47 protein-coding genes and 1 pseudogene are annotated in these 47,233 nt (G+C 72.6%); 26 read left to right on the forward strand and 22 right to left on the reverse strand.

The features are described from left to right. The 4 genes from GRC12_RS08955 to GRC12_RS08970 form a co-directional block, all read right to left on the reverse strand. Nucleotides 1-261, reverse strand: a 261-nt coding sequence (locus tag GRC12_RS08955) for a hypothetical protein (RefSeq protein ID WP_208778650.1), incomplete at its 3' end; no start/stop codon positions are given. A 100-nt stretch (nt 262-361) separates the two neighbouring features. Continuing rightward, on the reverse strand, nt 362-943 hold the full coding sequence (locus tag GRC12_RS08960) for a sugar kinase (protein WP_208778651.1): 582 nt from the start codon (nt 941-943) through the stop codon (nt 362-364). After that, complete coding sequence (locus GRC12_RS08965; protein WP_208778689.1) at nt 940-2,088, reverse strand: ROK family glucokinase; 1,149 nt, start codon at nt 2,086-2,088, stop codon at nt 940-942. The genes GRC12_RS08960 and GRC12_RS08965 overlap by 4 nt, the downstream gene beginning before the upstream one ends. A gap of 130 nt (nt 2,089-2,218) precedes the next feature. Further along, on the reverse strand, nt 2,219-2,956 hold the full coding sequence (locus tag GRC12_RS08970; RefSeq protein WP_208778690.1) for a GntR family transcriptional regulator: 738 nt from the start codon (nt 2,954-2,956) through the stop codon (nt 2,219-2,221). Nucleotides 2,957-3,086: 130 nt separating this feature from the next. Between GRC12_RS08970 and GRC12_RS08975 the strand changes: the two genes are divergently transcribed. Further along, complete coding sequence (locus tag GRC12_RS08975) at nt 3,087-4,109, forward strand: Gfo/Idh/MocA family protein (protein ID WP_208778652.1); 1,023 nt, start codon at nt 3,087-3,089, stop codon at nt 4,107-4,109. Between the two features lie 469 nt (nt 4,110-4,578). On the opposite strand, the gene GRC12_RS08980 is transcribed toward GRC12_RS08975, so the two are convergent. The 3 genes from GRC12_RS08980 to GRC12_RS08990 form a co-directional block, all read right to left on the reverse strand. After that, nucleotides 4,579-5,763, reverse strand: a complete 1,185-nt coding sequence (locus GRC12_RS08980; protein ID WP_208778653.1) for a cytochrome P450 family protein — start codon at nt 5,761-5,763, stop codon at nt 4,579-4,581. Nucleotides 5,764-5,834: 71 nt separating this feature from the next. After that, the gene (locus GRC12_RS08985; RefSeq protein WP_133041774.1) at nt 5,835-6,515 is read right to left on the reverse strand and encodes a response regulator transcription factor; all 681 of its coding nucleotides are present in this window, start codon (nt 6,513-6,515) and stop codon (nt 5,835-5,837) included. Nucleotides 6,516-6,558: 43 nt separating this feature from the next. Beyond that, entirely contained in the window at nt 6,559-7,812 is a 1,254-nt protein-coding gene (locus GRC12_RS08990; protein ID WP_208778654.1) for a sensor histidine kinase, read from the reverse strand. Nucleotides 7,813-7,980: 168 nt separating this feature from the next. On the opposite strand from GRC12_RS08990, the gene GRC12_RS08995 reads away from it, so the two are divergent. Then, nucleotides 7,981-8,181 carry a hypothetical protein gene (locus GRC12_RS08995; RefSeq protein ID WP_208778655.1) on the forward strand — a complete coding sequence of 67 codons (201 nt, stop codon included), beginning with the start codon at nt 7,981-7,983 and terminating at the stop codon, nt 8,179-8,181. Between the two features lies 1 nt (nt 8,182). On the opposite strand, the gene GRC12_RS09000 is transcribed toward GRC12_RS08995, so the two are convergent. The 3 genes from GRC12_RS09000 to GRC12_RS09010 all read right to left on the reverse strand — a co-directional run bounded on the left by GRC12_RS09000 (nt 8,183) and on the right by GRC12_RS09010 (nt 10,234). Further along, complete coding sequence (locus GRC12_RS09000; protein WP_208778656.1) at nt 8,183-8,569, reverse strand: ribonuclease domain-containing protein; 387 nt, start codon at nt 8,567-8,569, stop codon at nt 8,183-8,185. A 133-nt stretch (nt 8,570-8,702) separates the two neighbouring features. Further along, complete coding sequence (locus tag GRC12_RS09005; RefSeq protein ID WP_208778657.1) at nt 8,703-9,329, reverse strand: dihydrofolate reductase family protein; 627 nt, start codon at nt 9,327-9,329, stop codon at nt 8,703-8,705. Between the two features lie 95 nt (nt 9,330-9,424). Next, a complete protein-coding gene (locus GRC12_RS09010) occupies nt 9,425-10,234 on the reverse strand; it encodes an AIM24 family protein (protein WP_208778658.1) in 810 nt (269 codons plus the stop codon). 120 nt (nt 10,235-10,354) lie between these two features. Between GRC12_RS09010 and GRC12_RS09015 the strand changes: the two are divergent. After that, nucleotides 10,355-10,459, forward strand: a pseudogene (locus tag GRC12_RS09015) (oxidoreductase); the annotation flags it as partial. Between the two features lie 126 nt (nt 10,460-10,585). Here the strand turns inward: GRC12_RS09015 and alc are convergent. Both alc and allB read right to left on the reverse strand, forming a co-directional pair. Continuing rightward, nucleotides 10,586-11,701: an allantoicase gene (gene alc, locus GRC12_RS09020; protein ID WP_208778659.1), complete on the reverse strand. Its 1,116-nt coding sequence runs from the start codon at nt 11,699-11,701 to the stop codon at nt 10,586-10,588. Nucleotides 11,702-11,748: 47 nt separating this feature from the next. Continuing rightward, nucleotides 11,749-13,089, reverse strand: a complete 1,341-nt coding sequence (allB, locus tag GRC12_RS09025) for an allantoinase AllB (protein ID WP_208778660.1) — start codon at nt 13,087-13,089, stop codon at nt 11,749-11,751. A gap of 250 nt (nt 13,090-13,339) precedes the next feature. Between allB and GRC12_RS09030 the strand changes: the two genes are divergently transcribed. Beyond that, nucleotides 13,340-14,134, forward strand: coding sequence for an IclR family transcriptional regulator (locus GRC12_RS09030; RefSeq protein ID WP_133041765.1), 795 nt, complete (start codon nt 13,340-13,342; stop codon nt 14,132-14,134). Between the two features lie 46 nt (nt 14,135-14,180). Here the strand turns inward: GRC12_RS09030 and GRC12_RS09035 are convergent, their stop codons facing one another. Then, nucleotides 14,181-14,465, reverse strand: coding sequence for a DUF5955 family protein (locus tag GRC12_RS09035; protein ID WP_308286507.1), 285 nt, complete (start codon nt 14,463-14,465; stop codon nt 14,181-14,183). Nucleotides 14,466-14,681: 216 nt separating this feature from the next. Here GRC12_RS09035 and GRC12_RS09040 point away from each other — a divergent pair, with 216 nt between their 5' ends. Then, nucleotides 14,682-15,281, forward strand: coding sequence for a nucleotidyltransferase family protein (locus GRC12_RS09040; protein ID WP_208778661.1), 600 nt, complete (start codon nt 14,682-14,684; stop codon nt 15,279-15,281). Nucleotides 15,282-15,465: 184 nt separating this feature from the next. Continuing rightward, a complete protein-coding gene (gene aceB, locus GRC12_RS09045; RefSeq protein WP_208778662.1) occupies nt 15,466-17,091 on the forward strand; it encodes a malate synthase A in 1,626 nt (541 codons plus the stop codon). Between the two features lie 4 nt (nt 17,092-17,095). Here the strand turns inward: aceB and GRC12_RS09050 are convergent, their stop codons facing one another. After that, entirely contained in the window at nt 17,096-18,001 is a 906-nt protein-coding gene (locus GRC12_RS09050; protein ID WP_133041761.1) for a HipA family kinase, read from the reverse strand. A gap of 43 nt (nt 18,002-18,044) precedes the next feature. After that, on the reverse strand, nt 18,045-19,553 hold the full coding sequence (locus GRC12_RS09055; RefSeq protein ID WP_208778663.1) for an FAD-binding oxidoreductase: 1,509 nt from the start codon (nt 19,551-19,553) through the stop codon (nt 18,045-18,047). Between the two features lie 152 nt (nt 19,554-19,705). On the opposite strand from GRC12_RS09055, the gene GRC12_RS09060 reads away from it, so the two are divergent. After that, the gene (locus GRC12_RS09060; protein WP_208778664.1) at nt 19,706-20,893 is read left to right on the forward strand and encodes an FAD-dependent monooxygenase; all 1,188 of its coding nucleotides are present in this window, start codon (nt 19,706-19,708) and stop codon (nt 20,891-20,893) included. Here GRC12_RS09060 and GRC12_RS09065 read toward each other — a convergent pair. Next, nucleotides 20,890-21,525 carry a TetR/AcrR family transcriptional regulator gene (locus tag GRC12_RS09065; RefSeq protein ID WP_208778665.1) on the reverse strand — a complete coding sequence of 212 codons (636 nt, stop codon included), beginning with the start codon at nt 21,523-21,525 and terminating at the stop codon, nt 20,890-20,892. The genes GRC12_RS09060 and GRC12_RS09065 overlap by 4 nt on opposite strands. 86 nt (nt 21,526-21,611) lie before the next feature. On the opposite strand from GRC12_RS09065, the gene GRC12_RS09070 reads away from it, so the two are divergent. Together GRC12_RS09070 and GRC12_RS09075 are read left to right on the forward strand one after the other, a co-directional pair. Beyond that, on the forward strand, nt 21,612-22,499 hold the full coding sequence (locus tag GRC12_RS09070) for an SDR family oxidoreductase (protein WP_208778666.1): 888 nt from the start codon (nt 21,612-21,614) through the stop codon (nt 22,497-22,499). Continuing rightward, nucleotides 22,499-24,706, forward strand: coding sequence for an MMPL family transporter (locus tag GRC12_RS09075; protein ID WP_208778667.1), 2,208 nt, complete (start codon nt 22,499-22,501; stop codon nt 24,704-24,706). The genes GRC12_RS09070 and GRC12_RS09075 overlap by 1 nt, the downstream gene beginning before the upstream one ends. On the opposite strand, the gene GRC12_RS09080 is transcribed toward GRC12_RS09075, so the two are convergent. The 3 genes from GRC12_RS09080 to GRC12_RS09090 form a co-directional block, all read right to left on the reverse strand. Further along, the gene (locus tag GRC12_RS09080; RefSeq protein ID WP_308286508.1) at nt 24,690-25,505 is read right to left on the reverse strand and encodes an AfsR/SARP family transcriptional regulator; all 816 of its coding nucleotides are present in this window, start codon (nt 25,503-25,505) and stop codon (nt 24,690-24,692) included. The two genes, GRC12_RS09075 and GRC12_RS09080, sit on opposite strands and share 17 nt — an antisense overlap. 267 nt (nt 25,506-25,772) lie before the next feature. Next, nucleotides 25,773-26,627 carry an ester cyclase gene (locus GRC12_RS09085; RefSeq protein ID WP_208778669.1) on the reverse strand — a complete coding sequence of 285 codons (855 nt, stop codon included), beginning with the start codon at nt 26,625-26,627 and terminating at the stop codon, nt 25,773-25,775. Nucleotides 26,628-26,731: 104 nt separating this feature from the next. After that, the gene (locus tag GRC12_RS09090; RefSeq protein ID WP_208778670.1) at nt 26,732-27,661 is read right to left on the reverse strand and encodes an NADP-dependent oxidoreductase; all 930 of its coding nucleotides are present in this window, start codon (nt 27,659-27,661) and stop codon (nt 26,732-26,734) included. Nucleotides 27,662-27,868: 207 nt separating this feature from the next. Here GRC12_RS09090 and fabD point away from each other — a divergent pair, with 207 nt between their 5' ends. Genes fabD through GRC12_RS09140 form a run of 10 tightly spaced genes read left to right on the forward strand, consistent with a single transcriptional unit; the run spans nt 27,869 to nt 37,321 of the window. Next, nucleotides 27,869-28,879 carry an ACP S-malonyltransferase gene (gene fabD / locus GRC12_RS09095; RefSeq protein ID WP_244372464.1) on the forward strand — a complete coding sequence of 337 codons (1,011 nt, stop codon included), beginning with the start codon at nt 27,869-27,871 and terminating at the stop codon, nt 28,877-28,879. After that, complete coding sequence (locus GRC12_RS09100) at nt 28,876-29,286, forward strand: acyl carrier protein (RefSeq protein ID WP_208778671.1); 411 nt, start codon at nt 28,876-28,878, stop codon at nt 29,284-29,286. Before fabD ends, GRC12_RS09100 begins: the two co-directional genes overlap by 4 nt. Beyond that, nucleotides 29,276-29,710, forward strand: a complete 435-nt coding sequence (gene acpS, locus GRC12_RS09105) for a holo-ACP synthase (RefSeq protein ID WP_208778672.1) — start codon at nt 29,276-29,278, stop codon at nt 29,708-29,710. The genes GRC12_RS09100 and acpS overlap by 11 nt, the downstream gene beginning before the upstream one ends. Further along, nucleotides 29,697-30,464 (forward strand): SDR family NAD(P)-dependent oxidoreductase, encoded by a 768-nt coding sequence (locus tag GRC12_RS09110; RefSeq protein WP_208778673.1) that lies wholly within the window; start codon nt 29,697-29,699, stop codon nt 30,462-30,464. Before acpS ends, GRC12_RS09110 begins: the two co-directional genes overlap by 14 nt. A 23-nt stretch (nt 30,465-30,487) precedes the next feature. Next, on the forward strand, nt 30,488-30,937 hold the full coding sequence (locus tag GRC12_RS09115; protein ID WP_208778674.1) for a 3-hydroxylacyl-ACP dehydratase: 450 nt from the start codon (nt 30,488-30,490) through the stop codon (nt 30,935-30,937). Then, nucleotides 30,938-32,206: a beta-ketoacyl-[acyl-carrier-protein] synthase family protein gene (locus tag GRC12_RS09120; RefSeq protein WP_208778675.1), complete on the forward strand. Its 1,269-nt coding sequence runs from the start codon at nt 30,938-30,940 to the stop codon at nt 32,204-32,206. Next, nucleotides 32,203-32,616 carry a 3-hydroxyacyl-ACP dehydratase FabZ family protein gene (locus tag GRC12_RS09125; RefSeq protein ID WP_208778676.1) on the forward strand — a complete coding sequence of 138 codons (414 nt, stop codon included), beginning with the start codon at nt 32,203-32,205 and terminating at the stop codon, nt 32,614-32,616. Before GRC12_RS09120 ends, GRC12_RS09125 begins: the two co-directional genes overlap by 4 nt. After that, entirely contained in the window at nt 32,613-33,905 is a 1,293-nt protein-coding gene (locus tag GRC12_RS46680) for a beta-ketoacyl-[acyl-carrier-protein] synthase family protein (RefSeq protein WP_208778677.1), read from the forward strand. The genes GRC12_RS09125 and GRC12_RS46680 overlap by 4 nt, the downstream gene beginning before the upstream one ends. Further along, nucleotides 33,902-36,226 carry a beta-ketoacyl-[acyl-carrier-protein] synthase family protein gene (locus tag GRC12_RS09135; protein WP_208778678.1) on the forward strand — a complete coding sequence of 775 codons (2,325 nt, stop codon included), beginning with the start codon at nt 33,902-33,904 and terminating at the stop codon, nt 36,224-36,226. The genes GRC12_RS46680 and GRC12_RS09135 overlap by 4 nt, the downstream gene beginning before the upstream one ends. A 3-nt stretch (nt 36,227-36,229) precedes the next feature. Next, the gene (locus tag GRC12_RS09140) at nt 36,230-37,321 is read left to right on the forward strand and encodes a 3-oxoacyl-ACP synthase III family protein (protein WP_244372466.1); all 1,092 of its coding nucleotides are present in this window, start codon (nt 36,230-36,232) and stop codon (nt 37,319-37,321) included. Between the two features lie 70 nt (nt 37,322-37,391). On the opposite strand, the gene GRC12_RS09145 is transcribed toward GRC12_RS09140, so the two are convergent. After that, a complete protein-coding gene (locus GRC12_RS09145; RefSeq protein WP_208778679.1) occupies nt 37,392-38,882 on the reverse strand; it encodes an IucA/IucC family protein in 1,491 nt (496 codons plus the stop codon). Nucleotides 38,883-38,974: 92 nt separating this feature from the next. Between GRC12_RS09145 and GRC12_RS09150 the strand changes: the two genes are divergently transcribed. The 3 genes from GRC12_RS09150 to GRC12_RS09160 all read left to right on the forward strand — a co-directional run bounded on the left by GRC12_RS09150 (nt 38,975) and on the right by GRC12_RS09160 (nt 42,667). Further along, on the forward strand, nt 38,975-40,474 hold the full coding sequence (locus GRC12_RS09150) for an IucA/IucC family protein (RefSeq protein ID WP_208778680.1): 1,500 nt from the start codon (nt 38,975-38,977) through the stop codon (nt 40,472-40,474). 109 nt (nt 40,475-40,583) lie between these two features. Further along, entirely contained in the window at nt 40,584-41,855 is a 1,272-nt protein-coding gene (locus tag GRC12_RS09155; RefSeq protein WP_208778681.1) for a VWA domain-containing protein, read from the forward strand. Then, on the forward strand, nt 41,855-42,667 hold the full coding sequence (locus tag GRC12_RS09160; RefSeq protein WP_208778682.1) for a hypothetical protein: 813 nt from the start codon (nt 41,855-41,857) through the stop codon (nt 42,665-42,667). Before GRC12_RS09155 ends, GRC12_RS09160 begins: the two co-directional genes overlap by 1 nt. 45 nt (nt 42,668-42,712) lie before the next feature. On the opposite strand, the gene GRC12_RS09165 is transcribed toward GRC12_RS09160, so the two are convergent. Further along, complete coding sequence (locus tag GRC12_RS09165; protein WP_208778683.1) at nt 42,713-43,339, reverse strand: winged helix-turn-helix transcriptional regulator; 627 nt, start codon at nt 43,337-43,339, stop codon at nt 42,713-42,715. Between the two features lie 87 nt (nt 43,340-43,426). Here GRC12_RS09165 and GRC12_RS09170 point away from each other — a divergent pair, with 87 nt between their 5' ends. From GRC12_RS09170 to GRC12_RS09185, 4 genes are all read left to right on the forward strand, one after another. Further along, entirely contained in the window at nt 43,427-44,635 is a 1,209-nt protein-coding gene (locus tag GRC12_RS09170; protein WP_208778684.1) for a pyridoxal phosphate-dependent aminotransferase, read from the forward strand. Between the two features lie 141 nt (nt 44,636-44,776). Continuing rightward, nucleotides 44,777-45,376: a histidine phosphatase family protein gene (locus GRC12_RS09175; RefSeq protein ID WP_208778685.1), complete on the forward strand. Its 600-nt coding sequence runs from the start codon at nt 44,777-44,779 to the stop codon at nt 45,374-45,376. Between the two features lie 121 nt (nt 45,377-45,497). Further along, nucleotides 45,498-46,121 carry a hypothetical protein gene (locus GRC12_RS09180; RefSeq protein ID WP_208778686.1) on the forward strand — a complete coding sequence of 208 codons (624 nt, stop codon included), beginning with the start codon at nt 45,498-45,500 and terminating at the stop codon, nt 46,119-46,121. A 65-nt stretch (nt 46,122-46,186) separates the two neighbouring features. Continuing rightward, nucleotides 46,187-46,609 carry an acyl-CoA thioesterase gene (locus GRC12_RS09185; RefSeq protein WP_208778687.1) on the forward strand — a complete coding sequence of 141 codons (423 nt, stop codon included), beginning with the start codon at nt 46,187-46,189 and terminating at the stop codon, nt 46,607-46,609. A gap of 6 nt (nt 46,610-46,615) precedes the next feature. On the opposite strand, the gene GRC12_RS09190 is transcribed toward GRC12_RS09185, so the two are convergent. After that, nucleotides 46,616-47,194, reverse strand: coding sequence for a GNAT family N-acetyltransferase (locus tag GRC12_RS09190; protein WP_208778688.1), 579 nt, complete (start codon nt 47,192-47,194; stop codon nt 46,616-46,618). Between the last annotated feature and the right edge of the window lie 39 nt (nt 47,195-47,233).

Here is a 47,233-nt window from a genome sequence, read left to right on the forward strand (position 1 = left end):
GAGGGGCAGGGCCTCGCCGACCGGCAGGGTCAGGGCGGGGATGGTCCGACGTCGTACGCCCGCGCCGTGCCGTCGTACGACCGTGAGCTCGGTGTCCTCGGCGGGCAGGGGGCCGCCGTCGGGGTCCCAGAAGGCGACGCGGCCGTCCCGGGGCAGGGGCGCGGGCAGGAAGACCGCCGCGAGCCGGACGGGGACCGGCGCCCCCGCGTCCCCCCGCTCCCGCTCTCGCTCCCGCTCGGCCACCGCAGCCGTCGCACGCATACGACCTGTCACCTCCCGCCCGTGTGTCGGATCAGACGTCTTCGACTCTACGGGCGGGCTCTGACAATCGGCCCCGGCGACCCCGGCGGGGCGGCCCTCGCTACGGAACGGTGCGGGAGACGACGTAGAAGAACGGGTTGCGCGGGTCGGCCAGGTTCACCACGACGTCCTGCGTCGGCTTCGGGCTCTTCTGCTTGTGGGTGAGGCCGTACCAGGGGCCGGGGCGGGTGAAGATCCAGCCGGTGATCTTCTGGTCGCGGGCGCTGATCGTGATGTCGTCCTTCTTCAGATCGGCGCGGGTGACGCCCATGTCGTGGAGGAAGACGTCGAGGTTGCGCACGGGCGTCTGGAACTGGACGTAGAGCCGGCTGGTCTTCCAGTTGTTGGTCTCGTAGGAGGCGACCATGCCCGAGGGGTGCGGCATCGGCACCTGGTAGAGGCGGCGCTGCACCTTAGACGGCCAGTCCCTGGTGAGGCCGGTCGCCGCGTACTTGGCCTCCTTGTCCTTGCCGCTGTCGCGGCTCTGGGCCGCGGAGATCACCAGATAGCCGGCCGGGACACCGATGAGCAGCCCGATGATGAGCAGGGTGAGCGCCCGTCGGCGGATCTTGTGACCGCGCGCCTCGGCCGGCTGGGACGGGTCGCCCGCGGTCGCGCCCTGCTGCGGCAGGGATGCCGTCATGCGGTGTCCCGGGTGGAGCGGCGGGCCTGGGTGTAGCGCGCGTAGCGCTCGTACCGCTCGACCCGGCGCCGGTTGGCGCGGCGGAAGCGGCGGGCGACCAGCCGGGCGAGGTCGGCGGCGCCCACCATGCCGGCCTCGGGGCCGAGCTGGGCGCGCACGATCCGGGCCTCGGGGCGGTAGCCGCGGCCGGTGAGCTGCCGCTTGAAGGCGTCGCGCGCGGGGGCGATGAGCAGGTCGTCGGCCGCGCTGACGCCACCGCCGATCACGAAGCAGGACGGGTCCAGGGCCGCGGCGAGGTTGGCGATGCCGACGCCGAGCCACTGGCCGATGTCCTGCAGCAGCTCGACGCACATCGCGTCGCCCTCACGGGCCAGCTCGGTGATCATCGGGCCGGTGATGTCGCCGATCTGCCCCTTGACGTGCTCGATTATCCCGTACGCCACCGGGGAGTCCGCGGCGGCCAGCTCCTTGGCCTCCCGCACCAGGGCGTTGCCGGAGCTGTATTGCTCCCAGCAGCCGCGGTTGCCGCACGGGCAGCGGTGGCCACCGGGCACGACCTGCATATGGCCGAACTCGCCGGCCACGCCGTACTTGCCGCGCTTGACCTGGCCGTCCTCCAGTATGGCGCCGCCGATGCCGGTACCCAGGGTGATCATGACCAGGTGGTCCTCGCCCCGGCCGGCGCCGAAGCGCCACTCGGCCCAGGCGGCGGAGTTGGCGTCGTTGTCCACCAGGACGGGCACCGCGAGCCGGCCCGCGAGGCGGTCGCGCAGGGGCTCGTTGCGCCAGGACAGGTGCGGGGCGAACAGGACGCGGTTGCGGTCGGCGTCCACCCAGCCGGCCGCGCCGATGCCGACGGCGTGCACGTCGTGGCGGTCGGAGAGGTCCAGGACCAGTTCGACGATGGTGTCCTCGACGACCTTGGGGCTCTTGGACTTGTCCGGCGTCTCCGTGCGGAGCTTCTCCAGGATGTTGCCGTCGGCGTCCACGACGCCGGCCATCACCTTGGTGCCGCCGATGTCGATGCCGACGGTGGGGACCCGGGGGGCGGTCAGGTGCGACCGGCGTTCCCGGGTGCCGACGGTGCGCAGTGCGGGGGCACGGCGGGAACCTATGGGGGCGGTGAAGTTGCCGTAGGTGCTCATCAAGGCCCGATTGTGCCGCACGCCCACGGCGGGCGCCGAACGGGGAGCCGCACATCGGTACGGCCCGCGCGCCACGGAGTGATCCGGTTGCCCTTACATTGCGACATACCCGGACCCTCCCCCGAGCCCCTCAGGACCGTACGAGCAGCTGGAACTCGAAGGAGTAGCGGGACGGGCGGTACGTGTGCGTGCCGTACTCGACCGCTCTGCCCGTGTCGTCGAACGTGACGCGCTGCATGGTGAGCAGCGGTGCGCCCTCCTGCTCGCCGAGGCGGTCGGCCTCGGCGGACGTCGCTCCGCGGGCCCCGATGGTCTGGCGGGCGCTGTGCAGGGTGATGCCCACGGCGCGCATCATGCGGTACAGGCCGGTGGACTCCAGCTGGGCCGTGTCCAGGTCGAGCAGGCCCGGCGGGATGAAGTTGCACAGGTGTGCCATCGGCTCGCCGTGCGCGAGACGGAGGCGTTCGACGCGGTGCACGTCGCTGTCCTCGGCGACGCCGAGTGCGGCGGCGACCTCGGCGGTGGCCGGGACGACCGTGTTGACCAGGACCTTCGTCGCGGGGCGCTGACCGGCCGCTTCCAGGTCGTCGTACAGGCTGGAGAGCTCCAGGGGGCGTTTGACCTGGCTGTGCACGACCTGGGTGCCGACGCCGCGGCGGCGCACCAGGAGGCCCTTGTCGACGAGCGACTGGATGGCCTGGCGGACGGTGGGCCGGGACAGGCCGAGCCGTGCGGCCAGCTCGATCTCGTTGCCGAGCAGGCTGCCGGGGGTGAGCGAGCCGTGCTCGATCGCCGCCTCCAGCTGCTGCGACAGCTGGAAGTACAGCGGCACGGGAGAGCTGCGGTCCACACTGAGCTCGAGCGACACGGTCGGGTCCGTTTCTGGTTTCGGCACGGGCCGAGCGTAGCTCCAGGCGTTGTTGACGGGAAGTTGTGTAGTTCGATTGTCCGGACATATGCATTGACAGCACCCGGCTCGGAGCCCCACTTTTGTTCTCATGCGCATCGGGGTCATCGGGACGGGCCGCATCGGCACGATTCATGCGAACACGCTCAGCCGCCACCGTGAGGTGGGTTCGCTGATCCTCACGGACGTGGATCCGGCGCGGGCCCAGGAGCTCGCGCACCGGCTCGGGGAGACGGCGGCGCCAGGAGTGGACGAGATCTTCCGGTGGGGCGTCGACGCCGTGGTGATCACCACGGCCACGGCGGCCCACGCCGAACTGATCGGTCGGGCAGCACGCTCGGGGCTCCCGGTGTTCTGCGAGAAGCCCATCGCCCTGGATCTGCCCGGCACCTTAAGCGCGATCGCCGAGGTCGAATCCGCCGGAACCATTCTGCAGATGGGGTTCCAGCGCCGCTTCGACAAGGGCTACAAAGGCGCACGGGACGCGGTGCGCTCGGGCCGGCTCGGGCGGCTGCACACCGTGCGGGCGCTGACGTCCGACCAGGCCCCGCCGCCGCCCTCCTGGCTGCCGCTGTCCGGCGGGCTGTACCGGGACACGCTGATCCACGACTTCGACGTCCTGCGCTGGGTGACCGGGCACGAGGTGGTCGACGTGTACGCGGCCGGGTCCGACGCCGGGCCCGCGATGTTCCGGGAGGCGGGCGACGTCGACACCGGCGCGGCGCTGCTGACCCTGGACGACGGCACGCTCGCCACGGCCACGGCGACGCGGATGAACGGCGCCGGGTACGACGTACGGATGGAGCTGGCCGGGGAACTGGACCAGATCGTGGTCGGGCTGGACGACCGTACGCCGATCGCGTCCACCGAGCCGACCGGACCGCCGGCCGCGGACAAGCCGTGGTCGGGGTTCCTGGAGCGCTTCGGTCCCGCCTACGAGGCCGAGCTGTCCGCCTTCGTCGAGGTGGTCCTGGGCCACCGGGCCAACCCCTGCGACGGCCGCGAGGCCCTGCAGGCGCTCCGCATCGCCGAGGCCTGCGAGGTCTCCCGACGGGAGCGCAGACCGGTGGCGCTGGCGGAGATCCCGGGCCGGGTGGAGACGGCCTTCAGGTGAGCACCTCTGGTGACCGCTGCCCCGGTGAGCGCCCTCGGGTGAGCGCGTCCCGGTGAGCGCCCTCGGGTGAGCGCGTCCCGGTGAGCGGCATCTGCTGGGTGCCCTCGGGTGAGCGCGTTCCGGTGAGCGGCTTCCGCTGGGCGCCGATGGGTGAGCGCGTTCTGGTGAGCGCTTCCGGTGAGCAGCCGCGGTGAGCACCCTCCAGCAAGCACCCGCGGGTGAACGCGTTACGGTGAGCGGCTTCCGCTGGCGCCCTCGGGCGAGCGCCTCCGTAAGCGGCTTTCGGTGAGCGCCCTCCTGCGAGCGCCTGCGGTGAGCCCCCTTCGGTCAGCACCCTCCGGTAAGCGCTTCCAGTGGTCCCCTGGGTGAACGCCTTCCGGTGAGCGCCTCTGGGGAGCCCCCTCGGGTCAGCGCTCAGGCGCGAACGCCCTCCGGTGAGCGCCTTGACGTGAGTGGGGGCGGCGGGGCGTCACCAGTGGATCGGCAGGCTGCGGACCCCCCGCATCAGCATTCCCGGCAGCCAGGCGCCGGGTGGGCCGTCCGGGGCCAGGGCCGGGGCGCGCTCCAGGAGGGTGCGTATGGCCGTGCGGGCCTCCAGGCGGGCCAGGGGGGCGCCCAGGCAGTAGTGGACGCCGTGGCCGAAGGCGAGGTGGCCGCGGGTGTCGCGGCGCGGGTCGAAGCGGTCGGGGTCGGGATAGCGGCCGGCGTCCCGGTCGGCGGCGGTGAGGCCGACCATGACCGCGTCGCCCCGAACGATCTTCGTGCCGGCGATCTCCAGGGTCTCGGCGGCGAACCGGAAGGTCGCGTTCTCCACCGGTCCCTCCCAGCGCAGCGTCTCCTCCACGACACCGTCCACCAGGTCCATGTCGGCGCGCAGGGCGGCGAGTTGGTCCGGGTGGGTGAGCAGGGCGTGGACGGCGTTGGTGATGAGGTTGACCGTCGTCTCGTGCCCGGCGATGAGCAACACGAAGGCCATGCCGCGCAGTTCGCCCGCCGAGAGCCGGTCGCCGTCCTCGGCGGTGGTGCGGATCAGGTCGCTGAGCAGGTCGCCGCTCGGGCCGGCGCAGCGCTTGTCCTCGATCAGCTCGGTGAGGTACTCCGCGAGCCGGACGAACGCGGCGTGCTCACTGGCGGAGTCGGTCGGCGCGACCGCCTCGGTGGAGATCTTCCGGAACTCCGAGCGGTCCATCTCGGGCACGCCCAGCAGCTCGCAGATCACGGTGATGGGCAGCGGGTAGGACAGCGACTCGACCAGGTCGGCGCGCCCGCGCGGGAGCATCGCGTCGAGCAGGTCGTCGGTGATCTCCTGGATCCTGGGCCGCAGTAGCTCCACCCGGCGCATGGTGAAGGCGCGGGAGACCAGGGAGCGCAGCCGCGTGTGCTGGGGCGGATCGGTGCCCAGCAGGTACTTGCCGATCAGCTCCTCGTCCAGGAACAGCATGCCGATCTTGCTGCCGTCCTTGGACAGCCGCGGGTCGGCGAGCGCGGCACGTGCCTCCTCGTACCCGACGACGAGCCAGGTCTCGTGGTGGGCGTCCACGCCCGGCAGCCGGACGCGGTGCACGGGGCCGCGCTCGCGCAGGCGCGCGTAGACGGGGTGCGGGTCGGTGCGGAAGGCGTCACCGAACTCCCCCAGGTCGATCAACTCCGCCATGCTCTTCCCTGCCCTCCCCCGTCCCCCGTCCGGTTTTCTCCCGGTACCCGGACAACGCACGGCGACCGCCGTCAGTGCCCGTCGCCGCCGGTCTCCTCAAGGAGTCCCGCGTCGTAGGCCAACAGGGCGATCTGGACCCGGTTGTTGAGGTCGAGCTTGGCCAGGATGCGGGAGACGTGGGTCTTCACGGTGGCGACGCTCATGAACAGCTCCGCGGCGATCTCGGCGTTGGCGAGACCGCGGCCGACCGCGACGGCGACCTCGCGTTCGCGGTCGTTGAGGAGCGCGATGCGCGCGCGGGCGCGCGTGCGGCGCGTGTCGGCGGCGTTGCCCACGGCGTGCTCGACCAGCTGGCGGGTGACGGTCGGCGACAGCACCGGGTCGCCGGTCGCGACCCGGCGCACCGCGTCGACGATCTCGGCGGGCGGGGTGTCCTTGAGGACGAACCCGGCGGCACCCGCGCGCAGGGCGCGCAGCACCTGTTCGTCGGCGTGGAAGGTGGTGAGGACCACGATCTGCGGGGCGTCCTTGCGGGCGCGCAGCCGTTCGGTGGCCGTGAGCCCGTCGACCGACGGCATCCGGATGTCCATGAGGACGACGTCCGGGCGGGTGCGGTCGACGAGCGCCTCGACCTCGCTTCCGTCGGCGGCCTCGCCGACGATCTCGATGTCGTCGGCACCGCCCATCATCAGGGACAGTCCGGCCCGCACCAGGGGGTCGTCGTCGACGAGCAGCAGTCTGATCGCAGTCATGGGGCTTACGTAACCAGATCCGCCATCGGCTCATCGGGTGAAGTCATGCCCAGGGCAGCCATGCCCGCACCTGGAACCCGCCGTCCTTGCGCACCCCGTGCTCCAGCCGGCCGCCGGCCAGCGTGGCCCGCTCCGTCAGTCCGATCAGGCCCTGCCCGGACCCGGGGACGGACGGGACGTCCCCCTCGGGGGCGGGGTTGCCCACGGTCACGACGAGTCCGTCTCCGGGGGCGCCCTCGACCTCGACGGTGACCTCCGTGCCGGGGGCGTGCTTGCGGGCGTTGGTGAGGCCCTCCTGGGCGATGCGGTAGGCGGTGCGGCCGACGGAGGCGGGCACGGCGGCCGGGTCGGCGACCCGGCCGGCCAGGGTGACCTTCATGCCGGCCTCCCGGGACTCGGCGACCAGCGCGTCGAGCGCGGCGAGCGTCGGCTGGGGACGTCCCGCCTCGTCGGGCTCGCCGGCGCGCAGCACGCCGATGATCTCCCGCAGGTCCTGCAGTGCCTCGTGGGCGCTCTCCCGGATGACGCCGGCCGCCCGCGCGACCTCCTCGCGGGGTGCGTCGGGGCGGAACTCCAGGGCGCCCGCGTGGACGCTCAGCAGCGTCAGCCGGTGCGCGAGGACGTCGTGCATCTCCCGGGCGATGGCCTCCCGGGCCAGCCGCTGCGCCTGCTCGGCCCGCAGCCGGGCCTCCGTCTCGGCACGCCGGGCCCGGTCCCGCAGGCTCACCATGAGCTGCCGTTTGGACCGTACGAACATGCCCCAGCCGATCACCGTGAGGGTGAGCAGCTCGGTGAAGGCGACCGCTCCGGCGTACGGCAGGTCGGGGTCGGGGCGCATCCAGAAGAACAGCGGGACCAGTGCCAGCTGGATGCCGCCTATCCAGCCGACGTACCGGAAGGGCCGGTGCACGGCGAGCGTGAAGAGGGCGATCATGGCCGCGCCGCCCGCCGTGTTCGACAGCAGGCCGACGGGGATCATGGCGACGGCCAGCCCGAGCGGCCAGCGGCGCCGCACCCAGACCGCGCCGCAGGCGAGGGCGCCGAGCAACTGGTCCAGGACGGCCAGGGAGTGCGGGGTGTGCTGGTCGTGGGAGAGGGTGTCCGCGGCCGCCAGACCGATGACGACGGCGAGCAGGAAGCAGGTGAAGTCGACGACCCAGTCGCGGGCGGTGCGCCGGGGCCGCCCGGAGCGCCCCCTCCGCCCGGCGTCGGGGTCGAGTTCATGGAGGACGGCGGACGGAAACAGCCATCCGCGCCCCACGATCCGCGCCGGTTCGTCATCGCTCACGGTCGACAAATCTACGCAGCCGGAGCGCCGTGCACCCCTCCGTGCGGGCGATCGCCGACCAAAGTCGCACCGCCGCAGACTTTCGGCGCGTGCGGGCCCGCGAGGGGGTCCTTCGGTCGGACATGGCTCGCCCCGCGGCCGATGTGTGTGGGGGGACCGCGGGGCGAGGGTCGTGCCATGAAACGGCTACTGGAGGTTCTCGGTTTTCTCGCACTGGTGCAGGGCGTGCTGGGCCTGGTCGACGAGTTCACCCACTGGCATGCGGGCCTCGTGCGGCGGCTCGGATTCCTCGACGGCTACGGGGTCTACGCGAGCGTCGCCCTGCTGGTCCTGGCGTTCGCGCTGTTCGCCGCGGCGGAGAGCCGGAAGTCCGGCTGACTCAGCAGTCGAAGTCGATCAGGTCGAACGTGGCGTAGTGGTCGGAGGTGTAGTAGTCCTCCTGGTACTCCTCACCGGTCACGATGCGGCGGGCCCCACGCGTGGAGGAGCCCGGCGTCTTGACCGTGTACTCGTGGTAGTACCCGGACGGCTGGCTGGGCAGGACGTGTTCCTGGTTGCGGAAGACGACGCCGTCCTGCGAGTACGGGAAGGGGCCGCCCGAGGCGATCAGGTCGAGCGTGTCGTACGCCTGGGAGGGCAGGTCGCCGTAGCAGATGCTGCCGACGGCGGCGGACGCCGGCGTGGCGGTGACGGCGCCGCCGACGAGGAGGGCGGACACGAGAGCGGCTGCGGCACCGATGCGAGTGGCGCGTGGGGGGATTCTCATGCCCCTCATGATGACGCGCGTAGACCGTGGCATGTCAATGACAACTCCGTGGATTTTGCCGTGGCGTCGGATGAGTTTTCCGCGCGTTAACGTGGGGCCGCGCGTCGCCACACGGTCCCCACACCGCGTACGGTCAGGCGTTCTCCGGAAGCTCGTAGGAGCCGTACTCGGGCCGGCCCGCCGCGTCGTACGTCTGGATGGAGACGCCGGCGGGGGTGACACGTCCGCCGGTGTGGCGGAACTTCGTCGGCACGGAGCCCTCCGGGAAGAGGCGCAGGCCGGAACCGAGGACCACCGGGAACGTCGCCAGGTGCACGGTGTCGAGCAGGTCGAGCGAGAGCAGGGAGCGCACGAGGGCGCCGCTGCCGTGCACCTGGATCTCGCCGTCGGTGCGCTCCTTGAGCGCGGAGACCTCCTTGGCGAGGTCACCGCCGAGCACGGTGGTGCCGGACCACGAGGGGTCGGTGAGGGTGGCCGAGGGGACGTACTTCGGCAGGGCGTTCAGCTGGGCTGCGACGCGGTTGGCCGGGTCGGTCACCTTCGGCCAGTACCCGGCGAAGATGTCGTACGTACGGCGGCCGAGGAGGAACGCCGAGGGGCGTTCGAACACCTCGCTGATGAACTGTCCGAAGCCTTCGTCGCCGTAGACGAAACTCCAGCCGCCGTGCTCGAAGCCGCCCCGGGTGTCCTCCTGCGGGCCGCCCGGGCCCTGGTAGACGCCGTCGAGGGTGACGAAGATGGTGGAGACGAGCTTGCCCATGTCGGGTGCCTGCTTCCTTCAGTGGGGTCTGTTGTCATCACCTCAGACCCCGCGGCGCCCCGCAACTCATCGCTCACGCGCGCGTGTACGGCGGCTCAGCCGGCGTTCGTCGAGAAGAGGCCGCCCGTCGGACCCTGCTTGTCGCCGCCCTGGGCCTTCCTCAGGGCGTTGGCCAGGCTCTCGATGGTCAGGGACTGGAGGATGACGCGGCCGTTGCCTTCCAGGGTGGCCAGGGAGAGGCCCTCGCCGCCGAAGACGGCGTTCATGATGCCCTGGCGGTTGAGGCCGCCGACGCGCTGGACGCCGTACTGGATGCCCTCCTCGAAGGCGACGACGCAGCCGGTGTCGACCTCGATACGGCCGCCGAAGTCGGCCGGGTTGAGATCGATGAAGTTGCCGGCGCCGGCGATGATCACCGTGCCGCGGCCGGTGAACTTCTCCAGGATGAAGCCCTCGCCGCCGCTCATGCCGGTGCGGCCGCCCTGGAAGGCGATGCCGAAGTCGACGGTGGACTCCGCGGCCACGAAGGCGTCCTTCTCGGCGAACCACGCGCGTGTGCCGTCGAGTTCCAGGGCGCGCATCTCGCCGGGGAGCACGCCCGCGAAGCCGACCGTGCCCTCGCCGCCCTGGGCGCTGAAGTACTGGAAGGCCATCGACTCGCCCGCGAGCATGCGCTGGCCGACCTGCATGGCGGTGCCCATGGCCTGGCGCAGCATGCCGCCCATGCCGCCGCCTCCGCCCTGCGGCTGGCCGCCGTTCGACGGACCCGACAGGCGGGTCTCCATGGTCACGTTCACCGTCTTGAACAGGAACTTTCCGGCCTCGCAGTAGACGGTCTGGCCGGGCTGCAGGTTGACGACCGCCATCTGCATGGCGTTGCCGACGATCTCTTGCTGAAGTGTCACGTGGAAGGAACGCCAGAAGGGCCGTGAAGAGTTCCGGCTCGTCCGGCCCTTCCGGGCGGGGCGAGGTCGGTGTCCGACGGCCGCCAGCGCCGGCGCGTGACGGCCACTGGGATGGGCCCCATGACAACACTGACAACGACTTACGGGGCGCTGCACGGCAAGGTGGCGCTGGTCACCGGGGGCAGCCGTGGCATCGGCGCGGCGACGGTGGTGCGGCTCGCGCGGTGAGGTACAGCGCTGACCCTGACGCGTCGCACGCGCGTGCGGGCCGCGGTCGCGCGGGGCGCCCCCGGCGCGCGGGGCACGAGGCGCCCCGGCGCGCGGGTCGACCGGCGCGCCCCCGCGCTCGTGCTATCCGCCCAGTTCCTGGTGCCGCGCCGACAGGTCCGACGCGCCCTGGGGTGTCAGGGAGCCGAACAGTCGCAGTCGGGAGATGCCTCCGTCGGGATAGATGTCCACGCGTGCGTGCGTGCCGGTCGCCGGGGTCGGGAGGACGAAGCGGTGGTTGGTGTCGGGCTGGAGGCGGGTGCGCGGGAGGATCTCCGTCCAGTCGCCGCTCTCGCCGTCCTTGACGGACACCGACGCCCAGCCCGCGCTGTTGCCCTTCAGATACGCCGTGTCGATCTCCAGGGCGCGGATGGCCGCCTGAGCCGCCAGGCGGTAGCGGATCCAGTCGTTGCCCCGGTCACGGCGCCGGCGGGTCTCCCAGCCGTCGTCCATCTTGCGGGAGCGGCCCGGCTGGATGGTGTTGGTGGCCGGCGAGTAGAAGAGGTTCGAGGCGTCCTCGACCCGGCCGCCGTTCTCCAGGGCGACGACGTCGAAGGTGCCGAGGGTCGCCAGCCACGTCGGATCGGGCACGACCTCCCCGTACACCCGCAGGCGCGCGATGCCTCCGTCGGGGTGCTGGTTGACCCTGAGGTGCGTGAAGCGCTGCTCGGCCAGGACGGCGAAGCCGTTCGCCGCGTGGCCGCCGACCGGGGTGCGCGGGACGAGGGTCGTCCACTTCACGTCGTCGCCGAGGAGTTCCTCCGGGGAGGGGGAACCGGGCACGGAGGTGCCCTCGACCGACACCGCCTGCGGGTGGTTTCCGCGGAAGTGCGCCGTGTCGACGACGATGCCCCGGATCACGCCGGGCGCGCCGAGGCGGACCAGGGCCCAGTCGTGGTCCTCGGCCGTCGGCCACGGGTGCCCGGCGCTCGCGCCGCGGCGGCGCCGGGTCTCCCAGCCGTCCATGATCTTGCCCTTGTGCCCGAAGTGCTCGGGGTCGAACTCGGCCGGCCCGGGCACCAGGAGGTTCTCCCGCTGGGCGAAGAACTCGTCGTTGGCGGCGATGACTCCGGCGCCGAGCTGCCGGTCGGCGAGGTTGGCGTACTGGGTGAAGGGGAAGTCGGCGGTGCGGTAGTCCGCGTACGGGTCGCCGCCGCCGTAGGGGTTCGCGTCGCCGGTGAAGCTGGGGATCGCCGTCACGGGGTGTGTGCCTTTCGGGAGTCGGCCGCTGCGGGTGCGGAGGGAGGTCAGGGGGTGCGGGTGAGCAGTCGGCCCTTCGGCGCGGTGAACTCACCGTTCGCCACGATGCGTTCGCCGCGCAGCCAGGTCGACCTCACGACGCCGGACAGGGTCCTGCCCGCGTACGCCGTCACACGGTTGCGGTGCTGGAGGGCCGCCGGGTCGACGGTGAACGTCTCGTCGGGGGCGAGGACGGCGAAGTCGGCGTCGTGACCGGGGGCGATGGCGCCCTTGCGCGCGTCCAGGCCGACCAGTTCCGAGGTCCGCGTGGACATCCAGCGGACCACGTCCTCCAACGAATGGCCACGCGCACGGGCCGCGGTCCAGACCGCGGACAGGCTCAGCTGCAGTCCCGAGATGCCGCCCCAGGCGGTCGCGAAGTCGTCCGTCTTGAGGTCGGCCGTGGACGGGGAGTGGTCGGTGACCACGCAGTCGATCGTGCCGTCGGCCAGCGCCTGCCACAGCAGGTCCTGGTTGGCGGACTCGCGGATGGGCGGGCAGCACTTGAACTCACTGGCGCCGTCCGGCACTTCCTCCGCGGTGAGGGTCAGATAGTGCGGGCAGGTCTCGACGGTGACGCGGACGCCCTCCGCCTTCGCCTCGGCGATCAGCGGCAGCGCGTCGCTCGACGACAGGTGCAGTACGTGCACGCGCGCGTCGAGGCGTTTCGCCTGGGCGATGAGCTGCGCGATCGCCGTGTCCTCGGCGTCGCGCGGGCGGGAGGCGAGGAAGTCGGCGTAGCGGGGGCCGCCCTGCTGGGGCGCGGCCTGCAGGTGGTGCGGGTCCTCGGCGTGCACGATCAGCAGGCCACCGAAGGAGGAGATCTCGGCCAGGGACCGGGCGAGCCCGTCCTGGTCGAGGTGGGGGAACTCGTCCACGCCGGACGGGGACAGGAACGCCTTGAAGCCGAAGACACCGGCCTCGTGCAACGGGCGGAGGTCCTTGACGTTGTCCGGCAGGGCGCCGCCCCAGAAGCCGACGTCGATGTGCGCCTTGTCGGCGGCGACCGCCTGCTTGGTGCGGAGGTGGTCGACCGTCGTGGTCGGCGGGAGGGAGTTGAGCGGCATGTCGACGAGGGTGGTGATGCCGCCGGCCGCCGCCGCGCGCGTGGCGGTCCAGAAGCCCTCCCACTCGGTGCGGCCCGGGTCGTTGACGTGCACGTGCGTGTCGACCAGGCCGGGCAGCAGGACGTCGTCACCGAGGTCCTCCAGGCGGGCACCCTCCGGTACGGGAGCGTCGTACGCCCGTACGGCCGTGATCCTGCCCCCGGCGACCGCGACCGAGGCGGCCCGTGTTCCCTCCGGGGTGATGACGCGCGTCGAGCGCAGCACCAGTTCAGCGTCGGACACCCGGACCCCTCTCTGCCGCCGTTAACTTCCGCGTAACGGAATTCAACTTTCTGTTGAAGGAGTCTTCACTCCCACCCCCGCGCCGTCAAGGGCACACTGACGGACGGGGCCGCCCTGGCGGCCACTCTGGACGTTTCCACGAAGCGGAATTAGACTTCCAGCAAGCAGAACGTAGCTACGCACCAGCGGGGAGTCAACCGACCGGCGGGTAGGCTGCTGCCCCTCCCGCCAGTCCCGAAAGGAACGCGCCGTGCCGACGTCCAGCGCCAGCACCACCGACTCCGCCAGGTCCAACGGCGGGGGTGTCCAGTCCCTCGAGCGCGCCTTCGATCTGCTCGAGCGGATGGCCGACGCGGGCGGCGAGGTCGGCCTGAGCGAGCTCTCCGCGAGCAGCGGGCTGCCGCTGCCCACCATCCACCGTCTGATGCGTACGCTCGTGGCCTGCGGTTACGTCCGTCAGCAGCCGAATCGCCGGTACGCGCTGGGCCCCCGTCTGATCCGCCTCGGCGAGTCCGCGTCCCGTCTGCTCGGCACCTGGGCACGGCCCTATCTGGCCCGGCTGGTCGAGGAGACCGGCGAGACGGCGAACATGGCCCTGCTGGACGGCGACGAGATCGTGTACGTCGCCCAGGTGCCGTCCAAGCACTCGATGCGCATGTTCACGGAGGTCGGCCGCCGCGTGCTGCCGCACTCGACGGGGGTGGGCAAGGCCCTGCTGGCCAACACCCCGGACGACGAGGTGCGCGCCCTGCTGGCCCGTACCGGCATGCCGGCCGCGACGGACAGGACGATCACCACGCCGGAGGGATTCCTGGCGGCACTGGAGGACGTCCGCCGGCAGGGGTACGCGATCGACGACAACGAGCAGGAGGTCGGGGTGCGCTGCCTCGCGGTCTCCGTGCCCGACTCCCCCACCGCCGCCGCCATTTCGATCTCGGGGCCCGCGGGGCGGGTCACGGAGTCGGCGACCGAGCGGATCGTGCCGGTGCTCCAGCAGGTGGCCGGCGAACTGTCCCAGGCACTGGCCAGCCAGAACCCGGCGTGACGCCCCGCCGGAGCCGACCGGTCGGCCACACCGGCCGGTGAGTGGGTCAGGACCTGGGTTCCCCGAACAGCTCCACCGCGTTGCGGACCTCCGTCAGACCCCGGGACAGGGCGCTCACCGAGCCGATCGCGCCCGCTATCAGCAGCAACGAGCTGCGCAGGCGGGGGACTTCGGGGGTGCCGTAGGTGACCATGGCGGCGAGGGCGGCGAGTTCGTCCTCGGCGATGGCGCGGTCGGGGAACTCCGCCGGATGCGCGGCCAGTTCACGGCGCAACCGGGAGACCGCGGTCCGCAGTCCCGCCACTCTCGGGTCCTCGTCACTGCCGGTCACTGGCCTCTGCCCCAAGCTCCGCAACACAGCTCTCCCCCTCGCACGCCCTTGTGCGCCGTCGTGTGGTGATCCCGCCGCGCATCCCCTGTGGCGTTGGTCGGGCGCCGGGGGACGCGGGTCAGTAAACGCCACCCGATGCCCGGCGCGCCACCGTGCGGACCGAAATTCAGCCCCCGGAAACCAGGCACTCGCCCCGATGTCAGGTATGCAGGAGGCATGAGGGACGGACAGGGGAACGTGGCCGGACTGCTGCTCGCCGCGGGGGGCGGCCGGCGGCTCGGCGGGCGGCCCAAGGCGCTTCTGGAGCACCGCGGGCGGCCACTGGTGGAGCATGCGGTGGGTGTGCTGCGAGCAGCCGGGTGCGAGCGGGTCCATGTGGTGCTCGGGGCCGCGGCGCAAGAGGTGCGCGAGCGGGCGCGGCTGGAGGGGTGCGTGCTCGTCGAGAACCCCGGCTGGGCCGACGGCATGGGGTCGTCGCTGCGGGCCGGGCTGGACTCGCTCGCCGGTACGGGGGCGCGGGGCGCGCTCGTCTCGCTCGTCGACCAGCCCGGCATCGGGCCCGAGGCCGTGCGGCGGGTGCTCGCGGGCTTCGCGGGCGAGGACTCGCTCGTCTCCGCCGCCTACGGCGGCGTACGCGGCCACCCGGTCCTCTTCGGCGCCGGGCACTGGGCGGGGATCGCGGCGACTGCGACCGGCGACCGGGGGGCACGCGCCTATCTGAAGGAGCACCGGGAGGCGATCAGGCTCGTCGAGTGCGGGGACGTGGCGCGGCCGTACGACATCGACACCGAGGCCGACCTCGCACACCTTCAGTGAACGCGATGGCACTCGGCGCCACCTTGCCTCGACCCGGAGAATCTCGACATCAACAAACCATTGAACTTCCACGATGAGGAAACTAGTATCCACTGTTCAGAAGCGCCCTCCTCATGCGAGGGCGCCGCTCGCCGTACCCGGTTCGACTGGCACCCGGTGCCACCGCTGAAGGAAGTGACAGCTCATGTCCGCACCAGCGCCGTCCCCGCTGGCCATCGTCGACGCCGAGCCCCTGCCCCGGCAGGAGGAGGTCCTCACCGAGGCGGCCCTCGCCTTCGTCGCCGAGCTGCACCGGCGGTTCACGCCGCGCCGTGACGAACTCCTCGCCCGCCGCGCCGAGCGCCGCGCCGAGATCGCCCGCACCTCCACCCTCGACTTCCTCCCCGAGACCGCCGCGATCCGCGCCGACGACTCCTGGAAGGTGGCCCCCTGCCCGCCCGCGCTGCAGGACCGCCGGGTCGAGATCACCGGCCCCACCGACCGCAAGATGACCATCAACGCCCTCAACTCCGGCGCCAGGGTATGGCTCGCGGACTTCGAGGACGCCTCCGCGCCGACCTGGGAGAACGTGGTCACCGGTCAGATCAACCTGATCGACGCGTACACCCGGAACATCGACTTCACCGACCCGGCGAGCGGCAAGTCGTACGCCCTGCGCCCGAACGAGGAGCTGGCGACGGTCGTCATGCGCCCGCGCGGCTGGCACCTCGGCGAGCGGCACCTGGTCGACGCCGACGGCTCCCCGGTTCCCGGCGCCCTCGTCGACTTCGGCCTCTACTTCTTCCACAACGCCCAGCGCCTGCTCGACCTCGGCAAGGGCCCGTACTTCTACCTCCCGAAGACCGAGTCGCACCTCGAGGCGCGGCTGTGGAACGACGTGTTCGTCTTCGCGCAGGACCACGTCGGCGTCCCGCAGGGCACCATCCGCGCGACCGTGCTGATCGAGACGATCACCGCGGCCTACGAGATGGAGGAGATCCTCTACGAACTGCGCGACCACGCCTCGGGGTTGAACGCCGGCCGCTGGGACTACCTGTTCTCCATCGTCAAGAACTTCCGTGACGGCGGCGCCAAGTTCGTCCTCCCGGACCGCAACGCGGTCACGATGACGGCCCCGTTCATGCGGGCGTACACCGAACTCCTGGTCCGCACCTGCCACAAGCGCGGCGCGCACGCGATCGGCGGCATGGCGGCGTTCATCCCCTCCCGCCGGGACGCCGAGGTCAACAAGGTCGCCTTCGAGAAGGTCCGCGCCGACAAGGACCGTGAGGCCGGCGACGGGTTCGACGGCTCCTGGGTCGCCCACCCCGACCTGGTCCCGATCGCCATGGAGTCCTTCGACAAGGTCCTCGGCGACCGGCCGAACCAGAAGGACCGGCTGCGCGAGGACGTCCACGTGGAGGCGGCCGACCTGATCGCGATCGACTCGCTGGACGCGAAGCCGACCTACGCCGGTCTCGTCAACGCCGTCCAGGTGGGCATCCGTTACATCGAGGCGTGGCTGCGGGGCCTGGGCGCGGTCGCCATCTTCAACCTCATGGAGGACGCGGCCACCGCCGAGATCTCCCGCTCGCAGATCTGGCAGTGGATCAACGCGGGCGTCGAGTTCGAGAACGGCGAGAAGGCCACCCCGGAGCTGGCCCGCAAGGTCGCCGCCGAGGAACTCGACGCCATCCGTGCGGAGATCGGCGAGGAGGCCTTCACGGCCGGCCACTGGCAGCAGGCCCACGACCTGCTGCTCCAGGTCTCCCTCGACGCCGACTACGCCGACTTCCTGACCCTGCCGGCGTACGAGCAGCTGCGCGGCTGAGACCTCAGCCGAGGTGCACCGACCAGTCCTGTTCGGCGGCGGGCTTGCCGTGCAGGTCGGGGACCTGCCTCAGCCACGCGGGGCGTCCACGCTGGTTCCTCGCCGTGCGCAGGGCCTCCTCGGCGGCGAGTTCCTCCCGGCTCGGGAAGTCGGTGGGCAGCCACTGCCCCGAGGCGCGCACGCGCGCGTGGAGGTACGTCACGTACGCCTCGCGCGCCTCGTCGGGCGTGGCGTGGTCGGTGAGCCAGTCGTCGGGGACCTCTCCGACGACGCGGCGCAGCAGGTCCTCGGTCACCTTGGGCGCGAGTTCGGCGTCGGCGGCGCGGACGTCGGGGCCGTAGTGGCCGAGGGCGTGATGGCGGAAGTCGTACGCCTTCGCGGGGTCGGTGGCGTCCCAGCGGTGGTGGAAGACGAGGGCGGCGCCGTGGTCGATCAGCCACAGGTGCGCGGGTACGGTGCCGAGCGTCGGCCAGACCATCAGGTTGGAGCTGTGGACGGTCCGGTCGACGTTGACGGTGAGGGCGTCGAGCCAGACGATCCGGCCCGCCTCCAGGGGGTCCACGGGGAAGTGCTTCGCGACCTCGGGCGTGAAGTCCCGGGCGCCCGGCAGATAGTCCATGCCGAGGTTGACGCCGGCGCTGGCCCGGTGCAGGTCCCGCACCTCCTGGTGCGGTTCGTCGGAGGCGATCGCGGGGTCGAAGCGCACCAGCACGAGTTCGGGAAAGCGCAGGCCGAGCGCCCGCGCCAGCTCACCCACGATCACCTCGGCGACCAGCGCCTTGCGGCCCTGCGCGGAGCCGGTGAACTTCACGACGTAGGTGCCCAGGTCGTCGGCCTCGAAGACTCCGGGCACGGAGCCGCCGGACCGCAGGGGCGTGAGATAACGGGTCGCGGTGACCTCAGACAGCATCCTGGCAGGTTACCCGGCGGTGCCCGGCGCGGGACGGGCCACGTCAGGCCGTGACGCCCTGGGGGAACCGGAACAGGCCGTGGGGGTCGTACTTCTTCTTGACCCGGACCAGCCGGTTCGCGTTCTCGGCGTAGTAGGCGGCCATGTGGTCGGTGAGGCCGGGGTCGATGTAGTTCTGGTACGACTCGCCGTTCGAGTAAGGGTCCATGGCCCTGAAGCCGCGGTCGGCCCAGTCGCGGGCGGAGGTCAGGCTGTCCTCGTCAGTGGGGCCGACGGCGATGGACGCGTTGTAGGTGAGCAGGTAGAGGCTGTCGCGGTGCACATAGGCGGTGTCCGTACGTCTGCGCGCGTTGGCGGCACCGCCGAGCGCGGTCGCCCGCAGCTGACGCAGCTGGCCGCTCCTGCGGTCGGTGTCGTACACGGCGAGCAGCTGGGACCAGGCGGTGCGCGCGAGGGGTGAGGTGAACAGCCGGCTGCGGGCGTCGGCCCAGGCGGTGCGGGGCAGCTGCGCGTCGGCACCGGTGCCGGTGCGGTGGCACTGGGCGACGGTGTAGGACGAGCAGCCGTAGGCGATCATCAGGGCGGACTCGTACGACATCAGTGAGGCGAACTGGGACGCGGGCGGGGCGCCGACGGCGTCCGCGAGACGGGCCGCCTCCCGGTTGAGCTGGTCCAGTCCGCCGAGGCCCAGCAGGATCACCTGGACCTGGGGGGCGGCGGCGGGGTCGGTCATGTTGACCTCGGCGAGACCGCCCACCGTCGAGGGAGCGCCGGCCAGCCACCGGGCCCAGCCGTTCATGACGTCCACGGCCTGGTCGTAGGTCCAGTTGACGAAGGCCACCGCGATCTCGGTGACCGGGTTGGTGGTGACGGTGTACGAGGTCACCACGCCGAAGTTGCCGCCGCCACCGCCGCGCAGCGCCCAGTACAGGTCGGGGTGGTCGGCGGCGGAGGCGGTGACGCGGCGGCCGTCGGCGAGCACGACCTGGGCCGAGGTGACCGTGTCGCAGGCCATGCCGACCGTGCGGGTCTGCGGTCCCAGGCCGCCGCCCTGCAGGAAGCCGCCGGCGCGGACCGTCGGGCAGTACCCGCCGGCGATCGCGAGGCCGGCCGCGCCGAGGGTGTGGGTGATGTCGACCATCTGGGCGCCCGGGCCCAGGGTGACCGTGCCGGAGCCGGCCACGATCGAGTCCAGCCGGGACACGTCGACGACGAGGCCCGTGGAGGTGGAGTAGCCGCCCGCGCTGTGGCCGCCGCTGCGCACGGCCGTCGCCAGGGAGTTGTCGGCGGCGAAGCGCAGGCAGAGCGCCACGTCGGCGGGGCTCTCGCAGTAGGCGACCGCGCTCGGGTGCACCGAGTCGAACTGGATCTGGTCCAGCTGCCTGGCCTGGTCGTAGGCGGCGTCGCCGGGCAGGACCAGGTCGCCTCGTAGATGGGCGCGGAGGCTGTCCCAGCGGACCGCGGCGCGGGCCGGCCCGGCGGTGAGCATCGGGACGGCTGCCACGCCGAGGGACGCGGCCCCGGCGCGGAGAAGGGTGCGACGGCTGAGCACGGTTTCCCCCATGTGGTGTCGTGACGGCTGCGGTGGCCGGCCGATCGTGGAGCCGCCGCATGGGCGGAAAACTTGAATCCCCCTTGCAAGATCCGGTCAAGGTTCGCGCCCAGTGCGCCGGTCGAGAGTGGTGCCCCCGAAAGGAGGCAGACATGGCACGACAGCTCAGGGTGATCGTCGCGGGCGGCGGGATCGGCGGGCTCGCGACCGCGCTGGCGCTCCGCAAGGCCGGCATCGAGGTGGTCGTCCTGGAACGGGCGCTGCGGCTGCGGGCGGCGGGGTGCGGGGTGCACCTGTGGACCAACGCCGTGCTCGCGCTGCAGGACCTGGGCCTGGCCGACGCGCTGCACAAGGTCGGCAGGTCCCAGGTGCGCTGCGAGTTCCGCAACTGGAACGGGGGCGAGCTGGCCGTCTGGCCGGTCGAGGAGTTCGTGGACCGCCACGGGCAGCCGGTGGTGGCCATCGGCCGCGACGACCTGGTCGACATCCTCGCGGACGCCCTGGAGGCGGCGGCCCCGGACGCGGTACGCACGGACGCCGACGTCACCGGCTACCGGCAGGACCCGGACGGGGTGAGCGTACTGTTGGCCGACGGATCCGAGGTCCGCGGCGATGTGCTGATCGGCGCGGACGGGGTCAGATCACGGGTGCGTGCCCAGCTCCTCGGCGACACCCCGCCCGACTTCGCCGGCTACACGGCCTGGCGGGCGGCCGTACAGGTGGAACCCGGCTTCGTGCCGGAGGACTTCTTCCGCTGCATGTTCGGCAACGGCACCCGGTTCGTCTTCTACGCCATCGCGCCGGGCCGGCTGCACTGGATGAGCGTGGCGAACACCCGGCCGGGCGGCCGGGACGGCACCGATGTCAAGAACATGCTGCTGGCCCGGCACCGGGGCTGGATGGACCCGGTGGAAGAGATCATCGAACGGACGCCCCCAGAGGTGATCCTCCGCAACGACGTGGTGGACCGCCGTCCGGACAAGGTCTGGGGCGAGGGCAGGGTCACCCTGCTCGGTGACGCGGCGCACCCGATGAACTTCAACGTCGGACAGGGAGCCTGCCAGGCACTCGAGGACGCCCTGGTGCTGGCGCGCGCGCTCGCGACGACCGCCGACCCCACGGCCGCGCTGCGCGCCTACGAGGAGGAACGGCGGCCGCGGGTCCACTCCTTCCAGAAGGCCGCCCGCATGGTGGGCCGGGTCGGCAGCTGGGGCAACCCGCTCGCGGTCCGCGCCCGCACACTGCTCTACCGGGCGGTGTGGTCGGGTCCGGTCTGGAAGCAGGTGGACCGGGACATGGCGGCGGGCGCCCGCTGGGACGCCCCGCGGATCCCCGTCTAGGAACTCAGCTGAGCGGCGAAGAGCGGTTCGAGTCCGTTCAGCATCAGGGCCCTGGCCCGCTCGGTTCCGCCCTTGACCCGGCCGGCCATCGCCAGGGAGACACAGCCGTGCAGGAAGGCCCAGACGGTGTCGACCGCGCCGCCGGGATCGCCCAGCTCGGCGCCGCGCGCCTCCGCGATGCTCTGCAGGGCGATGCGGAAGGTCCGAAAGGCGGTCTTCGCCTCGGGCGGGGTCTCGGCGGTGCCGAAGGGCACGCCGTCCATGCCGTTCATCGCCTGGTAGAGCTCGGGTGAGGCGAACGCGAAGGCCCAGTACGCCTCGGCCATCGCGGCGAGCCGCTGCGGCGCCGGGGCCTCGGCGGCGGCCTCCAGCCGGGCGGTGAGTTCGCTGAAGCCGACCAGCATCAGCTCGACGAAGAGCGACTCCTTGCTGGAGAAGTACTGGTACAGGATCGGCGGGGTGTACTCCAGCTTGTGGGCGATGCGGCGGATGGTGACCGCGTTCCACCCCTCCTCGGCCGCGATGTCCCGCGCCGCCTCCAGCAGTCGCGCGCGCATCTGCTGACGCTCCCGTTCGCGGCGCGCTCTGCTGGCGCTCGGCTTCGGCTGCGCGAGCCCGGGTTTCGTCGTCACGTTCGTCCTTCCGTTGACAGCGGAATCCTATCGCCGATCTAATGTCTAACAATGATAGATTTCCTGACATCATTAAGGAGACAGGCGTGATCGTCGTCTTCGGCGGCACCGGCAAGGTCGGCCGCCAGATCGTGGACCAGCTCCGCAGCGACCGGCACCCGGTGCGCGTCGTCACCCGGACCCCCACCTCGGCGAAGTTCCCCCGGGACGTCGAGGTCGTCGCCGGTGATCTGCACGACCGGCACTCACTGGTGCGGGCCGTCACCGGCGCCCGGGCGGTCGTCTGCACCGTCCAGGGCGGCAACGGCAAGGGGGCGAGCGGCCCCCGCGGCATCGAGGGCAAGGGCGTCCCGACCCTGATCGACGTCGCCCGGGACGCCGCGGTCGACAACTTCGTCTACCTCTCGACCGCGAGCGCCCGCGCCGACAGCCCGGTGGAGTTCTTCCGCCTCAAGTTCGAGGCCGAGCGCACGCTGCGCGGCAGCGGGCTGCCGTTCTCGATCCTTCGGCCGACCCATCTGATGGACACCTGGGTGGAGATGCTCGCCGAGCCGATCGCCAAGAAGGGGAAGGCCATGGTGCTGGGCTCGGGCACCAACCCGGTCTCCTGGGTGGCCGGTACGGACGTCGCCCGGGTGGCCGCCGCACTGGCGCTGCGCGCGGGTGAGAACTTCTCCGCCGATCTCGGCGGCCCCGAGGCGCTGACCCTCGCCCAGGTCAACGAGCTCGTCGCCGCGTCGATGGGCACGCAGGTCAAGGGCGAGAACAAGATGCCGGTCGGCATGCTGCGGCCGATGAGCGCGCTGATGAAGCCGTTCAACCCGGTCCTGGCGCGGCAGATGCAGATGGGCGTGGTCCTCGACACCCAGCCGCAGGTCGTCGACTCGGGCGCGGTCTGGGCGAGGTACGGGCAGCCGCTGCCGCTCTCGGCGTGGCTGCAGCGTCACCGGCCCGGTGTCACGGAGGGCGTCTGATGTACGCCGCCATCGGCGCGTTCCTCGTCCGCCGGGCCCGGCTCGTGCTGGCCGTCTCCGGCGTCGCCCTGGTCGCGGCCGTCCTGCTGTCGGGCGGCGCGTTCACCAAGCTGCAGGGCGGCGGCTTCACCCCGGCGGGGGCCGAGTCGGTCGCCGCCCGGAAGCTGGTCGACCAGAAGTTCGGCGGTGACCCCAACCTGGTCCTGGTCGTCGAGGCCAGGTCCGGCACGGTCGACGCGCCGGAGGCCGGCGCGGCGGGCGCGAACCTCGCCGCCGCGCTGAAGGCCCGTCACGAACTGCGCAACGTGACCACGTACTGGTCCTCCAAGGCGCCCTCGCTCAAGTCGCCCGACGGACGGTACGCGCTGGTCCTCGCGCATGTCACGGGCACGGAGAACGAGCAGGACAAGACCGTCGGCGCCGTCGTCGACCACGACCTGAAGAAGGCCGGCGGCGCGGTGCTGGTACGGCCCGCGGGCCCGCTCGGCGTCAGCCACGAGATCAGTGTGAAGGTCAAGAAGGGGATCGCCCTCGCCGAGGGCATCGCGGTGCCGCTGACGCTGCTGCTGCTCCTCGTGGTGTTCGGAAGCCTGGTCTCGGCGCTGCTGCCACTGGTGATCGCGCTGCTGGCGGTGCTGGGCACGTTCGCGGAGCTGTCCGTCCTGGGTTCGGTCACCGACGTCAGCGTCTTCGCCACCAACCTCACCACGGCGATGGCGCTCGGCCTGGCGATCGACTACGCGCTGCTGAGCGTCAGCCGGTTCCGCGAGGAGCTGGCACGCGGGCGTGACGTGGCGGCCGCGGTGATCCGCACGGTGGAGACCGCCGGGCGGACGATCGTGTTCAGCGCGGCGGCCGTGGCGGCGGCGATGTGCGCGCTGCTGGTCTTCCAGTCGGTTTTCCTGCGCTCGCTCGCCTACGCGGGCATCGGACTGACGGTCGTCTCGGCGGTGGCCGCGGTGATCGTGCTGCCGGCGCTGCTGGCGGTGCTCGGTCACCGGGTCAACGCCGGCCGCATCCCCAAGGTCCGTTCGACGCGGATCGCGGCCTCCCGGCCGTGGGGCCGGCTGGCGGGAGCCGTCATGCGACGGCCGTTCGTCCTCGCCGCGCCGATCATCGCGGCCCTGGTGCTCCTGGCCCTGCCCGCGCTGCACATCTCCTTCGCCACACCCGACGACAGGATGCTGCCGACCTCGGCCGACAGCCGCCGGGCGAGCGAGGTGCTGCGCACATCGTTCGGCGGTGACACCACCGCCCGGATCAGCGCGGTCAGCCGGCGGCCGGTGGCCCGGGATCAGATCACGTCGTACGCCCGGCGGCTGTCCGAACTGCCGCACGTCGGACGGGTCGACAGCAGCGCGGGGCGGTTCGTCGCGGGCGCGCGGTCGGGCACCGGCGAGGCGGGCGGGCTGAGCGCGGCCGGCACCGAACAGGTGCTGATCACGCCGGCGTCCGGCGTCGGCCCCGAGTCCCGGGCAGCCCAGGACCTGGTCAAGGACGTCCGCGGGGTGGACTCGCCCGGGCACTTCCTGGTGGGCGGCACCACCGCGGAGCTGATCGACACCAAGGACGCCATGCGCTCCCGGCTGCCCCTGGCGGTCGGGCTGATCGTGCTGACCACGTTCGTGCTGCTCTTCCTCTTCACCGGCAGCCTCGTGCAGCCGCTGCGGGCACTGCTGCTGAACGCGCTCGGGCTCGCGAGCGTGCTCGGGCTGATGGTGCTCGTGTTCCAGGACGGACATCTGAGCGGGCTGCTGGACATCACCGCACGGCCGCTCGACACCTCGATGCCGGTGCTGCTGCTCTGCATCGCCTTCGGTCTGTCGATGGACTACGAGGTGTTCGTCATGAGCCGGATCGCCGAGTTGCGCAAGGGGGGCGCGAGCACCCGGGAGGCGGTGGTCGAGGGGCTCGGCAGGACGGGACGGATCGTCAGCACCGCGGCCGGGCTGATCGCCATCAGCTTCTTCGCCTGGGTGGTCAGCCCGCTGACCTTCGGCAAGTTCTTCGGCATCGGGACGGGCCTGGCCATCGTCCTGGACGCCACCGTCATGCGCGGTGTCCTGCTGCCCGCGTCGTTCCGGCTGCTGGGCGACGCCTCCTGGTACGCGCCCCGGTTCCTGCGCCGTGTGCACGACCGGTTCGGGTTGAGCGAGGCGGAGGAGGAGACCTCCTCCGCCCGCTCCTCCGTCACGGTGACAGGCTGAAGTCCTCGCCGAGGCCGGCCGGAACGCCCTGATGCGTTCCGGCCGGCCGCGCGACGGCGACCTCCTCGCGGAGGATCGCCTCGTGCGTACGGCGCAAGGAGGGCCCGGGCTCGGCGCCGATGGCCTCGACGATCCGCCGGCGGGCCACCGCGTACAGTTCGAGCGCCTCCATCGGCCGTCCCGCGGAGGACAACGCCAGCAGCAACTGCTCGATGATGGGTTCGGCGTACGGCTGCTCGGTCACGACCCTGCCGAACTCCTCGATCACGGTCAGCGGCCGGCCCAGCCGGAGTTCCGTGCCGGCCCATTCGCTCAGCGCCTCCAGCCGCCGGCGCTCGATCCATTCGCGGACCCGCCCGAACCAGGGGCCGCGCAGGTCGGCCAGCGGGGTGCCCCGCCACAGGGAGAGCGCCTGTCGTTGCAGACGGGCTCGCTCCTCTTCGTCGGTCACCCGCCGTGAGCGCGCCATGAGCCGCTCGAAGCGGTGCAGGTCCACCAGGTCCGGTTCGACGTCGAGCAGATAGCCGCCGCTCTGCCGGCGCAGCTCGATCTTCTCCCCCGAGCGGCGCTCCGCCGCCTCGAGGATCCGGCGCAGTCGGGTCACGTAGGTGTACAGGACGTTCCGCACCTCGCTGGGCGGGGAGTCGTCCCACACCCGAGCGACCAGAGCGTCCAGCATGACCGGACGGCGCACATCGATAATAAGCGGAACGAGAACACTCCTTTGCTTCAGCGGGCCGATTCCGATCACTTCTCCCGAGACTTCCAGTTCGACCGGCCCGAGAATCCGAAATTCCACTTGATCCCCCCGTGGATCAGTCGATCGATTACAGACTCGAGTCCATTATTGGCCGAAACAGAACCGGAAGGATTCGGTCACCTGTGGAAGTGACAGACTTCACAGAAAAGGTTTCAATTCTGTTATCCCCGGCTTACTGCTGACGGTAATTCCAATTCACTGGCCAACTTAAAGAAATACCCAGGCGCAAGTAAAGAATAGGGCCGGAAAAAAGAGTGTGCCCGGCCGTGGGCCGGGCACACTCTGCGGTTCTGCAAGAAGACCGGATCACACCCCGGTGTCGGCCGGCACCAACTCCACCGGCAGCGTCCAGGCGTGGCCTGCTCCCGCCGTGCCGCCCTCGGCCAGCAGAGCCCAGGGATCGGTGCCGTAGATCTCGCGGGCGGCGCCGCGCAGCCATACGTCGAAGGGCTCCTCGGAGCCCGACAGCCGCCGGCCGGCGGTGGCCGGATTCCGCGCCTCCACGTAGTGGACCACGCACTCCGCGTTGTCCTGCTGGAGCCAGAACGACTCGCGCACGATGCCCGCGCGCCGCCGGGACGCCTCGTATTCGGCCAGGCGGGGACCGGCGAGTTCGGCCTGGAGCTCGCGCCAGCGCTCGGCCCGGCCGGGCGGGACGGTCAGGATGTTCACCGCGGGTGCCGCCGCCGGCCCGGCGTTCGCGCCCGGACGCCCGGCACGCCCGCCGCGGTACAGCCGCCGCATACCGAGCTGGGCGAGCATGTCGGACTCGACGCCGATGCCCCAGCGCTCGGCGATCAGCCCGTCCACCAGCCGCCACACCACGACGCCCCGCGACTCCATCCGCCGCCCGGTCGGCGCCATGCCGAGGAAGTCGCCGAGGTGGGTGCCGCGCCAGGTGTTGTGGATCACGACGTGGTCGGCATGGGCGCTCATGTCCTCGATGGTCACGTGCAGATCGGGAAATCCCGCGCGCAGGCCCGCGATGGTGTACTTGACGCCCGGCCGGCCCTCGGGAGCGCCGGGCAGCGGCTGGTGGTCGATCATGTCCTCGCGGTAGATCTCGTCGACGACCGAGAAGACGCCTTTGTTGACGAATTCGTCGAACACCCTCCGGATGATCTTCTTGTTCCGCTCCGCAGCAGAATCGTCGGTCGGCATGGTGATCCCTTCTATCGATGAACGGCGACAAGTCTTGGCGGGGCCTGTGGGCCGTCTTCTTGAACGATCCTTGACGGCGCCGGAAGGGGAGGCCACCGGCCAGGTCACCCGCCGAGGGACAGCACGAGCTTGCCCCGGGTGTGCCCCTCGCGGAGCAGTTGCTGCGCCTGCGCGGCCTGTTCCAGCGGGAACGTCCGGGCCACCTCCACCGCAAGTTCCCGCTTCGCGGCGAGGCGAGCGAGCTCCGTGAGGTCCGCGGCGTCCGGGCGGGCGAAGAGGTAGGAACCGCCCAGCTCCGTCACCCTGGGTTCCACCAGTGAGACCAACCGCCCTCCGGGGCGCAGCAGTTCACGCGAGGCCCGCAGCGCCCGGCGGCCCACCGCGTCCAGCACGGCGTCCACCCCCTCCGGGGCGAGCTGCCGTACCCGCTCGGCCAGGGCGCCGGCGTGAGCCACCGGCCGGACCCCGAGGGCGCGCAGGAAGTCGTGGTTGTGCTCACCGGCGGTGCCGATCACCTCCGCGCCCCGCAGGCGGGCGAGCTGCACCGCGAACAGACCCACCCCGCCTGCGGCGGCGTGCACCAGGACCGTCTCCCCCCGCCGCACCCGGAGCCGGTGCACCACGCTCTGGTAGGCGGCCAGTCCGGCCAGCGGCAGGGCGGCGGCCTCCTCCCAGGTCAGCGCGGACGGCTTGCGGACCAGGGTGCGGGCGGGCGCGACGACGAGTTCCGCGAAGGTGCCGCAGCGCACGACGTCCTGCCACACGTATCCCAGCACCTCGTCCCCGGGGGCGAACTCCGTGACGGAGACACCGACCCGCTCCACCGTGCCGGCGACGTCGAAGCCGCCCACGACAGGGAAGACGGCGTCCGCCATCGGGGCGAGCAGCCCTTCCCTGGCCTTCCAGTCGAGCGGGTTCACCGCCGCCGCCCGGGTAGCCACCAGCACACCGTGCGGTCCCAGCGTCGGTTCCGGCAGTTCGTCGAACTCCAGGACCTCCGGACCGCCGAACCGGCGGAAATAGACGGCCTTCACCCTGTGCCTCCCTTTGCGAGCGTGCGCGTGCGTTCCGTACCGGATCGCAGAGTGGCCGAGGGAGGTTGGCCGTCACCTTGAATGCTTCTTGACGGCACGCGGGGTCAGGCGCGTCAAGACTCATTCAAGCAGTCCGCCCAGAAGTCCGGCGCAGCGTGTGAACGCGCGGAAACCGCTGCGCACCGGTAATTCGAGAAGGACGGACGCATGAAGCTCCCGAGTACGGCCCCGCCCGCCGCGGCGCGCACCACGCGGGCTTTCCGGCCGGTGCTCGCCATGTTCCCCGGCCAGGGTTCGCAACGCCCGGGCATGGCCCGGGACCTGGTACGGCACCATGGCTCCGTCGCCGTGCCGCTCCTGGAGCGGGCCGAACGCGCGCTCGGTCTGCCGCTGACCGAGATCTGCACCTCGGGCACCGCCGAGGAACTCGCGGCCACCGACGTCACCCAGCCCGCGCTGGTCGCCACGTCCCTCGTGGTGTACGAGGTGCTGCGCCACGAGGGCGGGTTCGCGCCCGGCGCGGTGACGGGGCACAGCCTCGGCGAGTACCCCGCCCTTGTCGCCGCCGGAGTGCTCGACCCGCTCGACGCGCTGCGCCTCGTGCAGGTCCGGGGCCGGCTCATGGCCGGCGTCTGCGAACGCACCCCCGGCGGCATGGCGGCGGTCATCGGCCTGGACGCGGCAAAGGTCGAGGCCGCGTGCCGGGACGCCTCCGCGCACGGCCTGGTGGAGGTCGCCAACTACAACGAGCGGGGCCAGACCGTCGTCTCCGGCGAGGCCCCGGCCGTCGCCGCGGCCTGCGAGCTGGCCCGCGCGCGCGGTGCCGAGCGCACGGTCGCGCTGCCGGTCGGCGCGCCCTTCCACTGCTCGCTCATGGCCGGCCTGGAGGACGAGTTCGCGGCCGAGCTGAGCCGGTTCCGCTTCAGCGATCCGCACACCCCGGTGCTGAGTTCCGTGACCGGCGAGTGGATCGGGTCCGGCGAGCACGCCCGCGAACTGCTGCGGCGCCAACTGGCCTCCCCCGTGCGGTGGGTGGACGTCCTGCACACCGCACGGGCCGACGGGTTCACCGACTTCGTGGAGGTCGGACCGGGGCGCGTGCTCAGCGCGCTCACCCGGCGCACCCTCCCCGAGGCCACGGTCCGCAGCACCAACGACGCACGACGCGTCGCCGCACTGATCGACGAGACATCACACCGAGAGAAGGACATCCGATGACGCTTGCCACCACCGACCTGCTGCCCGTCGTCCAGGACGCGGTCGCCGAAGCCCTCGGCATCGACGCCGAGGAGGTCCAGCCGGACGCCACCCTGCTGGGTGATCTCGGGGCCGAGTCGATCGACCTGCTCGACATCCTGTTCCGCATCGAGCGGGTCTCCAAGATCAAGATCACCGTGAACGACATCGGGGACCTGCTCCAGGGCGGCATCCCGGACGAGGAGTTCGGTGACGAGAACGAGGTCGTCAACGACACCGGCCTGACCCACCTGGAGAAGGTGCTGCCGCAGTTCGACCGCAGCCAGTTGACCGAACCGCTCACGGCCGACGGTGTGCTCGGCCTGTTCACCGTCCAGAACCTCCTCGACCTGCTCGCCGACCGGGCGGCCGCCGCAGATGCCGCCTGAGATCCTCGTCGGCACCGACCTCGTGGCCGTCGAGCGCGTGCACCGGCTGCTCAGCGAGCAGCCGGAGGTCGCCGGCCGGGTCTTCACCGACCGCGAGCTGTCCTACTGCGCCGCGCGCCGCAGCCGCCGCTCCGAGCACCTCGCGGGCCGGTTCGCCGCCAAGGAGGCGGTGTTCAAGGCCCTGGGCGGGGCGCCCGCCATGGCCGACTGGACGGACGTCGAGGTGGTCAACCAGGCCAGCGGCAGACCCTCGCTGCGCCTGCACGGCCGGGCGGCCTCGGTCGCCCGGCGGCGGCACATGCGGCACGCCGAGGTCACGCTGTCGCACGCCGCCGGCCTCGCCATCGCGCACGTGCTGCTCGTCTGCGACCCGGGTCCCGGCCCGGACACGACCGAGAACGGTGGAACACATGTCCCTGGATGATCGTGCGGCGCTGGTCACCGGCGCCTCCCGAGGCATCGGCCGTGCGGTCGCCCTGGCCCTCGCGGCCCGGGGCGCCTCGGTGGCCGTCAACTACCGCTCCCGCAAGGAGGAGGCGGCGTCCGTCGTACGGGAGATCGAGGAGGCCGGCGGGCGCGCGGTCGCGCTGCACGCCGACGTCGGCGACCCGGCGGCCGCCCGCGGGCTCGTCGAGGACGCCACCGGCGCGCTCGGCGGCCTGCACATCCTGGTCAACAACGCGGGCATCACCCGCAACGGCCTGATCTGGGACGTGCCGGGCGACGCCTGGCTGGACGTCATGCGCGTGAACCTCGGCGGCGCGTATCACTGCACGGCAGCCGTGGCCCGGCACTTCATGGGCCAGCGGGACGGGACAATCGTCAACGTCTCCTCCGTCATGGGGCTCGGCGGCTGGATCGGCCAGTCCAACTACGCCGCGTCGAAAGGGGCGTTGAACGCGTTCACCCGCAGCACGGCGATCGAACTCGCCCGCTTCGGCGTACGGGTGAACGCCGTGGCCGCCGGCATCGTGCCCACCGAACTCGTCGACGACGTCCTCGCCAAGGACGGCGGCAGGGGCATCCGCCGGCAGGTGCCCCTGCGCGCCTTCGCCACGCCGGAGGACGTCGCCTCGGTCGTCGCCTTCCTGGCCGGTCCCGAGTCGTCGTACGTGACCGGCGAGGTGGTCCGTGTCGACGGCGGCCTCGCCGCGCAGCTGGGCATGGGCCGGCCGTAGCCGGGAGGAGGAGAGGAGAGACCATGCGATTCCATCTCATCGACCGCATCGAGTCCTGGGAGCCGGACCGGCACATCACGGCCCGCAAGGTGACCTCGGTGACGGAGACGACCTGGCGGCCGGGCCCCGACGGCCCCGAACTGCCCTTCGGCCTCGCCCTGGAGGCGCTGTGCCAGACCGGGAGCTGGCTGTTCCTGCTCAGCACCGGCCACCGGCGGCGCGCCGCGCTGCTCGGCGTCGACCAGGTCACCGAGTACGGCAGGGTGCGCCCCGGCGACACGCTGCGGATGTCCGCCGACGTGGTGGGCCGGCACGAGGAGGCGGCCGTCCTGGACGGCACGGTGTCGGTCGACGGCCGGCCGGTCCTGCGGGCCGAGGGCATCATGTGCGCGCTGATCGACGCCGAACGGCTCGACGACCCCGCGGACACCGCGCGGATGGCCGAGGCCCTGCTGGGCGGGAGGCCGGTGTAGATGAAACGCGTGGTCATCACCGGCGCGGGAGCCGTCACTCCGCTCGGCAACGACGCCCCGTCGACCTGGCGTTCCCTGTGCGCCGGCCGGTCGGGCGTGGGTCCGTTCACACTGTTCGACGCCTCGTCCTTCCCGGTGCGCATCGCCGCGCAGGTGCGCGACTTCGACGTCCGCGCCGCCATCCCGGCCGGCCTCGGTCCCGGCCGGCTGGGCCGCGCCGGCCGGTTCGGGGTGGCGGCGGCGCTGGAGGCGCTGCGGGACGCGGGGACGGAGCCCGGCACCTACACCGCCGAGGCGTGCGGGGTGGCGCTGGGCGCGAGCGTGGGCCGGCCGGATCTGCAGTTCCTGGCGGACATCGGGGTGCTGCGCCGGCGTACGGGCCGTCCGGACGCCTTCCTGCGGCAGCCGCCGCGGCAGGTCCTGGCGGACAACCAGAACCTGGCGCTGAGCGTCGTCGCCCAGGCACTCGACGCCCGAGGTCCGGCGATCGGCACCAGTACGGCCTGCTCCGGCTCGGGGCACGCCATCGGGGAGGCGTACCGCTGCATCCAGGAGGGGGACGCCGAGCTGATGGTGGCGGGCGGACACGACTCGCTGACCACCTGGTGCGACCTGCTCGGCTTCAGCCTGCTGGGCGCCATGACCAGCGAGTGGAACGACGATCCCGAGCGCGCCTCCCGTCCCTTCGACGCCGACCGCTCCGGCTTCGTCGTCGGCGAGGGCGGGGTGGCGTTCGTCCTGGAGGAACGGGAGCGGGCCCTGGAGCGCGGCGCCCGGGTGCTGGCCGAGCTGGTGGGCTACGGCTCCACGCTCAACGCCTGGCGCATCACCGACTCACCGCCCGACGGATCGGGCGCCGTCCAGGCCATGGAGGCGGCGATCGCCGAGTCCGGGCTCGGTCCCACCGCGATCGACTACGTCGTGGCGCACGGCACCGGCACCCCGGGCAACGACCTCTCGGAGACCGTGGCGATCAAGAAGGTGTTCGGCGACCACGCGCACCGTCTGGTGATCAGCTCGCCGAAGTCCATGGCGGGCCACCTCACGGCGGCCGGCGCGGGGCTCAACCTGCTGGCGGCGATCGGTGCCATACGGGAGTCGGTGGTGCCGCCCACCGTCAACCTCGACACCCCCGACCGGCGCCTGGACCTGGACTACGTCCCGCGGCGGGCCCGGAACAGGCGGGTGACGGCCGCGCTCGTCAACGCCTTCGCCTTCGGCGGCACCAACACCGGCCTGATCGTCGCAGAGCACCGGGAGGACACATGACCGACCTCACGACCGCCCCGCCGGCCGCGGTGTCCGACCGCGGATTCGACCGGGTGCTTCAGTTCGAAGCCGGCAGTCACGCCGTGGCCGTGCGCAACGTCCCCGGCACGCACGCGTGGTTCGCCACGCACTTCCCCCGCCGGCCCGTCCTTCCGGGCGTACTGCTCCTGGAGGACCTCGCGGAACTCGCCGCGCTGGTCTGCGCGGACGGTGCGCGGGAGTGGCGGCTGAGCGGTGTGCGCACGATGCGGTTCCGGCACTTCGTCGGCCCGGGCGACCAGGTGGAACTCCGGGTCCGGGTGACCGGCGCGGGCGCCGACTCCCGGGACCTGCGGGCCGAGGCCCGCGTCGACGGACGTACCGTCGCCACCGCGCGCCGGCTGACCCTCACCCGTCGGGAGGCGCCGTGAAGCGCCGGGTCGTCATCACCGGGATCGGGCTGCTGACCGCGCTGGGCGAGGGCGCCGCCGCCACCTGGGACGGGCTGCTCGCGGGACGCAGCGGCATCGGCCCGCTGCGCGGCTACGACCCCGCGCCGCTGCGCACCCGTATGGGCGCACAGATCGCGGACTTCCGGCCGGAGCGGTTCATCCACCGCCGGTCGCTGCGCATGCTGTGCCGGGGCGACCAGCTCGGCGTCGCCGGGGCGTCCCTGGCCCTCGACGACGCCGGGCTCGGCGGCGAAGAGGAACTCGGCTACCGGACCGGACTCTTCCTCGGCAGCGGCAAGGACATGCCCCGCATGGACGCGCTGGCCGACGGCCTCGCCTCCGTCACCGGACCCGACGGCACCGTCGACCTGGACACGCTGGGCCGGACCGCGTCCTCGGTGCTGGCACCCCTGTTCTACGTCGAGGGGCTCCAGCCGGCCGCGGTGTTCCACGTCTCCAGCCGACACGGCATCCGCGGGGCCAACGACTTCTTCGCCGGGACCGCGGACGCCGGCTCGTTCGCCATCGGCCGCGCCATGCGGGCGATCCGCAGGGGCGAGGCGGACGTGGCCGTCGCCGGCGGCTACGACGAGCCCACCTCGTGGTGGACGATGTCGAAGATGGACGGGCTCGGTGTGCTCACCGGCCGCAACGAGCTGGGTGAGCGCGCCTTCCGGCCCTTCGACCGGGACCACGACGGTTCGGTCTTCGGCGAGGGCGCGGCGCTGCTCGTCCTGGAGGAACAGGAGCACGCGCTCGCCCGCGGCGCCCGCGTCTACGCGGAGATCGACGGGTTCGGCGCGGGCACCGACTGCGTACGGCCGCCGAGTTCGCACCCTGGGGGCCGCGGGCTCGCCCGGGCCGTCGGCCACGCCCTCGCGGACGCGGAGCGTGAGCCGGTGACGGACTTCGTCGCCGCGCACGGCTGCGCCACCGTCCAGGGCGACACCAGCGAGATCGCCGCACTGAAGGACGCCCTGGGCGACACCGCCAAGGCGGCCGCGATCACCAGTGTGAAGCCGCAGACCGGCCATCTGGTCGGTGCCGCCGGAGCGTTGAACACCGCGGTGGCGGCGCTCGCGCTCCATCACGGAACCATCCCCGCCACCCTCAACCTCGAGGAACCGGCGCCGGGTTGCGACCTCGACTGCGTCCGCGGGACTCCGCGCGACGCCTCTCCCCGTACGGCGCTCGCGCTCGCCCGCGGGCTGGAGGGCCAGGCCGTGGCCCTGTCACTGCGCAGGTTCCCGGAAGGACGGACCGAATGAAGACGACGAAGCGTGTGGTGGTCACCGCCATGGGCGCGGTGACCTCCCAGGGCGCCGGTGTCGAGGCCCTGTGGCACGGGGTCCGGGCCGGGAAGGTGGCGATCGACCGGGTCCGCGGCCTGCCGACGGAGGGCTGCGCCACCGACATCGGCGGCGAGGTGACCGCGCCGCTGCCGCCGGCCGGCTACGACTACCGGGCCGACCTCGGCGCCCGCGGGCACGAGCGCGCGGTCGACCTGGCGTTGGCCGCCGCACATGAGGCGATGTCCGCGCACGGTCTGCCGGACCTGCCCGCGGAGCAGTGGGGCGTGGCGATCGGCAGCTGCAACGGCGGTACGCGCAGCGCGGAGCGGGTGCTGCGGCGGGCCGGCCGGAAGCCGCTGACCGTGGACGACGCGCGGGAGCTGCTGCTGCTCTCCCCGCACACCATCGCCGAGATCCTGGCCTCCGCCTTCGGTCTGAAGGGGCCTGTGCTCTCGGTGAACACCGCCTGCGCCTCGGGCGCCCACGCCCTGGCGCACGCCGTGGAGGCCATCAGGGCGGGTCGGGCGCAGGCCTTTCTCGTCGGCGGCACGGACGCCTTCACCGAGACCGCCTACGCGGGCTTCTCCAGTCTCCAGTCGCTCTCCCGGCGCCCGGCGGCGCCCTACTCACGCCACCGCGACGGCCTGTCGCTGGGTGAGGGCAGCGGCATGCTGGTGCTGGCGGAGGAGTCCGTGGCCCGTACCGCCGGCGCCCCGGTCCTCGCCGAACTGCTCGGCTACGGCCTGTCAGCGGACGGCCACCACGCCACCGCGCCGCACCCGCGGGGCGCGGGCGCCGCCCGCGCCATCCGCGGCGCGCTGCGCACCTCGGGGCTGACGGTGGAGGACGTGCCGTACATCAACGGGCACGGCACCGGCACCCCGAAGAACGACTCCGCCGAGAGCAACGCCGTGCGCGCCGCGCTCGGGCAGGCGGCCGAGAAGGTCGCGCTCAGCAGCGTGAAGTCGATGATCGGGCATCTGCTGGGCGCGGCCGGCGCGGTGGAGGCGATCGTGACGGTGTCCGCCCTGGAGGAGCAACTCGCCCCGCCCACGGCCGGGTTCACCGAACCCGATCCGCGCTGCGGTCTGGACGCCGTGCCCGGGAACGCCCGGCCGATGACCATGGACGTGGCGCTGTCGAACAACTTCGCCTTCGCGGGCGCCAACGCGGCCGTGGCGTTCTCCCGTCCCGGCGCGCGCGCCGCGCTGCCCGCCACGCCGTGGGAGGAGCGGGTGGTGGTCACCGGCATCGGCGTGCTCACCCCCTCGGGCGGCTCGCCGGAGGAGCTGTGGCGGGCCTTCCGCTCGGGTGCCCTCGCGGGCGTCCGGGAGAACGGGCTGCGGCTGGCCCGGCTGGACGTCGATCCGGGCTCCTCGATGGCGCCCGGCGAGCGGCGCCGGGTGGACCGGCTCGGCCGGCTGGCCATCGTCTCCAGCCGCCGGGCGCTCGAGGACGCCCGGCTGACGCCGGACGAACGCGTCGGTGTCGTGCTGGGCAGCGGCCTCGGGCCGATGCGCAGCACCGAGGACTTCCTGCGGCCGGTGCTGGAGGAGGGGGCGGCCGCGGGCAACCCGGCCATCTTCCCCAACACGGTCTACAACGCGGCCGCCGGCCAGATCGCCATGGCCCTCGGCGCCAAGGGGCCCACCTCCACCGCGGCCGCGGCGCACGCGGCAGGCGCCTCCGCGCTGTCCATCGCGCACGACATGCTGCGCACCGGCACCGCGGACGCGGTGCTGTGCCCGGCCGTCGACGACCTGACCGACACCGCGGCCGAGGCGTACCGCAGGCTGCCGCTGACCGGCGGACCCTCCGGACGGCACTACGGCCTGGCCGAGGGCGGCATCACGCTGGTTCTGGAGCGCGAGTCCTCGGCCAGGGCCCGGGGCGCCCTGGTCCTCGGTGAGCTCCTGGGCCACGGCACGGCGTACGACGCCGCGGGCGCGGGCCGCTGGGACCCGCGGGGCGACGGGCTCTACCGGGCGATGCGCAAGGCGTTGGCGGACGCCGGCACCGGGCCCGAGGAGCTCACGGCCGTGTGGGCCAACGCCGCCGGGATCCCCGCGGTCGACCGCCCGGAGGAGCGGGCGCTGCGCCGCCTTGGGACGCGGGCCGAGGTACTGACCCCCAAGCGGGTCCTGGGCGAACCGGTGGGAGCGGGCGCCCATCTGGGCGTCGCCCTGGCCGTGGAGGAACGGCGGCGCGGCGGCGCGGCCGGTCCCGTACTGATCAACAGCTCGTCGCTCGGGGGCACGCACATCGCCCTCGTCCTGCGTCCCGGAACGGAGTTCTGAGCCATGCCCAAACATGTGTCCGTCGTCAGCACCGGAGCCGAGCTGCCGGGCGACCCCATCGACAACGCCACGCTGGAACGGCTGTGCGGCCCGCTGCCCGAGGACGTCCTGGCCGGCATCGAGGTGCGACACCGGCACTGGATCGTGGATCCGCGAACCGGCACGCACCGCACCGGCACCGCCGAGATGGCCACAGCGGCCGCGCGGCAGGCCCTGGAGCGGGCCGGGATGGCGGCCTCGGACGTGGATCTGCTGGTGACCTCGACCGCCAGTCCCGACCACCCGCTGCCCGTGGTCGGCACGTATGTGCAGGAGCGGCTCGGTCTCGAGCGCTGCGCGGTGATCGAGGTCCGGGCGGGGTGTGTGGGCGCGGTCCAGGCCATGGACTACGCGCGCCGGCTGCTGGCGGACGGGACCTACCGCACCGCCCTGGTGATCGGCGCGGAGTCCATCTCCCCGCTGCTGGCCGACGTCTACCTCGGCTCCGATCCGATGGCCGTCCGCATGCGGGACCGGCTCACCGTCTACACCTTCGGCGACGGCGCGGGGGCGGCGTTGCTCACGGCCGGCGACGAGGTGCCGGAGCCCTCCGGGCCGGCCTCCGTCTTCGCCACCCGGTGCCTGGGCGGGGCGCGCAGGCCGGGCATGCTGGTCGTGGGCGGCGGCACGGACGCTCCGCCGGCTGTCCAGCGGCAGCGCCGGCGGCTGATGGACATCCGGCTCGACATCACCGGCACCGCCGCTTTCGGTCCTCGGGTGTTCGTCGAAGGGCTCAGGGACATGCTGGACCGCTCCGGCCTGACCCTCGACAAGATCGACGCCTGTGTGCTGCCGGAGGGCAACGCCGAGTACTTCAGCCGGGAGTTCGAGGAGGCGGGGCTGTCGGCGCAGGATCACGCGGCGCTGCAGAAGTGCGTCGTGGAGAACCTCGCCGACGTCGCAGCCACCGGCTCGGCCGCCGTCCCGCTGGCCCTGGACGCGGGATGGACCGCGGGCCGTATCACGCCCGGGGACACGGTGCTGCTGCTCGCGATCGAGGCGAGCCGCTACCTCTACGCGGGTCTCACCCTGACCTGGGAGGCACCGACGCCCTGACCTGGGAGGCACCGACGCCGCCCGCCGTAAGCGCCGTCGGCGTCTGACGCCGTCGGCGCGGCGCGGGCCGTCAGCCGGCCAGCGGATTCGGCAGCGGCAGATAGCGGGCGTCCGCGCCGTCGGCGCCGGTCCAGCGCAGCAGGAGGTTGGTCTTGCCGGGGAGGGTCGGGGAGGCCAGGAGGGCGGCGGCCTCGGGCAGGTGGTGGCGGGCGAGTTCGCGGCGGGCGGCGGGCCAGGGGTCGAGGCCGGGACGGTGTTCGGCCAGGGCGGCGGCGACCTCGGTGAGGTGGTTGACGACCAGGCAGTACACCAGCCGCTCCCAGCCGGCCGCGCGGGGGACCTCGGGCAGCAGTTTCACACCCTCCGCGTCCCGGAACAGCGCCCGCACGGGCATGCCGTCTCCGTCGACCGCGACCAGCGTGTTCTGCAGATGCGCCTCCAGGACGACGCCGTGACCGGCGAAGGCGTCCAGCGCGGGCGGTACGACGGCCCGCAGATACGCCTCCCACCAGGCCGCCGGGTCCGCGGCACCGCGCAGCGGGTCGCCGTCGAAGCCCTCCACCAGGCCCGCGGCGAGCAGCGGGGTCGTGCCGGACGGCAGGTGGGCGCTGAACCCGTCCCGGACCAGCACCGCGAGCTCCTCGAAGGCGAAGCCGGCCGTGCGGTAGCCCCGGTCGCTCAGCCAGGCCCCCGCAGTCCCGGCGAGGGCGCGGCCGGCCGCCTCGTCCGTACGGCGGAGTTTTCGCAGGTCGTGGCGCCAGAGTCGACGGATGTCGTTGGTGATGCGCACATCCAGGCTGAACTTCAGGAACAGGTCCTCGCCGGGGGCGTACAGCGTCCGGATCGCGGCCGTCGGCCAGGTGTCGAAGGCCGTCGTGCCCAGCCGGATCAGCCGCCCGTCCGCGAAGGCGTCCGCGAGAGGGACCAGCTCCAGCTGCCAGGGGTGCGCGGGCAACAGCCGGTAGCCGGGCGGCGCCTCGCCCAGCGCGTCCAGGGCGGAGGTGTCGCCCTCCTCGACGACCGTGTCCTCGCGGACGCCGAGCAGCGCGAGCGGGAACCGCGCGTGCGCCTCGGGGGCGTACGGCAGCCAGGCCGCCACCGGACCTCCGCCGCGCGCCTTGGGCGCCGGGTGGTAGGGGTGGCCGGTGATCAGCGACTGCTCGGAGCGCCGGTAGGGGTCCTCGGGCACCGCGGCGCGGGCGCGGGCGGCGAGCAGCGCGGCCACGGCGTCCCGGCTGTCGATCATCTCGGCGGGGAGTTCGTGGTTGGACAGGCCGGTGTGGTGGCGCAGCTCCTCGCAGACCAGCTTGACCAGCTCGGTGTGGCCGATGCGGTGCCACTCCCCGCCCGCGTGGACCTCGGGTTCCGCGGGCCGCCGCTCACCCCGGACGCGCAGCCTGCGGCCCGTGCCGGGCAGCCGGTACGTGCGGTGGGCGGCCGTCCGCCCCAGTGGCTCGGCGACCTCGCGCAGCAGACAGTTGAGGAGCGGTGCGGCGGCGTACGCGTCGGCGCGGTCGGCGTCGTCACCGGCGGGCGGGGGCATGAGGTCCACGCGATCCATTCGTTCCCTGAGGTCCGTTCGGTCGAAGATGATCAGTATGGAGGCCGTCGCCCCCTGTCCGTGACGCCGTACTCGCCCCGAGGAGCCCGCCCGTGCACCGTCCCCACCCCGCGGAGACCGAGGTCGCCGACGAGCTGGCCGCCGTGCGCCCCGGTCTGCTGCCACGGTACGACGCCGAGCTGTCCGGCGCCCGGGCGGCCGTGCTGACCCGGCTGTGGCGGGCCCTCGCCCATGAGCCGCTGCCGTGGATCGCGGGCCGGGAGCGGGGCCCGGACGGGCTCACCCTGCGTCTGGCCGACGGTCGCCGGCTGCACGGCCCGGCCGCGGACCCGTACGCGACCGCCGCGTACGTGAGCGCCGTACGGCTCGACGGTGTGACGTACGATCATCCGGCGCGGCTGATGACCGCCCTCGCGGTGCCGCACGGTGCCGACTTCGCGGCCGAGCTCGGGCACGGCGTGGCCTCGTTGGCGCTGTCGCGGGCCGGACAAGGACCGCGCGCCGACGAGTGGCCCGTCGCCGACTGGGAGTGGGAGCAGCGGGTGGTCGACGGGCATCCGTACCATCCGGGCTGCCGTTCCCGGCCCGGCTTCTCGGTGGCCGAGCAGCTCGCGTACGGGCCCGAGCACCGGCCCGTCGTGGAGCTGGGGACGGTTGCGGTGGCGGCGCGCGAGTGTCTGGTGACCGGCCAGTGGCCGGACGAACTGCGGGACGGGGGGCGGCTGTTGCTGCCGGTGCATCCGTGGCAGGCGGCGCATGTGCTGAAGGGGAGCTGCGAGGGGTGGCGCGCCGCGCACCCGTTGATGTCGCTGCGCACGCTCGCCCTGCCGGGCGGGCCGCACGTCAAGACCGCGCTGAGCGCCCGGCTGACGTCGTCGGTGCGGGACATCTCGGTCTACTCGGTGGGGCTTTCGGCCACGCTGTCGTCGTTCGCCCGGTCGCTGGCCGCGCGCTCGGACGGTCTGCTGCACGTCACCCGCACGCTGGGCGCGGCCACGGCCGACTCGCCGGACCTCGCCGCCGTGCTGCGGGAGTCGCCGCAGACGTACGCGGCGACGGACAGCGGCGAGCGGGTGGTGCCGGTGGGGGCACTGGCCACCACCACGCTGCCCGAATCCCCCTCCTGGCTCGCCGACTTCACGCGTCTCACCCTCACCGTCGGCCTGCGCCTTCTGGAGCTGGGTGTGGCGCTCGAGGCGCACGGCCAGAACCTTCTGGTGGTCCTGTCCCGCACGGGTGCCCCGCTGCGGCTGGTCTACCGCGACCTCGCCGACATCCGGGTCAGCCCGGCCCGGCTGGCCGCAAACGGCATCCCGGTCCCGGAGTTGACCGGCCGGATCGTCACGGACGACGTGACGGCCCTGCGCCGCAAGCTGTTCGGCTCGCTGGTGGCGGGCGCCCTCGCCGGTACGGCGGGTTCGGCGCCGGCGCTGGGGGCCGCGCTGGAGAGGGCCGTACGGGACCTGCCGCGCACGCCCGATCTGGCCGCGCTGGTCGCGGAGCCACTGCCGACGAAGGCGCTGACGCTGATGCGGATGTCGCCGGGGGTGGCGGGTGATCAGTGGACCGGGCTGCCCAACCCGCTGCGCTGAGCGGTGGTATGTGACATAGCACTGCGATGCACTGTGCTTTCTCGGTGCTATGTCACATACCACCCCGCTCGTTTTGGATCACGGCCCGACTGATCAATAGGATCCGCCGATGATCAGAACACAACGGCTGGCGGCAGGAGTGTGCGCTCTGCTCGCCACCCTGGCGGCCGGGCTCGTCCTCCCGGCCGCGGCCCGTGCCGGCGAACCCACGGGCGAGGCCACGCCCAAGGTCGACCTCGTGCTCGACGTCAGTGGCTCCATGCGGACCCGGGACATCGACGGCGGGACCCGGATGGCGGCGGCGAAGCAGGCGTTCAACGAGGTGCTCGACGCCACGCCCGAGGAGGTCCAGCTCGGCATCCGCACGCTCGGCGCCAACTACCCGGGCAACGACCGGCAGACGGGCTGCAAGGACACCGCGCAGCTCTACCCGGTCAGCACCCTCGACCGCACCGAGGCCAAGACGGCCGTGGCGACCCTCTCGCCGACCGGCTGGACGCCGATCGGTCCGGCGCTGCTGAAGGCGGCCGACGACCTCGGCAGCGGTGCGGGCTCCAAGCGGATCGTGCTGATCACCGACGGCGAGGACACCTGCGCCCCGCTGGACCCGTGCGAGGTGGCGCGCGAGATCGCCGCCAAGGGCATCGGCACGACCATCGACACGCTCGGCCTGGTTCCCAGCACCAAGTTGAACAAGCAGCTCAGTTGTATCGCCGAGGCGACCGGCGGCACGTACACCTCGGTCGAGCACACCGACGAACTCACCGACAAGGTCAACCAGTTGGTGGACCGCGCGGCCGACCCGGTGGTGACGCCGGTGGCCACCGAGGGCGCCGGACGGTGCACGGACGCGCCGACCCTGAAGTCCGGTCTCTACACGGACCGCGAGGAGTTCGGGCAGGAGCGCTGGTACCGGGTGGACGTCCAGGCGGGGCAGGAGCTGCGCGCCTCGGTGAGCGTGGCGGCCGACCGCGCCGTCAGTCCCGCCTACGGGGCGCTGCTGCGGGCCGTCACCGTGCACGGCCGCGAGATCGTGCGCGGGGAGGCCGCGGGCGACGGGCGCACGGACGTCATCTCCACCGGGCTGCGCTATCCCAAGCCCGAACGGGACGACGACAGCGACAAACCGGCCGCCGAGACGGTGTGCCTGCAGGTCACGAACTCCTTCTCGGCCGCCTCGGGCGTGAAGACCACCCCGGGCCTGCCGCTGGAGCTGACCGTCGACGTGGTCGACGGCCCCTCGCACGCGAGCGACGTGGCCTCCTTCGGGCTGGGCCGCGGCTGGTGGCTGCTCGGGCTGCTGGTGCTGGTCGGGTTCCTGGCCGGTCTGATCTGGGGCTGGCTGTCGCGCTGGCGGGTCGCGGTCTGGAGGACCAACTGATGCGGATCACACGAGTGTTGAGCGCCACCCTGCTGGCCCTGGGGCTCGCGGCGGGCCCCGCGGCGGCCGACTCCTCGCCGTCGCCCTCGGCGTCCTCCTCGGACGGCGGCGCGCCGACCACGGCGGGCACGTCGTTCCGTACGGCGGCCGAGATCGACCAGGGACAGCGGGCCACCGCGAGCGCCTCCACGGGCGACTACCTGTACTGGTCCTTCCCCGCGGACGCCGGTCAGCGGCCCACCGTCAAGGCGACGGTGAAACTGCCCGGCACGCACGCGGCCCAGACCTGGCAGATCGACGTGTACGACGGACTGCGCCGCCGCCAGGCCTGCCAGTACGGCGCGCAGACGCGCACGGCGGAGCGGGGCGCCGCGTCGGTCGACCTGGCCTGCGTGCTGCGTACGGTCCGTGCCTGGTCGGAGCCGTGGGCGAACGACCCGCTGCCCGGCACGTACTACGTCCGGCTGACGGTGGTGAACCTGACCACGGCCGACCTCGGCCAGCCGATCGAGGCCTCCCTCCAGGTCGGCTCGAAGGACATCGGCGGCTCGGCGGCGGTCGACGGCTCGCTGGCGAAGCCCCTGGTGCCGGGGATCGCCGTGTCGTCCAAGTCCGAGGCGGACGACGGCGGTTCGTCGAAGCCGGCGGTGCTGTCCGGCATCGAGCCCGAGGACGGCTGGTCGTCCGGCTGGTGGTCCGACCGGTGGGTGTGGACCGGGGTGGGCGCGATCCTGGCCGCCCTCGCGGGGATCGGCGGCTACACGCTGACACGGGGCGCGGGCCGGCCCACGCGGGTGCCGCCGGGAGCCTGACGGTACGTCAAGGGGCCCACCGTGCCGCCACGGTGGGCCCCTTCGTCATGCCTCCCTCAGCCCCTTCGCGAGGGTGCCGTCACCGGTCACGGTGACCCGCCCGTCCCGTACCGCGTCGGTGAGCGTCACCTCCCCGCGTGCCAGGGCCGCGCAGGTCTCCGCGTCGAGCACGAGCCGCGCGTCCGGGTCGCCGGGAGCGGGTCCGTCGCCGTACACCGGGCCGTCCTCGGCCCCGACGTACAGGTGGAAGTCGCCTTCCTCCAGCCGTACTTCGACCAGCCCCTCCCCCTCCAGGGCACGCAGCAGGGGCAGCGCGAACCAGTGGGCGCGCAGGGCGTCCGTGGGCCGCCGGTCGCCGAGCTCCTCCTGCCCCCACAGGCTCAGCGCCTGCAGCACGGGCAGCAACTCGCGTCCCCGGGCCGTGAGTTCGTAGACGTACGCCGCTCCGGGCGGGGGCAGCCGGCGCCTGCTCGTCAGTCCGTCCCGCTCCATGTCCTTCAGCCGGGAGGCGAGGACGTCCGTGCTCACGCCCGGCAGGTCCGCGTGGAGGTCCGTGTAGCGGCGGGGTCCGGCCAGCAGCTCCCGGACGATCAGCAGGGTCCAGCGGTCGCCCACCAGATCCAGGGCACGGGCTGCGGAACAGTACTGGTCGTAGCTTCGGCGAGGTGACATGCGACGCAGTCTAGACAGGTTGTTGGACTTTCCAAGCTCGAACTTGGTAAAACCAAGCAACACACGAAAGCGGAGGGGCGAGCGAGCATGGAGTTCCGGCAGTCGAACAAGCTCAGCGAGGTCTGCTACGAGATCCGCGGACCGGTGATCGAGCACGCCAACGCGCTGGAGGAGGCGGGCCACAGCGTGCTGCGCCTGAACACCGGCAACCCCGCGCTCTTCGGCTTCGAGGCGCCGGAGGAGATCCTCCAGGACATGATCCGGATGCTCCCCCAGGCGCACGGCTACACCGACTCCCGCGGCATCCTCTCCGCCCGCCGCGCGGTCGCCCAGCGCTACCAGACCCTCGGCCTGGAGGTCGGCGTCGACGACGTCTTCCTCGGCAACGGCGTCTCCGAGCTGGTCTCCATGGCCGTACAGGCGCTGGTCGAGGACGGCGACGAGATCCTGATCCCCGCACCCGACTTCCCGCTGTGGACGGCGGTGACAACGCTCGCCGGGGGCAAGGCCGTTCACTACCTCTGCGACGAACAGGCCGACTGGTACCCGGACCTGGCGGACATGGAGTCGAAGATCACCGGCCGCACCAAGGCCGTCGTGATCATCAACCCCAACAACCCCACCGGCGCGGTCTATCCGAAGGAGATCGTCGAGGGCATCCTCGACCTGGCCCGCCGCCACGGTCTGATGGTCTTCGCCGACGAGATCTACGACCAGATCCTCTACGACGACGCCGTGCACCACTGCGCCGCGGCCCTCGCCCCCGACCTGGTCGTGCTCACCTTCTGCGGGCTGTCGAAGACGTACCGGGTGGCCGGCTTCCGCTCGGGCTGGCTGGTGGTCACCGGCCCGAAGCAGCACGCCCGCGACTACCTGGAGGGCCTGACCATGCTGGCCTCCATGCGGCTGTGCGCCAACGCGCCCGCCCAGTACGCCATCCAGGCCGCGCTCGGCGGCCGCCAGTCCATCCGCGAGCTGACCACCCCGGGCGGGCGGCTGCACGAACAGCGCAACGTCGCCTGGGAGAAGCTCAACGAGATCCCCGGGGTGTCCTGCGTGAAGCCCAAGGGCGCGCTGTACGCGTTCCCTCGGATCGATCCGAAGGTGCACAAGATCCACGACGACGAGAGGTTCGTCCTGGACCTGCTGCTGCGGGAGAAGATCCAGGTGGTCCAGGGCACGGGCTTCAACTGGCCGACCCCCGACCACTTCCGTATTCTCACCCTCCCCCACGCGGAGGACCTGGAGGCAGCCATCGGGCGGATCGGACGGTTCCTGAGCGGGTACCGGCAGTAGCCCAACAGGCGGACACCGGCGGTATCGGCCATGGCTCACCGGGCGATACCGGCTGAACCGCCGTGGCTCACCGGGCGGACACCGGCTGAACCGCCTGTGGCTCACCGGGCGCACGCGGCGCCGGGCTCCTAGCCTGGTCGCATGGGTGACGTCTTCCTCGTCCGGCACGGTGAGACCGAGTGGTCGCGGTCCGGACGGCACACCGGGTCGAGCGACGTTCCGCTGACCGAGCGGGGGCGGGAGGAGGCGCGGCGACTGGTGCCGCTGATCCGCTCGCACCGCATCGCGGCCGCGTTCGTCAGCCCCCTGCAGCGGGCCCGCGACACGGCCGAGCTGATCGGGCTGCGGGACGTGCGGGTGGACCCGGATCTGCGGGAGTGGGACTACGGTGCCTACGAGGGCGTCACGACCCCCGACATCCAGCGCGAGCGGCCCGGGTGGTTCCTGTTCACGGACGGGGTGGCGCCCGGGCCGCCGGAGCACCCCGGGGAGACCCCAGAGCAGGTCGGGGCGCGCGCGGACCGGGTGCTGGCCAGGGTGGACGCGGCCCTCGCGGACACCGAGGGCGCCGTGGTGCTCGTGGCGCACGGGCACGTCCTGCGGGTCCTGACCGCCCGGCGGCTCGGTCTGCCGCCGTCGGGCGGGGCGCTGTTCCAGCTCGCGACCGGGACACTGTGCCGACTGGGTACGGAGCACGGGCGGCCGGTGATCGCGGGCTGGAACATCCGGCCGGGGCAGTAGCGGCGCCCGGCAGGCACGCCGTTGTCAGACCCCCGTCGTAGTCTTCGAATGAGCCGAACGCACCAGGTGGGGGCGGGGTGCGTGGCCGTCGAGGACGTTCCGCGCCGGGAGGGAGCACGCCGTGACACGACCGCCGACCGCCGCACAGCGGCGTGTCATCGACGCCGCCGATCCCGTCACCGGGCGGCTGAGGGGCACGGAGGCGCAGCTCGCGGCCCTGGTGAAGCGCGGGCTGGCCTTCCGGCACCCGCGGCCGCCGCACGACCACTTCCTGACCCCGGCCGGCCATCGGATACGGGAGTCGGAGGAACCCCGGGCGCCGGTCGAGGCGGAGGCGCCCGCCACCGGGGTGTTCGCGGCGCGGGTCGGCGGCGAGGGGTCTCCGGCGGACGGGCCCGGCCGCTCGCGGGAGGTGCACAGCGCCTGGCAGGGGCTGCTGGAGCTGCGCCGGATGACCAACCGGGACGGGGCGACGCACCGGCCGTGCGGCTGGGAGCGGTCGCATCTGGTGCAGGCCGCGGCGCTCGCCCTGGAAGCGGCGGGCCACCGGCCCGCGACCGGGGACGGTCCGGGATACCGGGTGCGGACGACCCCGCAGCCGGAGGCGGTCGCCGTGCACGAGCCGGACACCGGGTCGCTGCGGGCCTGCGCGGGGACGCTGGAGCGGGCCGGCTGGCAGGTCAGCGAGCACAACGACCCACGCGCGGGCACCCGTTATCTGCTGGCGTCGCCTCGCCGCGCGTAGGACGGCATGCCAAGATCGGTCGGTCACATCGTCCAACTGTGCGAGCCGTACGAGGAGAGGAAGCAGTGAGCGAACCGTTTTCCGTCCCGGTGACCGTGCGCGGGTACGAGACCGACGTACAGGGTCACCTCAACCAGGCCGTCTATCTCAACTACGCGGAACACGCCCGATGGTCGTTACTGCGGGCGGCCGGGATCAGCCAGGCGGAGCTGATCGGCAGAGGCGTCGGCCCGGTGGCCCTGGAGACGACCATCCGCTACCTGCGGGAGCTGATCGCCGGCGACGAGGTCCGGGTGACGTGCGCGTTCGCCTGGTCCGAGGGCAAGACGTTCCGCATCGAGCAGACCATCCGCAAGGCGGACGGCACGGTGGCGGCCGAGATCACGGCGGTCGGCGGGATCATGGACCTGGAGCAGCGCCGGCTGGTCCCCGAACCGCGGAAGCTCTTCGAGGAGTTGGCGACGGACCCGAGCGTGTTCGGCTTCTGAGCCTGCTCAGCTCTCCCGCGTCCGCACATGCACATGTCCGTCGAGCGGGAAGGCGGGCGGTGCGGCGGGCAGCACCTTGCCCAGTCCGTACCGGCACTTCTCGGCGACCCGGCAGGAGGCGGCGTTGTCGACCTGATGCCGGAGTTCGAGACGGACCAGCCCCTCCCCGGCGAACGCCTCGAACGCCCACTCGGTCAGCGCCCGCACCGCCCGGGGCGCCACCCCGCGACCACGGGCACGAGCGGCGGTCCAGTAACCGACCTCGGCGGAGGAGGCACCGGGGAGGGGCCGCTTGAGCACCACGTGCCCGACGGGGGTGCCGGGACCTTCGGCGTCCTCGCCGTCGGCCGCTTCCACGACGGCGAAGGCGAAGCGGTCACCGGCCTCCCACCCCCGCCGTTGCGCCCGGACCCAGCGGCCCGCACCGGCCGCGTCCTCGACGTCCCAGCTCGTCCAGCGCCGCATCGCCTCGTCACCGATCAGGTCGACCAGCGCCGGTACGTCGGCCGTCTGCCACGGGCGCAGCACCAGCGCGGGGGCCGAGGGCGTGGCGGGGACGGTCAGCCGGCTCACGATCTTCTGCATGCCCCGACCCTATGCAGACGGCGCACACCCCACCGGGCC

This window comes from Streptomyces griseorubiginosus (assembly GCF_017614965.1).
Taxonomy (GTDB): Bacteria; Actinomycetota; Actinomycetes; order Streptomycetales; family Streptomycetaceae; genus Streptomyces; species Streptomyces griseorubiginosus_B.

Excerpts from the sequence above, each read along its gene's own strand:
- GRC12_RS09100 (WP_208778671.1), top strand. The coding sequence starts at position 28,876 with ATGACGCTTGCCACCACCGACCTGCTGCCCGTCGTCCAGGACGCGGTC.
- GRC12_RS09165 (WP_208778683.1), bottom strand. The coding sequence starts at position 43,339 with ATGTCACCTCGCCGAAGCTACGACCAGTACTGTTCCGCAGCCCGTGCC.
- GRC12_RS09135 (WP_208778678.1), top strand. The coding sequence starts at position 33,902 with ATGAAGACGACGAAGCGTGTGGTGGTCACCGCCATGGGCGCGGTGACC.
- GRC12_RS09050 (WP_133041761.1), bottom strand. The coding sequence starts at position 18,001 with ATGCTGTCTGAGGTCACCGCGACCCGTTATCTCACGCCCCTGCGGTCC.
- GRC12_RS09170 (WP_208778684.1), top strand. The coding sequence starts at position 43,427 with ATGGAGTTCCGGCAGTCGAACAAGCTCAGCGAGGTCTGCTACGAGATC.
- GRC12_RS09115 (WP_208778674.1), top strand. The coding sequence starts at position 30,488 with ATGCGATTCCATCTCATCGACCGCATCGAGTCCTGGGAGCCGGACCGG.
- GRC12_RS09060 (WP_208778664.1), top strand. The coding sequence starts at position 19,706 with ATGGCACGACAGCTCAGGGTGATCGTCGCGGGCGGCGGGATCGGCGGG.
- GRC12_RS08995 (WP_208778655.1), top strand. The coding sequence starts at position 7,981 with ATGAAACGGCTACTGGAGGTTCTCGGTTTTCTCGCACTGGTGCAGGGC.
- GRC12_RS09005 (WP_208778657.1), bottom strand. The coding sequence starts at position 9,329 with ATGGGCAAGCTCGTCTCCACCATCTTCGTCACCCTCGACGGCGTCTAC.
- GRC12_RS08965 (WP_208778689.1), bottom strand. The coding sequence starts at position 2,088 with ATGAGCACCTACGGCAACTTCACCGCCCCCATAGGTTCCCGCCGTGCC.
- GRC12_RS08980 (WP_208778653.1), bottom strand. The coding sequence starts at position 5,763 with ATGGCGGAGTTGATCGACCTGGGGGAGTTCGGTGACGCCTTCCGCACC.
- GRC12_RS09085 (WP_208778669.1), bottom strand. The coding sequence starts at position 26,627 with ATGCCGACCGACGATTCTGCTGCGGAGCGGAACAAGAAGATCATCCGG.
- GRC12_RS09000 (WP_208778656.1), bottom strand. The coding sequence starts at position 8,569 with ATGAGAATCCCCCCACGCGCCACTCGCATCGGTGCCGCAGCCGCTCTC.
- aceB (WP_208778662.1), top strand. The coding sequence starts at position 15,466 with ATGTCCGCACCAGCGCCGTCCCCGCTGGCCATCGTCGACGCCGAGCCC.
- GRC12_RS09155 (WP_208778681.1), top strand. The coding sequence starts at position 40,584 with ATGATCAGAACACAACGGCTGGCGGCAGGAGTGTGCGCTCTGCTCGCC.
- fabD (WP_244372464.1), top strand. The coding sequence starts at position 27,869 with ATGAAGCTCCCGAGTACGGCCCCGCCCGCCGCGGCGCGCACCACGCGG.
- GRC12_RS09190 (WP_208778688.1), bottom strand. The coding sequence starts at position 47,194 with ATGCAGAAGATCGTGAGCCGGCTGACCGTCCCCGCCACGCCCTCGGCC.
- GRC12_RS09175 (WP_208778685.1), top strand. The coding sequence starts at position 44,777 with ATGGGTGACGTCTTCCTCGTCCGGCACGGTGAGACCGAGTGGTCGCGG.
- GRC12_RS08960 (WP_208778651.1), bottom strand. The coding sequence starts at position 943 with ATGACGGCATCCCTGCCGCAGCAGGGCGCGACCGCGGGCGACCCGTCC.
- GRC12_RS09160 (WP_208778682.1), top strand. The coding sequence starts at position 41,855 with ATGCGGATCACACGAGTGTTGAGCGCCACCCTGCTGGCCCTGGGGCTC.
- GRC12_RS08985 (WP_133041774.1), bottom strand. The coding sequence starts at position 6,515 with ATGACTGCGATCAGACTGCTGCTCGTCGACGACGACCCCCTGGTGCGG.
- acpS (WP_208778672.1), top strand. The coding sequence starts at position 29,276 with ATGCCGCCTGAGATCCTCGTCGGCACCGACCTCGTGGCCGTCGAGCGC.
- GRC12_RS08975 (WP_208778652.1), top strand. The coding sequence starts at position 3,087 with ATGCGCATCGGGGTCATCGGGACGGGCCGCATCGGCACGATTCATGCG.
- GRC12_RS09125 (WP_208778676.1), top strand. The coding sequence starts at position 32,203 with ATGACCGACCTCACGACCGCCCCGCCGGCCGCGGTGTCCGACCGCGGA.
- GRC12_RS09040 (WP_208778661.1), top strand. The coding sequence starts at position 14,682 with ATGAGGGACGGACAGGGGAACGTGGCCGGACTGCTGCTCGCCGCGGGG.
- GRC12_RS09120 (WP_208778675.1), top strand. The coding sequence starts at position 30,938 with ATGAAACGCGTGGTCATCACCGGCGCGGGAGCCGTCACTCCGCTCGGC.
- GRC12_RS09075 (WP_208778667.1), top strand. The coding sequence starts at position 22,499 with ATGTACGCCGCCATCGGCGCGTTCCTCGTCCGCCGGGCCCGGCTCGTG.
- GRC12_RS09110 (WP_208778673.1), top strand. The coding sequence starts at position 29,697 with ATGTCCCTGGATGATCGTGCGGCGCTGGTCACCGGCGCCTCCCGAGGC.
- GRC12_RS09140 (WP_244372466.1), top strand. The coding sequence starts at position 36,230 with ATGCCCAAACATGTGTCCGTCGTCAGCACCGGAGCCGAGCTGCCGGGC.
- GRC12_RS09145 (WP_208778679.1), bottom strand. The coding sequence starts at position 38,882 with ATGGATCGCGTGGACCTCATGCCCCCGCCCGCCGGTGACGACGCCGAC.